This window comes from Chelatococcus sp. GCM10030263 (assembly GCF_042666455.1).
Classification (GTDB): Bacteria; Pseudomonadota; Alphaproteobacteria; order Rhizobiales; family Beijerinckiaceae; genus Chelatococcus.
The window spans coordinates 107,737-164,343 of the sequence record NZ_JBHTDB010000007.1 but is presented as its reverse complement, the minus strand read 5'-3'; the positions used below and the strand labels follow the sequence as shown (position 1 = coordinate 164,343).

The window sequence follows — 56,607 nt, the reverse complement described above, 5'->3', positions numbered from 1 at the left end:
GGTCGCTGAACGGCTCGGTGCTGTTCGATCTCGACCGGTACCTGACGGAACAGCAGAGCTATGTCTATGCGGGCCTGCCGATCCAGCAGTCCAACCGCTGGTCGATCGCCTCGATGTCGGTCGGCGCCCTTTACCAGGACGAATGCACCACCTTCGGCGTGACCTACATCTCGAGCTTCAAGGACGACTCGACGGGCACCCGCCGGCCGGACAAAGCAATCATGTTGCGCTTGGAGCTGCGCACCCTCGGCGAGGTCAACTACAGCTATAATCTCGACTCGGCGAATACCGCCGACGGCATCAGCAATTGAAGACGGACGTAACACGCGCGCCGACGACATCGCAAAAAGCCGGGGTGCTCGCCGTGACCCAGGGAGACCCGGCCGGCATCGGCATCGAGATCACGCTGAAGGCTTGGGCTGCGCGCGAGAGCGTCGCCCTGCCCCCCTTTTTCGTCGTCGCGGATCCAGCGCTGCTCAAGGCGCGGGCGGCGCGGCTCGGGCTCGATGTCCCCGTCGTCGAGACTTCGCCGGAAGAGGCGGGCGGCCTGTTCACGACCGCCCTGCCCGTGGTGGCAAGCGGCCGTGCGGTCGCCGGTGTTGAGCCGGGCAAGCCGACGCCGGATAGCGCCGCATCGATCCTTGCCTCCATCGAGCAGGCGGTGGCGCTCGCATTGGACGGCCGGGCGGCGGGCGTCGTCACCAATCCGATCGCCAAGCACGTGCTCTATGCGGCGGGCTTCCGCCATCCCGGCCATACCGAATATCTCGCGGAGCTGACAGCCGCGGGCGGTGAGGTGCCCCTCCCGGTGATGATGCTGTGGAGCCCCGAGCTCGCGGTTGTTCCCATCACCATCCACGTGCCGCTTGCCGAGGTCCCTCGCCTTCTCACCACGGGCCTCATCGTGACGACGGCCCGCATCGTCGCGCGCGACTTGCGCGACCGCTTCGGGATCCCCTACCCTCGCCTCGTCCTCGCCGGCCTCAATCCGCATGCCGGCGAAGGCGGTGCTATGGGCGAGGAGGACGAGCGAGTGATCGCCCCGGCGGTTGAGGCGCTCAAGGCGGAGGGGCTCGACGTGCGCGGGCCGCTCTCCGCCGACACGCTCTTCCATCCCGCGGCACGTGCCACCTATGACGCGGCACTCTGCATGTACCACGATCAGGCGCTCATCCCGATCAAGACCATCGCCTTCGACGAGGGGGTGAATGTGACGCTCGGCCTGCCGATCATCCGCACCTCGCCGGACCACGGCACGGCCTTCGACATCGCGGACAAGGGCATCGCTCGACCGGAGAGCTTCTGCGCCGCCGTCCGGCTCGCCGCACGTCTTGCCGCATCGGAAGCGCAGACCCACCGATGAAGGCCGCCGACGGTCTGCCGCCGTTGCGCGAGGTCGTGCAGAGTCACGGGCTCATGCCGCGCAAATCGCTCGGCCAGAACTTCCTCTTCGATCTGAACTTGACGGGGCGCATTGCGCGCGCAGCGGGGCCGCTCGAGGGCGTCACGGTCGTCGAGATCGGCCCTGGTCCCGGCGGCCTGACCCGCGCTCTTCTGGCCTATGGCGCCGCCCGCGTCGTCGCGGTCGAGCGGGATGAACGCTGTCTCGCCGCCCTCGCCGAAATCGCCGCGCATTACCCAGGGCGGCTCACGGTCATCGAGGGCGACGCGCTGACCACCGATGTCACGCCCCATCTGGGCGATGGGCCGGCACGGGTCGTTGCCAATCTCCCCTACAATGTGGCGACGCCCTTGCTCATCGGTTGGCTCACCCTACCCGACTGGCCGCCCTGGTGGGATTCGCTGACTTTGATGTTCCAACGTGAGGTCGCCGAACGCATCGTCGCCGACGAACGGCGGCCGAAGGATTACGGGCGTCTGTCGATCCTCTGCGGCTGGCGCACCGAAGCCTCTATCCTCTTCGACGTGCCCGGTTCGGCCTTCGTGCCGCCGCCCAAGGTGACCTCGTCGGTGGTGCGGCTCGTGCCGCGGCGTGATATCGCGCCTGCGTCCATCCGGTCCGTCGAAACGGTCGCACGGGCGGCCTTCGGCCAGCGCCGAAAGATGCTCCGCCAGAGCCTGAGGAGCCTCGTCCCCGACCCGCTGCCGCTCCTCGATGCGGCCGGCATCCTGCCGACGGCCCGTGCCGAGGAGATCCCGGTGTCGGGCTTCATCGCGCTCGCGCGCGCCTATGAGGCGCGTCCGCGGTAGCGGCCGCGCCCACTCAGGCCTACGGCGTGGACAGCAGGCTCTCGACGAAATGCGCTAGCCCCGTCCGGCGCTTGCGCTTCAGTCGCTCGGCTTGCAGGATCGCCACGAGTTGCTCGAAGGCGTGGTTGAGGTCGTCGTTGATGAGCACATAATCGTATGCCTCCCAACGCGCGATCTCGGTGCGAGCGTTCTCCAGCCGGCGGGCGATCACATCGGCGGCGTCTTCGGCGCGCCGGTCGAGGCGGCTACGCAGTTCCGCGAAGGACGGCGGTAGGATGAATACCGTCACCACGTCCTCGCGCATCTTCTCGACGATCTGCTGGGTACCTTGCCAGTCGATGTCGAAGACCATGTCCTGGCCACTCGCCAGCGCCTTTTCAACCGGCTGCCGCGGCGTGCCGTAGAAATTGCCGTGCACCTCCGCCCATTCGAGCAGGTCGCCGCGGTCACGGCGGAACGCGAACTGATCTTTCTCGGTGAAATAATAGTGGACGCCGTCGACCTCGGAGGGGCGCCGAGGCCGGGTCGTCAGCGAAATCGACAGCTGCAGCTGCAGCTCGTTCCGCTCGATGAGGCTGCGGGTCAGCGTCGTCTTTCCCGCGCCGGACGGCGAGGACAAAATCAGCATCAAGCCGCGCCTGGCGATGTCAGTCGACTGCATGGGATTACTCGACGTTCTGAACCTGTTCACGGAATTGATCGATCGTCGCCTTGAGATCAAGCCCGATGGCGGTCAGCGACACGTCATTGGCCTTGGCGCAGAGCGTATTGGCCTCGCGCGCGAGTTCCTGGGCGAGGAAGTCGAGCCGCCGGCCGCAGGCGCCGCCCTCGGCGAGAAGAGCGCGCGCAGCCGCCACATGGGTGGTCAGCCGGTCGAGCTCTTCGCGAATATCGGCGCGGGCGGCGAGGAGAGCCGCCTCCTGATGCAGCCGCTGCGAATCGAGGGCCTGCGAGGCTTCCAGGAGAAGCGCCACCTGCTCAGTGAGCCGCGCCCGGATGGCCTCCGGCCGACGGGCGGGATTGGCCTCCGCCGCGGCGACCGCCGTTGTGATCCGAGCGAGTTGCTCGTCCAGCACCGCCGCCAGCGCGAGGCCCTCTTCGGCGCGAACCGAGACGAGGCCGGCGACGGCCCGCTCGAGCCCGCCTCGCAAGTCGACCGCCAGCGCTTTCTGGAGCTCCGGAGACTCGTCTTCCGCGCCGACGTCGACGATGCCGCGCAGATTGAGAAGGCCGTCGAGCGAGGCCGGACGTATTCCATCAGGCAGCTTGACCCGGTTCAGGATCTCGATGACCGCGGCCAGTGCCGCTTCGTTGATGCGGATCTGCGCCGCCGCCTCCGCGCGCGTGATCGAAAGATTGAGGTGGCACGTGCCGCGCGTGACCGCCTTACCGAGAAGCTGGCGCGCCTCTTCGCCGAAGACCTCATAACCGGTGGGTGTTCTCAGGCGGATGTCGAGGCCACGGCCATTGACGCTGCGTATCTCCCACGCCCAGCGAAACGGCCCGGATACGCCGGCCTCGCGGGCAAAGCCCGTCATGCTCGCAATCGTCATGCGCTTGATCCGCCTCCTCATCGAAGAGGCGGCACCTTAGAGCATGTGCCGCAGAATTGCAGGGCCTTCCCGCGGTCATGCACGTGAAAGGCGGGACGTTCTCCGTGCCTCAGTCCCTCGCTCTCAGTTCATCACCGGCGCGACTCAGAGCCTTTCCATATGCCTCTCAGCGCTTCAGGAGCTCCGCTGGGACTGTCTTCGCCGAATTGAGGTCATAGGTCGTGTTGCGCAGCGGATCGAGCGCCGTACCCTCCGAGGCATCGAAGCCGTGGGCGTTGCCGATGCCCTGTGCCGTTTTGGTCGGCGTGAGCAAGCCGTTACCCGCGTCTCCGCGCGTATCCTCCTTGCCCGGATCGACTTGATCGACCGGCGGTGCCGTCCGGCCGCTGGCCTCGAGCTGGCGCCAGCGCGCCACATTGCGGTTGTGCTGGTCGAGACTGTCGGCGAAGGCGTGGCCGCCCGTGCCATCGGCGACGAAATAGAGGTCCTTGCTCGGCACCGGCCGCGCCACCGCCTCAAGCGCCGCACGTCCGGGATTGGCGATCGGCCCGGGTGGCAGGCCGTCGATGACATAGGTGTTGTAAGGAGTGGCCTGGGTGATCTCGACCTTCTGTATGGGCCGCCCCAGCGTGCCTTTGCCGCCGACGAGACCGTAGACGATCGTCGGGTCCGACTGCAGGCGCATCTTCTTCTGCAGGCGGTTGACGAAGACGCTGGCGACCCGCGGCCGCTCGTCCGGAACGCCGGTCTCCTTCTCGACGATGGAGGCGAGCGTGACGAGATCCTCAGGTGTTTTGATCTGCGGGTTCGGCAATCGTGACCGCCAGACCTCCTGCACAACCCGCTGCTGGTCAGCCATCATCTTTTCGACGATCTGCTGGCGCGTCGTGCCGCGCGGCACGCGATAAGTCTCCGGCAGCAGGCTGCCCTCCGGCGGTATGCTCTTGATCTCGCCGGCAAGCAGATCGTTCTCCATCAGGCGCGCGACGATCTGTTCGCTCGTCAGGCCCTCAGGCACGGTGATCGAGTGCAGCACGCTCTTGCCCGAGACGAGGACGTCCATGACGTCCTTGAGGCTCGACCTCGACCTGAAGAGATATTCGCCGGCCTTGATCTTGTCCTTCACGCCGTAAAGATGCAGGCCGACGACGAACATGAGCGGCTGGCTGATGACGCCTTCCCGCTCCAGCGTCTGCGCGACGGTCTGGCTGCCGCCGCGCACGATGACGACCTTGTCGTCCTGCAGGGGGCCCGGCAGCTGGAATTCGAGTCGCCCGACATAGAAGGCGCCGCCGATGAGGACGGCCGCCAACAAGATGAAGGTCAAGGCGCCGCTCAGCCGTGAAACGAAGCCGCCGCGTCGGCGTTCGCGTTGGATTTTCGGCGGAGGAGGTGGAGCTGCCATGGGCTTGATCGATTCGCTGGGGCTTCGGGGGGCGAGCCGCAGGCCCGCCGACAGATCCGCCGGTTCACCGGACGGAGAAGACTTGTTGGCGCCGCTGTCGTCGCTGCTCATACGGAGGCTCGGCTCTTTCTTAAGCGATCGGACCTCACGCCCGATGCGAAACTAGCGAACAATGTGGCGAAAGCGCGCCGCCGACCGGAACGGCGGCTTGATTCGGCTGGAGCTGATTCGACGGGGGCCCGGGCGACGCCCATCGAGTCTCGCCCCCCTCTTCGTGCGAATCTTAACGATGACGGCACGCGGGATCAATTCCGCCGAAGCGTCCTCCCAGATCATCGCCTCTCAGGATGCGCGCAGCCGACGCCGCCCCTGCCCGGGCTCTCCTGTACGGCCGTGATTTATAAAGTTGCTCGCGTCCTCGAGCGGGTCATATCATCCGGCCGGCCTTCCGTCGCGAAGGCCCTGTGATTCAACAAAGCTGACGCAAGCGAAGGGGGAAAGCCCATGCTGACCGAGGCGTTCGATGTCCGTGACGAGCGATTCTCGTCACTCGTTCTCGGGAATGTGCATCTCGAAAAGCTAGCAACGGGATGCCGCTGGGCGGAAGGCCCAGCTTATTTTCCAGCTGGACGCTATCTCATCTGGTCGGATATCCCGAACAATCGGTTGATGCGCTATGACGAGACCGACGGGTCGGTGTCTGTCTTCCAGCAACCGGCCAATAACCAGAACGGCCATACGGTGGACCGTGAAGGGCGGCTTGTCTCCTGCGAGCACCAGGGGCGCTGCGTCTCGCGCATCGAGCACGACGGCCGACGCACGGTGCTGGCGAGCCACTACGAGGGCAAGCGCCTGAACTCCCCCAATGACGTGGTGGTCAAGTCCGACGGCAGCCTCTGGTTCACCGATCCCACCTACGGCATCGATTCCGAATATGAAGGCGATGCGGCGCCCTCGGAAATCGGCGCCTCCAACGTTTACCGCCTCGATCCCCAGACGGGCCAGCTTGCGACCGTGGCGACGGATTTCGTGAAGCCGAACGGGCTCGCATTTTCGCCCGACGAGCATCTGCTCTACATCGCCGATACGGGAGCGACCCACGTCAAGGACGGGCCGCGCCACATTCGTCGTTTCACCGTGACCGGCGACAGGCTGAGCGGCGGCGAGGTCTTTGCGACCTGCGACGTCGGCCTCTTCGACGGGCTGCGCGTCGATGTTGCCGGCAATATCTGGACGAGCGCCGGCGACGGTGTGCACTGCTATGCGCCCGACGGCGCCCTGATCGGCAAGATCAAGGTGCCTGAGGTGGTCGCCAATGTTTGCTTCGGCGGCCCGAAGCGGAATCGGCTGTTCATCTGCGCCACCACATCGCTTTACGCGGTTTATCTGCGCGTCCAGGGCGCCTTGCGACCGGGGACCTGATGCAGCGGGCGAACCGCGCCCTATCTCTTCCGGTGGAGACTTCGGAAGCGGGGCTCTCCACCTGAAACCTCCCACATGCCGATTCGGGGATGAGATGACGGCAGCACGTTTGAAGGACCGTTTCGCCCTGATCACGGGCTCATCGCGCGGCATCGGCCGGGCGGTGGCCGTCCAATTCGCGACCGAGGGAGCGACCGTCGCCATCAATGCGGTCGAGCCGGGCAAGGCCTCCGACGAGGCGCTCGCGGCCGTTCAGGCCGCGAGCGAGAAAGCGGGTTTCGGCCCCCGCCCGCATCGCATCGCGATCGCCGACGTGTCGTCGAGCGGAGCCGTGGATGGCATGATCAACGACCTCATCGAGGCCTGGGGGCGGCTCGACATCCTCGTCAACAATGCCGGCATCCAGGCCGAGGCTCCGAGCGAGGAGGTCAACGACGAGGCGCTCGCCCGCGTCCTCGCGGTTAATCTCTTCGGCGCCGCCTATTGCGCCCGCAGTGCCATCCGGCACTTTCTGTCGCGGCGGGGTGGCGGCATCGTCGTCAATACGTCGAGCGTGCACCAGATCATCCCCAAGCCGACTTATCTCGGCTATTCCATGAGCAAGGGCGGGCTCGGCAATCTCACACGAACGCTGGCGCTCGAATTCGCCGACAAAGGCATTCGCATCAACGCCGTCGCGCCGGGGGCGATCACCACCGACATCAACGATGCCTGGGTGAACGATCCCGCAAAGCGCGCCGATGTCGAAAGGCATATACCGATGGGCTATGCAGCGAGCGCAGAGGAGATCGCCCCGGTATTCGCGTTTCTCGCGTCCGACGAAGCGCGCTACATGACCGGTCAGACCGTCTATGTCTGTGGCGGCCTCACTCTTTATGGGGATTTCAAGACCAACTGGTCGTCGTGACCTCTACCAGGGCACGCTTCTTCGATTAGTGTAATGGAGGCGAAATGAACGCGACATTTCGCCCTAAAAATCTTTCGCTCCATGGCAGCGTCACTGCCGCTCCCCGCCGTTAACTATATTCACTGTATGGAATCAGCGGAAAAACAAGCCAGGTCAGCCTCTTGTGCAAAAGCATTACGCATCACAGCGACTTGCCAATCGATCCTTACACGGATATATGAAGCTCGAGCGTGACGCCGAGGTCACGTTTCTGCCTTCGCTCGCGCGCAAAGCCAAGCTAAGACAGGGAGGATCATATTTAGAACGAATATGGATTCTCATGTATGCCTGGAAATAGAAATTTAAACGACGAAATGCTTGAGCTGCGCCGTCGCGGTGGTGTCTGGTTAAAATCACTTCGCGAAAGCGCCGGATTATCACAGCGCGATCTCGCGCGTCTTATCAATATCGAGTACTATACGTTTGTTTCGCAAATCGAAATTGGACGTGGACGAATTCCTGCAGAGAAATATGCTCTGTGGGCCAAGGCCCTGAATATCGATATCCACGAATTCATCGTTCAAGTACTGCGCTACTACGAGCCGCTCATCTACAAGCATTTGTTCGGCTCGGAGGCGAGCGGAAAAAAGATCACTGCACCTGCCGCGGCCAGCGGTGTCGATGCGGAAAAATACCTGGCATTGAAGAGCGAGGTTCGGGAGCTGCAACGGCTTCTCGGCAAAAAGACGCTCGAGAACGAGCTGCTGCGTGAGCGCCTGATGCAACGTCAGATCGGGCTGCCGCAGCTCGTTGACAGTTCTGCGGATGCCGATGGGGACCTTGAACCGGCCAACGAAGCGCCCCCCAAACGCCGTCGGCAGCGCTCAGGATCTGAGGACAGCAAGAACTAGATCGTTGCGTCGCTGCCTCCGGCCATACACCTCGAACACAAGAGGTGCGCTGGCCGGCACAAGCGCCTGCTGCAGCCTGTCGAGCGGTGCATATCCACCGCCCGCGAGCCGTATCGTGTCTTCGCGTAACGCTTCGAGGAGCAGGTGAGCCGCCCCTATTGCGGCAGCTGGTCGTCGATCCCTTTGACGAAGAAATTCATCCCGAGCACCTGCGCGTCGGATAAGGCCGTGCCGCCCTTGCATTCCACTTCGCTGCCGTCCTGACGGTAGACGGGGCATTGGAACGGGTTGAGCTTGCCGGACTTGATGTCGTCTTCCGTTTGTTGGGCAAGCGCCGCGACATCGTCGGGCATGTTCTTGAACGGCGACATATGGACCATACCGGCGGCGAGACCGCCCCAGGTGTCTCCGGATTTCCAGGTACCGTCGAGCACCGCCTTGACGCGGCTGACGTAGTAATCGTCCCAGTGATCGACGATGGCGGTGAGCTGCGCCTTGGGCGCGAACTGCTCCATATCGGAGGCTTGCCCGAAGCCGAACTTGCCGCGGGCTTCCGCCGCCTGCAGGGGTGCGGGGCTGTCGGTATGCTGGGCGAGGATATCGACGCCCTGGTCGAGCAGCGCCTTGGCCGCATCGGCTTCCTTGCCCGGATCGTACCAGGTATTGGCGAAGACGACCTTGATCTTGATGTTCGGATTGACCGAGCGCGCGCCCAAGAAATAGGCGTTTATGCCGGCGATCACCTCGGGAATGGGATACGCGCCGACATAGCCGATGATGCCGGACTTCGACATCTTGCCGGCGATGCGGCCGATGACATAGCGTCCCTCGTGGAATTTGGCCCCATAGGTCGCCACATTGGGCGCCCGCTTGAAGCCGGTGGCATGTTCGAAGAAGACCTTCGGGTATTTCCGCGCCACCTTCAGCGTCGGCTCCATGAAGCCGAAAGAGGTGGTGAAGATGAGCTTGTGGCCGGAGCGCGCCAGTTGCTCGATCGCCCGATCGGAATCCGCCTCGGGCACGCTTTCCACATAGGTTGTCTCAACCTGATCCCCGAAAGCCTTCTCCACGGCGCGGCGGCCGACGTCGTGCTGGTGCGTCCAGCCATAGTCGCCGACCGGGCCGACGTAAATGAAGCCGACCTTCAGCTTCTCCGCCGCCGGGGAAGCACTGGGGGCAAGCCCGAGGGCAAGCGCCGCCAGGGCCATGGACAGGAAACGCTTCATAGGATGGTGACCTCGCCTGATCCGTAGGGACGCCAAGGCATGAGCCGCGCCCGAGAGGCTGCTGGGATTGGATGCGCGACATTATATGCGAGCCCCGTGCCAGACAATCAGTCGCCGGTTACCTGTCCGGCGCGAAGGGCGCCCCAAGCGAACCCGGCGCCGGCGAGGCGCCGCGGCGCCCGAGTGAGAGCAGCACCAGCGCCAGGATCGTCGCGAGATAGGGCAAGGCGGCGAGCGCCTGCGACGGGACGCCAAAACCCGCCGCCTGCGCATGCAGCTGCAGGACCGTGGCGGCGCCGAACAAATAGGCACCGAGAAGGAGGATCCCCGGCCGCCAACCGGCGAAGACGACGAGCGCCACCGCGATCCAGCCACGCCCTGATGTCATGCCCGGCGACCAGAAGCGCGTATAGACGAGCGAGAGATAGACGCCGGCGAGCCCCGCCATCGCCCCGCCGAAGAGAATGGCGAGAAGGCGCGTCTTCATGACCGGCAAACCGAGCGCATGGGCGGAGGCGTGATTTTCGCCGATCGCTCGAAGAGAAAGTCCCAGCCGGCTACGGCCGAGGAAAAGGGCGACCAGGATCGTCAGAAGCAGCGAACAGTAAACGAAAGCATCCTGCCCGAAGACCAGCCGCCCGATGACCGGCAGATCGGTCAGGCTCGGCAGGTCGAGTTGCATCACCGTCTCGCGCCGGGCGCCCACGAAGGGTTGGCCGATGAGGCCGGACAGGCCGAGCCCGAGGATGGTGAGGGCAAGGCCTGCAGCGACTTGATTGACGGCAAGCCCGAGCACGGCCAAGGCGAAAAGAAGCGAAAGCGCCATGCCGGCGAGCATGCCGCTGACAACGCCGGCGAAGGTCGAATCGAAGGTGACCGCGCCGGCGAAGCCACAGGCCGCGCCCATCACCATCATGCCCTCGACGCCGAGATTGAGCACACCGGCGCGTTCCACGACGAGCTCCCCGAGCGCCGCCAGGAGGAGCGGCGTGGCAGCCGTGACGATGGTGAGAAGGATCGCCTCGAAAATCGTCATGCGGGCACCCGCCGGCCGGCGACGATACGCAGGCGATAGGTGACGAGGGAATCGGCCGCGAGGATGGCGATGAGCAGGATGCCCTGGAAGGCGCTGGTGAAATCGAAGGGGAGCCGGAGCGCGATCTGCGCCGTCTCTCCACCGAGGATGGTCAGCGCCATCACCAGGCTCGCGACGAGAATGCCGATGGGGTCAAGGCGCCCGAGAAAAGCGACGATGATCGCCGTGAAGCCGTAGCCCGGCGAAATGTCCGGCTTGAGCTGGCCGATCGAGGCCGCCACCTCGATCACCCCGGCGAGCCCGGCGAGGGCGCCGGAGATGGCGAAGACGGCGAGCGTCGTGGCGCCCGGCACGAAGCCGGCGAAGCGCGCCGCCTTGGGCGCCGCCCCGGTGACGCGCAGGCGATAGCCGAACAGCGTCCAATGCATGACGAAGGCGGCGATGGCGACGATGACGACGGCGCCGATGACGCCGGCGTGCAAGCTGGTCTCGCCGAGAAGCGGCATGGTAGCGGCTGGATCGAAGGTCACGGTCTGCGGAAAGTTGAAGCCCTGCGGATCGCGCCAGGGCCCGCGCACGAGATAATCCAGCAGATATTCGGCGACATAGACGAGCATCAGGCTCGTCAGAATTTCGCTTACCCCGAACAGCACCTTGAGCCCGGCGGCGATGAGCGCCCAGGCGGCACCGCCGATCATGCCAAGTATGAGCATGGCCGGCAGCACCCAGCTGCCCGCATCGCTGCCGTGGGTGGCCAGCGCAAGCCAGCCGCCGCAGATCGCGCCGACGATATATTGCCCCTCGGCGCCGATGTTCCAGAGATTGGCGCGAAAGCAGAAGGAAAGCCCGATCGCGATGATGACGAGCGGAGTGGCCTTGAGCGCAAGCTGCTGCAGCGCCCAGGAATCGGCGAGCGACTGCACGACATAGACGTCGAAGGCGGCCGCCGGCGAGCGCCCCATGGCGGCGAGGATCAGGCCGGCAATGAAGAAGGCGACGAGGAGCGCCGCGAGTGGCGCGAGAAGGCGCGCGACGGTCGATGGCGAGCGGCGCGGCAAAAGCTCAATGCGCATCGACCGCCTCGTTCCGACGACTGCCGAGAGCCCCCGCCATGGCGAGGCCAATCGCCTCGCGCGACAGGCTCCGGGCGGGCTCGGCGGCCGTCAGCCGGCCGGCATGGATGACGGCGATGCGGTCGGCGATCTCGAAGAGTTCGTCGAGATCCTGACTGATGACGACGACCGCCGCCCCACGCGCCGCGAGATCGACGAGCGCCTGGCGGAGCGTTGCGGCGGCCCCTGCATCCACGCCCCAGGTCGGCTGGTTAACGACGAGCACGGAGGGCTCGCGCAGAATCTCCCGCCCCATCACGAACTTCTGCAAATTGCCCCCCGACAGCGTCTCCGCACGCGGATCTGCGCCTTCCTTGCGCACGTCGAAGGCGGTGATGATCCGCTCCGCGAGGCGGCGGGCGAGGCCGCTGCGGATGACGCCCCCGGTGACGAGGCCATCGCCCCCATGGAGCGACAGCAGCGTGTTCTCGCCGAGCCGATGCGCAGGCACAGCGGCATGGCCGAGCCGCTCCTCCGGCACGAAAGCGCCGCCGAGTGCCCGCCGCAGGCTGACGTCGCGGTCGCCGACCGGCTGGCCGTTGAGCCGGATCATGTCGTGCGCGGCGAGCCGCTCGCCCGAGAGCGCCGCGAACAGCTCACTCTGTCCATTGCCGGCGACCCCGGCGATGCCGACGATTTCGCCGCTCCTGGCGGTGAGATGAATGTCGTCGAGATCGATGCCGTGCGGCTCCTCCGCCGGAAGAGACAGGCCGGTGACGACCAGCCGCTCGTTGCCCAGGGCATGCGCCGGGGCGGGTTTCACGTCGCCGATGTCAGCGCCCACCATCAAGCCGGCGATATGGCGGGCCGAGACCGCGCCGGGGTCGAGGGTGGCGACCACCCGCCCCACCCTGAGGATGGTCGCACGATGGCAGAGCCGCCGCACCTCCTCCAGGCGATGGGAGATGTAGAGGATCGCGCAGCCCTGGCCGGCGAGCCGTCGTAACGTGGCGAAGAGAACCTCAGCCTCCTGCGGGGTCAGGACGGAGGTCGGCTCGTCGAGAATGAGCAGGCGCGGGTTCTGCAGAAGGCAGCGGGCAATCTCGATGCGCTGCCGCTCGCCGGCCGAGAGCGTCCAGACGGGGCGGCCGAGGTCGAGGTCGAGGTCGAAGGTGCCCGCGAGATCTTCGACCCGGCGGGCAACGGCGGACAAAGCCAGCTCCGGCGCGAGCGCCACTGCCACATTCTCGATAACGCTGAGATTCTCGAACAGCGAGAAGTGCTGGAAAACCATGCCGATGCCGAGCGCCCGCGCCGCGGTCGGGCCGTCGAGCGAGACGACCCTGCCCTGCCAGCGAATCTCGCCGGCGCTCGGCTCCATGAGGCCATAGAGGATCTTCACCAGCGTCGACTTGCCCGCACCGTTCTCGCCGAGCAGCGCATGGATTTCGCCGGCTTCGACGGCGAGATCGATCCCATCATTGGCGAGGAGATCGCCGAAGCGCTTGCTGATGCCGTGAAGCGCCACGAGCGGTGGACCGGCCGGTTGAGGCAGCCCATCGGTCGCGGAGGAGGCATCCTCCATCACGGCAGCAGGACCGTCGCCCCTGTCGTCGCCCGGCTTTCAAGCGCCCTGTGGGCCGCCTCCGCTTCAGCCAGGGGAAAGCGCGCATCGATCGGCACGCGCACGGCGCCGCTCTGCACGACCTGGAACAGGTCCTCCGCCATGGCGAGGAGATCGGAGCGCTTGGCGGTGTAGGTGCCGAGCGTCGGGCGCGTCGCGAACAGCGAACCTTTCTGCTGGAGAATATTGATGTTGAAGGCCTCGATCTGGCCGGACGCCGAGCCGAAGCTCACGAACGTGCCGAGCGGCGCGATGCAGTCGAGCGAAGCGGGAAAGGTCGCTTTGCCGATGCCGTCATAGACCACGGCGCAACCCTTGCCGCCCGTGATCTCCTTGACGCGCGCGACGAAATCGTCCTCGCGATAGAGGATGACGTGATCGCAGCCGTTCTGCCGGGCGATCTCGGCCTTCTCCTTCGAGCCGACCGTGCCGATGACAGTCGCGCCGAGATGCTTCGCCCATTGGCTCGCGAGGCTCCCCACGCCACCGGCGGCCGCATGGATCAGGATCGTCTGGCCGGCTTCCACCCTGAAGGTCCGCCGCAGCAGATATTGCGTGGTCAAGCCCTTGAGCATGATCGCGGCGGCCACCTCGAAATCGATGGCGCCCGGCAATTTGACGAGCTGGGCGGCGGGCGCGAGCCGTTCCTCGGCATAGGCTCCGAGGGCGCCGGCATAGGCGACGCGGTCGCCCGGCAGAAATTCGTCGACCCCCTCCCCGACCGAAACCACCTCACCGGCGCCTTCGCTGCCGGGAATGAAGGGCGTCGGCAGCGGATAGAGCCCGGTGCGGTGATAGACGTCGATGAAATTAAGCCCGATGGCGAATTGGCGGATTCGCACCTGGCCCGGTCCGGGCTCGCCGACATCGACATCCTCGTAGCGCAGGACCTCGGGGCCGCCTGGGGTATGTACGCGTATTGCCTTCATCTCGCGCTCCTCGTCCGAAGAACATGTTAGCTATGCAGATTGAGCAGGAGCAATGGGGATCGCGGCGTTATATATTACAGATCGATTTTGTTATTCAGCCGCCCGGCCGAGTCCCTGTCATGACCACCCTTCCCCAATCGGCTGCAGGCATCAGCCTGTTCACACCCAAACTCGTGACCGCGCTGCGCGAGGGCTATTCGCTCGCCCGGCTTCGCGCGGACGCGGTGGCAGGATTGACCGTCGCTGTTGTCGCACTGCCGCTCTCGATGGCAATCGCCATTGCGAGCGGTGCGTCACCAGACCGCGGCCTCGTCACGGCGATCGTCGGCGGCTTCTTCGTTTCGGTGCTCGGCGGCAGCCGCTTTCAGATCGGCGGCCCGGCCGGCGCCTTCATCGTACTGGTCTCGGCAACCATTCAGCGACACGGCTATGACGGCTTTCTGCTGGCGACGATGATCGCCGGCCTGGCGCTCGCGCTCACCGGCATTCTGAGGCTCGGCACCTATATCAAATATATCCCCCATCCGGTGACGGTGGGATTCACCTCCGGGATCGCGATCATCATCGCCGCGAGCCAGATCCGGGATCTCCTCGGTCTCACCCTGCCCGCTGCGGAGCCGGCAGCTCTCGTGCCCAAGCTCGCCGTGCTCGGCGCGAGCCTCGGCAGCGTCAATCCCGTAGCCGTCATCCTCTCGCTGAGCTCCATCGGGCTCATCGTCGGGTTGCGGCGCTTGCGTCCGCACTGGCCGGGGTTCCTCATCGCGGTTGCGATCGCCGGCCTTGCCACCTCCGTCTTCGGCCTGTCCGTCGAGACGATCGGCAGCCGTTTCGGGGCCATCCCGCAGGGCCTGCCGGCTCCGGCGCTACCCGCCATCTCCATGACGAAAATCACCGAAGTGCTGCCGGATGCGCTCGCCATGGCGCTCCTCGGCGGCATCGAGTCGCTGCTCTCCGCCGTCGTCGCCGACGCCATGAGCGGCCGGCGTCATCGTTCCAATTGCGAACTCGTGGCCCAGGGCACCGCCAATGTGGCGGCCGCCTTGTTCGGCGGCCTCATCGCGACCGGCACGATTGCCCGCACCGCCACCAATGTCCGCGCCGGGGCGACGAGCCCCATGGCGGGCATCCTGCATTCGGCATTCCTGCTCCTCTTCCTGATGGTGGCAGCGCCGCTTATCGCCTATATCCCGCTCGCGACGCTTGCGGCGGTGCTCGCCGTCGTCTGCTGGAACATGGCCGAGCGCCACCAGTTTCTCGCCATTCTGCGCCAGTCACGCGGCGAGGCGCTCGTGCTTCTCGCCACCTTCCTGATCACCGTCTTCGACGATCTGGCGACTGGGATCGCGGTGGGAGTCGTCCTGGGGTCCTTTCTCTTCATGCATCGCATGACGCAGCTCGTGTCCGTGACCGCGGAGGAAGGCGCCGTCACGGCCGGCGAGGCGGACAGGCCCGACAGGGAGACCGAAGCCGATGGCTATGATCCCGCAGTCAACAGCAGCGACGACATTCTCGTCTATCGCATCTCCGGCCCCTTGTTCTTCGGTGTCGCTGCAAGCATCGGCCCCATCCTGGAACGGATCGGACCCTATCCCCGAACGGTTGTTATCGACCTTTCCGACGTGCCGCTCGTCGATTCGAGCGCGGCGCGCTCCCTGAAGACCGCAGTCGACGGTATGCGTGCGAAGGGCGCCGAGGTTGTCATCGCTGCCGCCGAGCCGCAGGTGCGACGCGTCCTGAAACAAGAGGGCCTGAAGCCGCCAGTTGTGCGTTATGCACCGGGACTGGCTGCGGCGCGGGCCGTCGCGATCACCGAAGCGCCAGCCGCGGCCTGATCGTCACGACGGCCGCTGCTTGCCTCGCAACGCGAGGCGCTTGCGCCGGTTGCGCCCCGCCCAGACATTGATGAATTCGACCGCCGCGGCGAAAGCCATGGCCGAATAGATATAGCCGCGCGGCACGTGAAGTCCGCTGCCGTCCGCGACCAGCGCCATGCCGATCAGGATGAGGAAGCTCAGCGCCAGCATTTTCGTCGTCGGGTGGCGGGAGATGAAGGTGCCGACCACCCCGGCCGCGAAATACATGACCGCCATGGCGATCACCACGGCGGTGATCATGATCGAGACATCCTGAGCCATGCCGATCGCGGTGACGATCGAATCGATCGAGAAAACGAGGTCGATCGCAGCGATCTGCAGGACGGCGACAAGAAGAGCGTTGGGTGCGGCAGCCTCGTCGTCCTCATCCTGCTCACCCTCGATCTCGGCGTGGATCTCGTGAGTGGCCTTGCCGATGAGAAAGATGCCGCCGAAGAGCAGCACGATATCGCGCCAGGAGACGCCATGCCCGAAGACGGTGAAGACCGGCTGGGTGAGTGTCAAAATGAAGGTCAGCGTCAGCAGCAGGAGAACGCGGAAGACGAGCGCCAGGAGGAGGCCGATCCGGCGCGCCTGCTCGGCCTGGTTTTGCGGCAGGCGCGAGACCAGCACCGAGATGAACACGACATTGTCGATGCCGAGCACGATTTCCATGGCGGCGAGCGTGACGAGCGCCGCCCAGCCGGTCGGTTCGAAGATCCACTCAAACATAACGCCCCGCGATTCCGTGTGCCTGCTCGGACAATCACGCACGAGCCCCCTTGGGTCCGATGTGAAATCACGATCACGCCGGCCGAAGCAAGCCCGGATACCCGCATCACTTCCGCCATGCCGCCCCTGGCGCGTCCTCATCGGCCGCGCTACCAGAAGATGAACCTCTTCATGAGGATGGAAACTGGCAGACGGATGACGAGAATGATGGGCGATGGCAGCGCAACGGCACCGGACGTCGCGGTGGTCGGCGCAGGGCCCGTTGGCCTTGCCGGCGCCATTGCGCTGGCGCGCCGGGGCCTTTCGGTCACGCTGGTCGGCCGCCCCGAGGCGGGAGCCGCCGGGCGCACCGTCGCCCTGCTCGACGGCTCCGTACGCTTTCTGGCCGCCATCGGCGCCTGGGACGACGAACGGCTCGGCCAGGCGCCGCTGGCCGATCTGTCCATCGTCGACGATACGGGCAGCCTCTTCCGCCTCCCTCCGGTGACGTTCCATTGCACCGAGCTCGACCTTCCCGCCTTCGGCTACAATGTCGAGAATGCCGCGCTCGTCGACTATCTCCTCGAGGTTGCCGCCGGCTGCCCCAGCCTCACGCTCGCCCGGACGCTCGCCACGGGCATGACGATCGCCGACGACCGCGCACAGGTGACGCTCGACGATGGTTCGCGCATTGCCGCGCGGCTTGTCGTAGCCGCGGATGGGCGTAAGTCCCCTATGCGCACCGCCGCCGGCATCGGCGTGCGCAGCCGCAGCCATCGGCAGGTGGCGATCACCGCCATTCTCGCCCATGACCGTCCGCATCGGGATCGCTCGACCGAATTCCATACGCGCCAGGGACCCTTCACGCTGGTCCCCTTGCCCGGCCGCCGATCCAGCCTCGTCTGGGTCTGCGGCAAGGCGCAAGCCGAGCGGATCGCCGCCCTCGACGACATCGCCTTCGCCCGGGCAGTGGAAGGGCAGGCCAAGTCGATGCTCGGTGCTATGCGGCTCGATGGCCCGCGCGGCGCCTTTCCGCTGGCAACAACGACTGCCGAGCGCCTTGTCGCCGAACGTCTGGTTCTGGTCGGTGAAGCCGCCCATGTGCTGCCGCCGATCGGCGCGCAGGGTCTCAATCTCGGATTGCGCGACATTGCCGTTCTTTGCGACGTTCTCGCCGCTGCCGAGGGTGAGGATCCGGGCGCGGGCCGCCTGCTCGCGCGCTATGCCGATCGTCGCGCGGGCGATCTCGCCACCCGCCGCGGCGCCATCGACCTCCTCAACCGTTCGCTTCTGGCGGATTTTCCCCCCGTCGATCTCGGACGGGGCGTCGCCTTGCTGGCGCTCGCTCAGATTGCGCCGCTGCGGCGCCTCGTCATGCGCGAAGGTCTGCGCCCGTCCCTTTTTCCGCCGCATCTGCCGAAGGTCTGGCGGCCGCGCGAGCCAAAGGCCGGAAGGGTCGAGAAATCGTGAAGCTGGCGCCCTCTTTCTACCCCAGAGCGAGCGCAACGAACGCTTGACAGATGTCTATTTCGAGAAAACAACAGCGACGACCTGGGGTATATTTGCTCAATGAAGCACCGCACTGCCAAGTTTTCGATCGGCCAAGTCGTCAAGCACCGCATCTATCCCTTCCGCGGCGTCATTTTTGACGTGGATCCGGTCTTCAGCAATACGGAAGAATGGTGGCAGTCGATCCCGGAAGACCGCCGTCCCGCCAAGGACCAGCCCTTCTATCATCTCTATGCCGAGAACGCTGAATCCGAGTATGTCGCCTATGTCTCGGAGCAAAATCTCGTTCTCGACACATCCGGCGAGCCGGTCCGCCACCCGGAAGTGGACGAGGTCTTCGTGCGCGATGGCGAGGGCGCCTACAAGGCGCGACAGGGCCACGCCAACTAGGCCCCTGGCCTTCCGAGCCGAGTGAGCCGGCACGCGGCCACCGAACCAAGCAGACAAGGACGGCGATCGTAGGCGCATAGCCGAGCGACGGCATTCGCCTGTCCAAAAAAAAAAAGCACTGGATCTCACGATCCAGCGCTTTTTTGACGACACTCGAAGTCCCGACCTTGAAGCCGGGACCCAAATTCGCTCAGCGTGCCGGGGCAGGAGCTGCTGGAGCGCCCGCTGGGGCCGCCGGCGCCGGCGCCTGGCCAGCGGCAGCACCTTGCTGCTCCATGCGCTTGCGCATTTCTTCGGAGCGCTTCTGCAACTCTTCCTGCAACTTCTTCTGCTGTTCCTCGAGCACCTTCGGGTCGATCGGCGGGCCGTCGAACGCCTTGGTGAAGCCGGTGAGCGGCACGGCGAAGGTCACTTCGCGACCCACCTGGTTCTGCACGCTGACGTTCAGCAGATTGCCCTTCTTGAGCGCGTTGATGAAGTCATCCTTCACCTGCGCTTCCGCGAAACAGCCGTTCGGGAAACAGATGGCATATTGCCCCGGGATCGGCTGGCCCTGGTCGGCGACGAAGCGGATGCCCGGCCGCAGCAGGAGCCCGAGCGGCATGAGGAAGCGCACGATCTTGGTGGGGTCGCCCTTCACGTCATAGACGGCGACGGCGAGAACCGGCTGTCCCTGATCGGAGACGAAATCCCGGGTCGTGTAGCAGATTTCCTTGTTCTGGGCCTGATCCTTGCCGCAGACCTTGGTCCAGTCCGTCTGCGAGGGCTCCGGCTTGACCTGCACCACCGTCGGACCGGTGTTCTGAGCCTGCGGCGCCTGCTGGGCGGGCTGCTGTTGTTGTTGCTGCTGTTGCGGACGGGCCGGCTGCCGCGCCTGGGCAAAAGCCGCGGCGGGGGCGAATGCGGTGATGCCGGCCAGCAGTGTCGCTGTGACGCTGACGGACAACCGGATCGGCGTCGATTTTCTCACGCGGGGCATCCGATGTTCCTCTTCAGAGAGTTGATGGGCTCGATACGCGAACAGCGGCTCTCGCGCATGGACCGACGATCCAAGGCAACCCCGGATGCGGCAGAGCAGGTCGCTGCTTCGGCGTGGAATGCGGCGATTGAATGACCTTTCCGGCAGTTCCTTACCGAGTTCCCGCCGATCTTTCCAGATCAAGAGTGGCGTTCCGCTCGGCAAAGGGTGCGCACCGCAACCAATCTCGTCAACCGCAAGCGGGACCGAGGTTCCGCACCGTCAGCCAGCGCGCCGAGCAGGGTGCCCGGATGATCGCCCGTGGCCGCGGCTCGCCGCCGCACCACCTGGACGCGATCGCCACAAACGCAATCGGCTGCTGAGCTTGCCTCATCAAATGCGGTCCTTCGATCAGGCATTGCCGCAAAATCCATCTAGACTGCCCTGCTCCGATTCGCTTGGTGAGTCCTGTACCAAATGATCGTCCCGTGGAGAATTCGCCTTGCCTGCCTTCTGCCGCTCGCGGCGGCATTGGCGCTGCTCGGCGGCTCCGCCCTCGCCGGCAGCCCCCGCACCGATGAGCTGAAAACGGCAATTTCGGCTTACGGGGAACCTGCCCTGCCGCCCGGATTTACGCATTTCCCCTACGCCAATCCCGACGCGCCGAAGGGCGGGACCTTACGCCTGAGCGTTCTCGGCACCTTCGACAATCTGAACCCCTTCGTGCCCAAGGGCATTTCCGCCCAGGGGATATGGTCCGGCAACCGGCAGATCGGCGCACCTGCCATGCTCGTTTTCCAGGGGCTGATGACACGCTCGGAGGACGAGAGCCTTTCACTCTATCCCCTCATCGCGAAGTCCGTGGAGCTGCCGCCCGACCGCAGCTTCATCACCTTTCATCTCGACCCGCGAGCGCATTTTTCCGACGGGGTGCCGATCACATCCGCCGATGTCGAATTCTCCTGGGCTCTCCTCAAGGAGAAGGGCCAGCTCTTTCACCGCGCCTACTACAGCGGCGTCACGCGCGTCACCATCGGCGACGCCCATACCATCCGCTTCGATCTCGACGGCGCCAATCGTGAGACGGCGCTGATGATCGCGCAGATGCCGGTGTTGCCGAAGCATGCCATCGATCCCGAGACCTTCGAATCCACCACCTTCCAGCGGCCCATCGGTTCCGGCCCCTATGTGGTCGCCGCGGTCGACGCCGGTCGCAGCATCACCTTCAAGCGCGATCCCGACTTCTGGGCCAAGGATCTGCCGACGACGCGCGGGCTCTATAATTTCGACGAGGTCCGCCTCGACTATATCCGTGACGTGAACACGCAATTCGAGGCGTTCAAAGCCGGGCTCTACGACATGCGCATCGAGCAGAGCGCCGCGCGTTGGGCCACGGGCTACGACTTTCCTGCGCTCAATGACGGCCGCGTTGTCCGCGAGACGCTGCCGGTCAGTACGCCCAAACCGATGTCGGGCTTTGCCTTCAACACGCGCCGGGCGGTCTTCGCCGATCTCAAGGTGCGGCAGGCCTTGACCGAGGTGCTCGATTTCGAGTGGATCAACCGTAATCTCTATTTCGATCTCTACCGCCGCTGCGACAGCTTTTTCGGCGATTCCGAACTCTCCTCCCATGGCAGGACCGCAGGTCCACGCGAACGCGCGCTGCTCGCGCCCTTCCCCGATGCCGTCCGCCCCGACGTCCTCGACGGCAACTGGTCGCCTCCCCAGTCGGACGGGTCGGGCAGCGATCGACGCAACGCCCGCCGCGCCATCGACCTCCTGGCCGAGGCGGGCTACCGGTTGGACGGCACGCAGATGCGCCGGCAGTTGCCGGACGGCCGGCCCGGTGAGCGGCTCACCTTTGAAATCATGGTGGTTTCCCGCGACCAAGAGCGATTGGCGCTCAATTTCAGCCAGTCGCTCGCCCGCATCGGCGTCGCCGCCCGCGTCCGGCTCGTCGACGAAGCGCAATACTGGAAGCGCCTCAAGACTTTCGACTTCGACATGATCCTCAATACCTGGAACGTCGTCGCCTCGCCGGGCAGCGAACAGCTCAATCGCTGGAGCATGGCGGCCGCCGATCGGGAAGGCTCCTTGAACTATCCCGCGGCACGCTCGCCGGCAGCCGACGCGATGATCGACGCCATGCTGACCGCCACGAGCAAGGAAGACTATGTCGCGGCGGTACGCGCCCTCGACAGGGTTCTCCTCTCCGGCGCCTATGTGGCCCCCCTATTTTACCCACCCGGCCAGTGGATTGCGCGGCATGCAAACATCGAGCGGGCGAAATATGTGCCGTTAACTGGCGCCGTGGTTGAAAGCTGGTGGCAGAGTATGCCGTGAAAAGGCAAACTCTGATGAGCGAATCGCAACAAGGAGTAGAGGTTGGTCGCGCCCCACGCGCCCCTCGACGAGGGCCGGCCGAACATGCCGACGCCGCAGCTGCGGCTGGTGCGCCTGTTGGCGGGTGCCGCTGCGCGTGCGCCCGGCCGGATCGCCTTCTCGTCGCCGCCGACCGATATGGCGACCACCTGGTCGAGCCAGCCGCTGACGGTGGAGGCCGCCGAAGGTCATGTTCGCCGTCTAGCTTCTTTCCTTCAGCATCTCCCGCTCGAGCGCGGCGGCCCACTTGGCATTCTTCTGCCCAACGGCCCCGAAGCCTGCATCACCATTCTGGCCGCCCTGCAGGCCGGCTATAGCCCCTGCCTGCTGCCGCTCGGCTGGCGCGGTGACGAACTCGCCGCAGCGGTCAAAGCCGCCAATGTTCCGGCGATCATTACCCTCGATCGGCTGGGCGAAGTGCGCCCCGCCGAACTCGCCTGCGCGACCGCGGCGAATTACTTGGGGCTGCGCTTCATCTGTTCCTACGGCTCGGATATTCCAGACGGCGTGATTGGGCTCGATGCCGCCCTCGAAGACCAGGTTGTCAGAGAGTTCGAGGAACTCGGGCCCATCGGCCCTCCCGCTCCCTCCCCGGGCCTGATCACCTTCGAGCGCGGGCCCCAAGCCTTCGTGCCGATCTTACGGCCGGAGGCGACCCTTATCGCGGCCAGCTTGCCACTGGTCTTCGCAGCCCGGCTCGGAAGCGATAGCCGCATCATCAGTCTATTGCCGCCGGATGATCTCGGCGGTCTGGCGAGCGGCTTGGTGGCGGCGCTCTCGGCGGACTGCCCGCTGACGATGCAGGCGCTGTTCGACGGCGACGCGCTCGTTCGCGACCTCGCACTCGATCCGCCGGCGACGCTGGTCGCACCCGGCTGGATCGAAGACCTTCTGGCCGAGGCCGGTCTCCTCGACCAGGCAGAACTCACCTGCGTGCTCGTGCACAAGGCCCCCGTCGAGCTGCCCCGTGGCAAGCAGCATGCGGCGCGCGTGGTCGACGTGCTGACGATCAGCGAGATGGCCTTGCTCGCCGTCGCTCGCGCGGGTGCGGGCAGCATGCTCAAGCTCGGCCCCTTCGGCGCGCTGGCACCAGGGGGCGTGCCGCTGCTCGAAGTCGTTGCGGACGAGAATGGCATGCTGAAGGCGCGCGGCGCGGCGACCGGCTGCACCGTTCTCGGAGCAGGCGATCCGCAGAGCGTCGCCCATGCGCCTGACGGCGAGTGGCGCGAGCTGCCCTATGGGGTGAGCCTGGAAGACGGGTTGCTGCGGACGATCGAACCGCGCTGACCGCACGCCGCTCGAAGAGCCCTACCCCACCCAGCCGAGAGAACGTTCGAGTGCCTTGTTCCAGGAGGCGAGCAGATGGTCGCGCGTTCCCTCGGCCATGCCGGGATGCCAGCGTTTGTCCACGCCCCAATTGCGGATGAGATCCTCGGTGCTCGCCCAATAGCCGACGGCGAGCCCGGCAGCATAGGCCGCCCCGAGCGCCGTCGTCTCCGTCACCTTGGGCCGCACGACCGGCACGCCCAGGATGTCCGACTGGAACTGCATCAAGAGCTCGTTGGCAGCCATGCCGCCATCGGCGCGCAGTTCCCGGATGGCGATCTTCGAGTCTTTCTCCATGGCTTCGAGAACGTCGCGGGTCTGATAGGCGGAGGCCTCGAGCACCGCCCGCGCGATATGGCCTTTATTGGCGAAGCGCGTCAGCCCGCAGACCACGCCCCGGGCATCCTCGCGCCAATGCGGCGCGTAAAGGCCTGAGAAGGCCGGCACGAAATAGACGTCGCCGTTGTTCTCGACCGATCGCGCCAGCGGCTCGATCTCGGCGCTGGTGCCGATCAGGCCGAGATTATCGCGCAACCATTGAACGAGCGCGCCGGTGATGGCGATCGCCCCTTCGAGGGCATAGACGGCTTTGGCATCGCCGAACTTGTAGGCGACCGTCGTGAGCAGGCCGCATTGCGAGGCGAACGGATGCTCGCCCGTATTCATCAGCGTGAAGGCACCGGTGCCGTAGGTGTTCTTGGCTTCCCCGGGCTGGAAACAGGCCTGGCCGACGAGCGCGGCCTGCTGATCGCCGAGGATGCCGGCAACCGGCACGCCTGCCAGGGTGCCGCGTGCCTCGCCGTAGATTTCGCTCGACGACACGACCGTCGGCAGGACAGCCTTGGGAATGCCGAACAGGGCGAGAATGTCGTCGTCCCAGGCCAGCCGCTCGATATCGAGAAGCTGCGTTCGGCTCGCATTGGTCACATCGGTGATATGCCGGCCGCCGTCGACGCCACCGGTCAAGTTCCAGAGGACCCAGCTGTCCATCGTGCCGAACAGGACCTCGCCCGCCTCGGCCTTGCGCCTGAGCCCGGGCACATTCTCCAAGAGCCAGGCGAGCTTCAGGCCGGAGAAATAAGAGGCGAGCGGCAGCCCGGTTTTAGCGCGCAGCCTATCCTTGCCACCTTCCTCCGCCAGCCGGTTCGCCATCTGGTCGACGCGGGTGTCCTGCCAAACGAGTGCGTTATGGAGCGGTTCTCCGCTGCGCCGATCCCAGACCAGGGTGGTCTCGCGCTGGTTGGCGATGCCGACCGCGGAAAGATCGCTTGCAGCGAGTTTGGCTTTGGCGAGCGCCTCGTCGATGACCGCTTGCGTGTTGCGCCAGATCTCGGCGGCGTCGTGCTCGACCCAGCCCGGCCGCGGATAGATTTGCGCGTGCTCTTTCTGGGCAACGGAAACGATGCGTCCTTCGCGGTCGAAAATGATGAAGCGGGAGCTCGTCGTTCCCTGGTCGATAGCGCCGACATAACGACCCATAACGTCCTCCCTGAGCGCTCGCCATGCCGACCCGACAGATGCTCGCCGTTCACCGACGGCCTTTTGGTCTCTCGTCAGGTCGCAAACTGGCCGCCGCTTGTAAAGTCCGATCGTTTTCCACAGGCTCCAAACGCTTGGCGAATTAGCAGATAGGCTGATGATCATTCTTCATCAGGCGGGCTGCCATAACGGCAGCGGCGCAGGTTCCGCTACGCTCACCTCGGAAATTCATGATTTAACTTCGTGTATTAGCGAACAAAGGCCGACGCCCATCCGGTCGCCGAACGATCGTCACCGACGCGGCGCTGGGCAATCGCCTGTCGACCGCAGAGGCAGGAATCGCGGCGCTGATGGCGATTGAGGCATAATCATGTCGCTTCATACCGATCCATCTGTTATTATTTCATCATTGTTGCTGAATATTTATTGGAGAGTGCATTGTCCGAGGATGAAGTTGCAGGCCGTTTGGCCGTGCTTGAAGTGATTGCACGTGGCGCTCTCTGGATGATCTGTGGACGCGCCGTGGAAGAAGGTCGAACGGAGCTCGCGGTCGTCTTTCTCAATGAGATGCGCCGCCAAGCCCATGAAAAGAGTGGACAGTTGCAGGGTATGGCGGCCGTCGAAGGTCGCAACTACGCCGATCACCTGATCTGGACGCTCGCCGACGACATGGAAGAGCCGGAGGCGCTGCCCCACTAGGGTTCGGTTTCGCTGCAAGCCGCAGATCTTGCTTGGTCACTGAGCGAGTCCGGCGTTGACGGCAGCCTCATCCGCCTAGAAGCTGTCCACAGAAAGCGGGCATCGGACGAGCCGATGACCCGTAGTCGGGTTTCGCAAGTCGTCGAACTCGGCCATTCTGATGGCCCTTGCGCGTTGCATCTCGACGTTACGCGCGCCGACAGTCAATCAGCGGATGAACTCATGAAGGTTGCGGCAAGTATCGCTTTCGCTTTCGCCCTCGCCGGCGTCATCGGCCTCGCCAAGCCTGACGCGGCGCGAGCCCAGGCAACACCAGGGAGTGAGGCGAGGCCCATGCGCCCCGGCCAGATCACCATCGTCGGCGAAGGCACGATGGCCGCAACACCTGACATGGCGACTGTTTCGACGAGCGTGGTCACGGCGGCTAAGACGGCCAAAGAGGCCCTGGATGCCAATACCGCGGCCCTGTCGGCGGTGATCGACCGCTTCAAGGCCGCCGGCATCGCACCAAAAGACCTCGCCACCAGCGGCTTTTCCGTACAGCCTCGCTACAGCTATCCCAAGCCGCAGAACGGCTCCACCGAAGCACCCCGCATCGACGGCTACGAGGTTCGCAACGGGGTCACCATCCGTGTCCGCGACCTCGGCAAGCTCGGCAGCATTCTCGACACCGCGGTCACGGCCGGTGCCAATCAGATCAGCGGCATCGCCTTCGACGTCGCCGAGCCCTCCGCCCTTATGGACAAGGCCGGCGTTGCCGCCATTGCCGATGCGCGCCGCCGCGCCGAACTCTTCGCCGAAGCCGCCGGCGTGAAACTCGGGCGGGTTGTGGCCGTCTCGGAACCGTCGCTCGAGGCGCCCCGCCCGAGGATGATGGTGCAATCGGCCGAATTCGCAGCCAAGGCCGCAGCCGTGCCGATCGAGACCGGCGAGCGCGAGTTCAACGTGCGCGTTCGCGTAACCTGGGAAATCGCTCAATAGCCGCCTCGCCCGGCTTGAGTAACGGACTTCGAGGCGGCCTGAACTCAGCCCCCGCTCCGTTGCCATTGCGGCCGTCCCCCCAAAAGATCTTGGCGCGGGGATGGCCGGCGGATGGTGCTCGAAGCTCGGCCGCAGCAGGAAACAAATGCCAAGCTCGCGCGTTTGACCTGAGTGCCAGTTGCAGTTGGACCTCCTTGACGGCGAGGCTTGCATGCAGCGGGACGTCAAACACCGGCGAAACCGTGCCGTCGCGAGAATGCCATGTCGACCGTACTGCTCATCATATTGATTCTGCTCGTTGTCGGTGCGCTGCCCACCTGGCCGTACAGCTCCGGCTGGGGCTATTATCCAAGCGGCGGCTTAGGACTGATCCTCGTTATTCTGCTCATTCTCGTGCTTATGGGACGGCTATAGCCTTACTGAGAGCGGCATGGGGGACGTCCATTGGTCATCGATCTTTGCCGCTGACGGGAGAGAGACATGAAAACAGCCGTCGAGACAAAAGCGGCCATGCGTCGGAACGTTCTGAGCGCAGTCCCGGTTTTCGGTTTCGTTCTGTTATCGACTGTGGCTTTCGCGCAGGGCGCGGGCTCATCGGGCGGCGCTGGGGGAACGGCTTCCCCCGGCGCGGGAACCGAGGCGGCGCCCTCGGCCGGCCCGAGAGCGCCTGGTACTCCACAGGCACCGGCACACCGCCAGCCTCGCCCGGCCGACGTCAACCGGAGCCTTCAGGCGACTGGCGACGCGCCCGACCCGGCAGCTGCAGCGGAGCAGCGCCTCCAAGACAGAAGCCGCCGGGCGATCAACAGCATCTGCCGCGGGTGTTGAGCTGACTGCGTATGCGAGCTGCTGCGCCTGTTTGACCCTAGCGGCGCTCGTTATCGGTGCTTCCATTCAGCCAGCCGAGGCCACCCCGCCCCGGCATGCGCCCCTACCGCCACCCCGGCCGGCTCCCGTCGAAACGCCGGCAGCGTCTGCCACGGCGCCCAACGGCGGTTCAGCGGCAGCGATCCCCTTGCCGGTACCGCGTCCGCCCGGTCTTTCCGGCGGCGGCGCGCTCTCCCTGCCCCGGCCGCCGTCCGTTCCGCCTCCCGACCTTTCAGAGCCGCCGAAAGCGGCGCAGCAAGCGCCGTGCGAGGGCGCGCCGGCGCATATGATCGTCACTCCTGCCGAAGAGGTTCCACAGACCGGAGCCTGCGGCGTGAAGCGCGCCGTAAGGCTCGAAACGGTGATCCTCGACGGGGGGCGCCGTGTAAAACTCGTGCCGCCCGCCGTCCTCGCCTGCCGCACGGCTGAAGCTGTGGCGGACTGGGTGCGCACGGACCTGGCGCCGCTCGCCGATCGTCTCGGCTCGCCGCTGGCCTCACTGGCGGTCGCCGATTCCTATAGCTGCCGGCCGCGCAACCGTCGCGCCGGCGCCAAGCTCTCGGCTCACGGCAACGGCCTTGCGATCGATCTCGCTGCCATGACACTCGCCGACCGCCGCGTGTTTCCCGTAGTCGGAAACCGTATGCCTCTATCGGCCCGCCAAGCGGTCAAGGCCAGCGCCTGCGCGCGCTTCGGGACAGTGCTCGGACCTGGTTCCGACGGCTATCACGAGAGCCATCTACACGTCGATCTCATTCCCCGCCGGCCCGGTCGGGGTATCTGCGAATGGAATTTGGACGCCTCCGCCAAGTCGCCCTGAGGCAGGGGCGCAAATGCCTCCGCGCAATTGCGACTGTGGTTCACTTGGCGGCGGCGGCCTCGATATAGGCGTTACGCGTCGCGCGCGCTGTAACCTCCCAGGTGCGGACGGCCGCCGCGACCCGCCGCATGTGACGCGCCGCAGGATCATTGCTCTGCATGTCCTGATCAGCCCTGATCAAGGCCTCTGTCCAGGCTTCCGTATCGAGAGGGTCGACCAGAAGTCCCATCCCCACCGCGGCTTCCTCGGTTGCGCCGCCGCCCGCGACGATCACCGGCGCACCGCAGGCCAAGGCCTCGGTCACCGGCATGCCATAACCTTCGTAAAGCGATGGATAGAAGAACCCTGCCGCGCCGCGATAAAGCGTACGCAGAACGATGTCGTCGACATAGCCGGTGAACCTGATCTGGCCGGCCCGTACGAGTTCGTCCGTTCCTTTGGGCCAGTCCAACTCGCCCCATCCCTCCTGACCGACGAGCACCAGAGGCAGATTTGCCCGCACCCCGGCAGGGAGCCTCCCATAGGCATCGACCAGCGTGCGGAGGTTCTTGCGCGGCTCCAGCGTGGAGACGCTGAGCGCATAGCGAAACCGCTCCACCCCGAACCGCGCGAGAACGGCGTCATCCGCTTCCGTCTCGGGTTCGAAAAAACGTCGGTCCACGCCGGGGTAGGCGACACGGATCCGTTCCGGCGCAATGCCGAGGAGCGTGGAAATCTCACGAGCCGAGAATTCGGAAGTGGTGAGGATGCACGGCGCGGACAGAATTGATCCGATATGCCGGTCGAACCATCTGACCCGTTCAGGCGGGTGGTACTCCGGATGGCGCATGACCGAGAGGTCGTGGATAACAGGCACTACCGCCGAACCGAACGGCACGGGTGGAAAGAAGTTGGTCGCGTGGAAAACGTCGTAGCGCGACCGGCTCCGGACCCTATGATAACGCCGGACGGCGGCGCCGCCGTAATGGTTGACGATGGCGCGGGCACGCACACCGAAATGCCGTTCCCTGCGGTTCGCCGCAAACGCCGCGTTACGGTTTTCACGACGCTCCATGCGGTCGAGGAAATCCCTCAAGGGGCGTGGGCGGAAACCATCAAACGCGTCGAGCGTGATGCGCGCCTCTTCCTCCGCCGGGGGCATTGCCTCGGGACGCAGCTTTTCGAGGGCCTTGACGACCTCCAGGGTGTAGTGACCAACTCCCGTGAGTGTGGACCTCAGGAAACTCACATCCACACAGACCGAGATGACCATGCTATTCCGAACTCCTCCAGCGCCTCGGGTTGACTGCGCAGATGGCTCACTGTGAAGTTCACTGTTATTAAATATGTTAACGCCTGTCGACGCGAGCAAGACACATACGGCAGAAGCGGTGTCGCCCTATGACCAGTTCTGGCTGGCTCCCGTGGAGCGCATGCAGGCTTGATTGCCGCGACTGAATGAAACCAAGCGGCCATGAGCGCGCGCATCTGGCCGGATATACCGGAGGCGTTGATCGGTGTCCGTGATCTTTCAGTTGAAAAGCCACGTGGCGCGGATCCCGATCGTCGGCCCCCTCGCCCGGCAGCTCTACCGACTGCTTTTGGCGCCCGTGACGGTCAATCGGTTGTCGCGGTACGAAGTACCTCGATTGCGCACCGAACTCGCCGATGCCACAGCGAGACTGAACGGCCTCGAGCTTGAACTGCAGCAGACTCACGCGCGACTGGCGGGGTGCGAGGCACTCATCCTCAGCCAGCACGCAGCGCTCGAGGAAAGACTTGGCGAGAGATTTCGCCAGCTCGATCTGGGCATGCAGGGGCTCGACGCGCGCCTCCGCGAAGCGGCCGAGCGGGCCGAGGAAGCGGCCGAGCGGGCCGAGCGGGAATGGGGCACATCCCGTCGGTCATACACCGAGCTCGCGCATCGCCTCTCGCTTCTCCTTGAAGCGATCCGGCGCGATCCGGCGGGTGCGGCCGGTCGAGAAGCCAAGGAGGTGCTCACCACCTCTCCGGATCCCTTGCTCACCACCTTCTATGCCACCTTCGAGGACCGGTTTCGCGGCTCCCTCGAAGAAATTCGCGAGCGCGTGGCGGTCTTTCTGCCTGATGCGCGAAGCGTGATTGCCGCAACCGGAAGCGAGGGGCCGATCGTCGACCTCGGCTGCGGTCGAGGCGAGTGGCTGGATGTGCTGTCGCAAGCCGGCATTCCCTGCCTCGGTATCGACAACAACGATGCTCAGCTCGCGGCGGCGCGCAGGCGGGGATTGCCCGTCGTCAGCGCCGATGCCCTGACATGGCTGAGAGCGCAGCCACCTGCCTCCATCCCGATGATCTCGGCCTTCCACCTCATCGAGCACCTGCCCTTTCCGTTGCTCGTGCAATTCGCCGCCGAGGCGCTACGCGTTCTCACGCCCGGCGGCGTTGCCTTGTTCGAAACGCCGAACCCGGAGAACTTGAAGGTCGGGGCCTTTACCTTCAATTTCGACCCGACGCATGTGAAGCCGCTTCCGCCCGGCCTGACGGCTTGCCTCATGGAGGTCCTCGGCTTCACACCCGTCGAGATACGGCCCCTGCATCCCGATCCCGCACGCGACCACTATATGCGGGATGGCACGCTGCCCACCGAGGTAGCCGAACTGTTCTTTGGCCCGCGCGACTACGCGGTGCTCGCCTATAAGCCCAGCCCGTGAGACGGTGACACGGGGATTTTCACTCCGGGCGACCTTCGCTGCCAACGGCGACCCACGCTGAGGGCGAGAGATGCTGGCCGCAGCAACTCCCCTCAGACGCCGCGGATATCGTCGCGCACGCGGCGCATGTCGGCTTCGACCATCATGGCCACGAGGTCTTCGACCGCCGTCTTGGCCTTCCAGCCCAGGCGGGTTTGCGCCTTTCCTGCATCACCAATCAGGAGATCGACCTCCGCAGGCCGGAAATAACGTGGATCGATCCCGACGATGATCTGGTCCGTCTTGGTATCGATGCCCACTTCCTCGAGCCCCTTTCCTCGCCAGACGAGGCTAAAGCCCGCGGCCGCGGCCGCCATTTCGACGAAGTGTCGGACAGACGTCGTGCGGCCGGTGGCCAGGACATAGTCCGACGCTTCGTCTTGCTGCAGCATGCGCCACATACCGTCGACATAATCGCCGGCAAACCCCCAATCGCGCTGTGCATCGAGATTGCCGAGGTCGATGCGGTCGATCTCCCCGGCTCGCACTCGCGCCAGGCCATGCGTGATCTTGCGCGTCACGAACTCGCGGCCGCGGACCGGCGATTCATGGTTGAAGAGAATGCCCGAGGTTGCGTGCAGGCCATAGCTCTCGCGGTAGTTCACCGTCATCCAATGGGCGAAGAGCTTGGCGACCGCATAGGGACTGCGCGGATGAAACGGCGTCGTCTCGCTCTGCGGTGTGCCCTGGACCTTGCCGAACATCTCAGAGGTCGAGGCCTGATAGAAACGTGTGCCCGGCACCGCCGCGCGGATGGCTTCAAGCAGGCGAGCGACACCGAGTCCGTCGATTTCACTGGTATAGAGTGGCTGCTCGAAGGAGAGACCGACAAAGCTCTGCGCGGCGAGATTGTAGATCTCGTCCGGCTTCACCCGCTCCAATGCGCGAGCGATATTGCTGAATTCGAAAAGATCGATATCGATCAATTCCACCGCACCGGCGACCCCGAGTTCGCGCAGGCGGAGCGGTTCGGATATCGTGGTCCGGCGCATGGAGCCGACAACGTGATAGCCTTTCTCGAGGAGGAGCTTCGCGAGATAGGCGCCATCCTGGCCCGTGATACCCGTTATCAGCGCGCGTCGTGTCATCCGTTTCGACCTCATGAACAGGGGGCATTCCAGCAGTCACCTCCCCCGACGGCGCGGCCAGTTGGCCAGCTTTCGAATGCGGCTCCGCTGCGACTAGCCCATCATTGCTGCCGACTCAAGTTTGGCTTATAGGCGAAGGTTCTCTCGCCCCAGCGAGACTTGGCCTTCGAGCTCATGAATTTCTACGATGTCAGCCATTCGATCTGGCGCCGCCTGCCAAAGCGGCCTCGCCAAGCGGCCTACGCGCGGCTGTCGGCCTGGCTGAGCCCGCAGCCGGACCGGCATGCGCCGACACAGCCCCGGCCTCCCTGGATCGTCGCGGGAGTCTTGCGCGCGCCGACGGGTTTGGGTCAAGCGGCGCGGCTTGCCGTCGCGGCGCTCCGGGCCTCCGGCGAAACCGTCTTCATTGCCGACGTAACCGCGGCGCTGCGTCAGCCGGAAGCGCTGCCCGTGCCGGATACGGATGCGATCCCGGAGGGCCCGGGGACGGTGTTGCTGTTCGGCGTGCCACCCACCACCGGACATGCGCTGCGCGCGATCGGCAGCAAGGCGCTCGCCAGCAAGCGCATCATCGGCTGCTGGATCTGGGAACTGGAGCACGCGCCCGATTTCTGGGCAAGAGATGCCGCGCTGGCGCACGAGATCGCCGCAGCGTCACCATTCGGCTGCAAGGCTATTGAAGCCACAATAGGCCGGCCGGTGCGCCACCTCATTCATCCGGTCATGGCCGAGCTGCTACCGGCGGTGGCGCCGCCCTCCCCGCGCACGACCTTCCGCATCGGCTTTGCCTGCGACTTCGGCTCGACGACCGCGCGCAAGAATCCACTCGCCGTTATCGCTGCTTTCGAAAAGGCCTTCCCTCGCGATTCCGACGTTATCCTGACGCTCAAGGTTCGAAATCCTGCTGCTTCGCCCACGGTCGCGGCCACCCTGCGTGCGGCCGGCGAACGCCTTGGCCGCCGCTTCGAGCTCGTCACGGGCGATCTTGCGCGCGCTGATAGCCTCGCCTGGCTCGCCGATCTCGATCTTTATGTCTCTTTGCACCGTTCCGAGGGCTTCGGCCTGCCTATCGCCGAGGCGATGCGCCTCGGCGTCCCTGTCGCCGTGACCGCCTGGTCGGCACCGGCGGAGTTCGTCGACGAGAGTTGCGGCTATCTCGTCCCTTACCGCCTCATCCCGGTAGAGGACGAGAGCGAACTTTACGCACTCCCCGGGGCGCGCTGGGCCGAGCCGGATATCGAGGCCGCAGCGGAGATCATGCGCCGCGCCCGCCGCTCGCCAACGGAGCGTGCGGCAAAAGCTGCAGCAGCCCGCACCCGCATCGCTGAGCGGTATAGCACCGAGGTTTTCATGACGCAGTTGTGTGGCCCGTGACCATGCACAGGATCGACACGCTCGTATGGTTCTGGGGCAGGCGCGGCGGCGGACCGGTGTTTGCCCTGAAATTCGCCGCCTGGCTGAAGGAATTGGCGGGTGCCGACCAGCACCTGATGCTCTCGATCTCGGAGACGAACGAGGAACTGGCGGCAGCGCGCAATCTCGACCTGCCGCTCGCGGTGGAGCCGGATCCGCGCAATGCCGGTTCGGCGCTCGCCAAAGCGCAGGCCGTGCTGGCGATGACCGGACGGTTTCGCCGGGACATCAAGCGGCTGGCGCCGCGGCGGGTCATCATTCCGATGAATTTCGCCTTTGCCTGGCCGCTGGTGCATTTTGTCCCGCGCAGCAGCCGGGTCGTTTATGTCGTCCATGACGATACGCCCCACCCGGGCGACTATGCCCGCCGGTGGCAGGCGGAGACACAGAAGCGCCTTATCGCTCGGGCCGACCGCGTGCTCGCGCTCTCTGAGGCCGTGGCGGCGGAGGTCGCCACCCACCATCCGCGCGCTGTCGACCGGCTGAAGGTCTTACCCATCAACGCCTTTTATGCCGACCGGCCCACCTCGCCCAGGACGGCGGACGACATTCAGCGGCCGCTTGCCCTCCTCTTCGTCGGTCGGCTCATCGCCTACAAGGGTCTGAGCCTCCTGCGCGCCGCGCTCGAGCCTCTGCGCGAGCGCAGGGATTGGCAGCTCACGATCGCTGGCCACGGGCCCGACAAGGCCTATGCCGACGAAGCCTTCCGGGATCTGCCGCAGGTCACGCTGAAGACCGAGTGGCTGTCGCAAGCGGAGCTGCAGGGGCTCATCGCCTCCGCCGACATGCTCGTCTGTCCCTATGTGGAGGCGAGCCAATCGGCGATCATCCCGGAAGGGCTGGCGCTCGGGACTCCGTCCATCGTTACGCCGGTCGGCGCATTGCCGGAGCAGGTTGGGCATGGCGAGGCGGGCATTGTCGCGGCGGCCGCAACGGCAGAGGCCCTCGCTGAAGCGATCAAGGGCGCGCTGGATGACCGCGTGCAGGTGCATGCTCTGCAACAGCGCGCGACCGCCTTCATCCTGGCAACCCGGGCTTCGACCGATCTCGATGGTGCGCTCGCCTGAAACACCGGTCACGATTCTTTTAACGAAACGTTAGCGTGGACGCGGCTGTTGGGTGGAACCGTCAGCCGTTGCGGAGGTTCTTTCTTCGTCCCGATTGCCCTGTCCTGGCTCAAGAGCTGCATGGGCAGGGGCAATCGGCGCAAATGGAGAAAGGATCGCAGCAATGCGTGCCCTTGTTGTTGCTTTTTTGATTGCCCTCGGTGCGACGCCAGCCATTGCCGTCGAACGGACTGATGTGACTGCCGTTCGCCTCACCATTCAACAGCAAATGAATGCCCTGAAGCAGGATGATGCGAGCACGGCCTTCGCCATCGTATCGCCGAAGCTGAAGGCCCGCTTCTCCGACAGCTCGAGCTTCATGGCGATGGTGCGCGAGCAGTTTCCGGTGATCGTCAACCCACAGCTCGTCTCCTTCGACGAGATCCGGCAGACCTCCTATGGCCTCACACAGATGGTGCGCCTGGTGGACAGCAAAGGTGAGCCGTGGCTTGCCTTCTTCATCATGGACCGCGGCAAGAACGGCCGCTGGGGCGTAGCCAATGTGGTGACGGTGCGCATGCCGACCTACGGCGCCTGATCGTCGGGCGCCGCCTCGGATGGCGCCCAGCCGGCGCGGATTTCGCCTGAGACCTCCGCCAGCTTGCTTTCGGTGATGGCTTTGCGCAGGCTCGCCATGAGATCCTGATAATAGGCGAGATTGGCCCAGGTCAGCAGCATCATGCCGAGAATCTCACCGGATTTGACGAGATGATGCAGATAGGCCCGGCTATAGCTATTCGCGGCCGGGCAGGACGAGGCCGGATCGAGCGGAGCGGCATCGTCGGCGTGGCGCGCATTGCGCAGGTTGAGCTTGCCTGAGCGGGTGTAGGCGACCCCGTGGCGGCCGGCCCTGGTCGGCATTACGCAGTCGAACATGTCGACGCCGCGCGCTACCGCCGCGATCAGGTCGTCAGGCGTGCCGACGCCCATGAGATAATGCGGCTTGTCCGCCGGTAGATAGGGCATCACCGTCTCGATCATGGCGAGCATGGTCGCTTGCGGCTCGCCGACTGCAAGCCCGCCGATGGCATAGCCGTCGAACTCCATGCCGACGAGCGCCCGTGTGCTCTCGATGCGTAGCGCTGGGTCTTCCCCGCCTTGCACGATGCCGAACAGCGCCCGCTCCGGCTGGCTGCCGAAGGCGCGTTTCGAGCGCTCGGCCCAGCGCAGGCTGAGCCGCATGGCGCGCTCGGTGTCGGCGGGCGAGGCTGGCAGCTTTACGCATTCGTCGAGCTGCATCTGGATATCGGAACCCAGCAGCCCCTGGATCTCGATGGACCGTTCGGGCGACAGTTGGTGGGTCGACCCGTCGAGATGCGACTGGAAGGTGACGCCGGTCTCATCGATTTTTCTGAGCTGCGCCAGAGACATGACCTGGAAACCGCCTGAATCCGTGAGGATCGGGTAAGGCCAGTTCATGAAGCTGTGCAGCCCGCCGAGCGCCGCCACCCGTTCAGCGCCCGGACGCAGCATCAGGTGGTAAGTGTTTCCGAGCACGACATCGGCGCCGAGCGCCTTCACCTGCTCCGGATACATCGCCTTCACGGTTGCCGCGGTGCCGACCGGCATGAAGGCCGGCGTGCGGATGACGCCGCGGGGCATGCGGATCTCGCCAGTGCGGGCGGCACCATCGGTCGCGGTGACGGAAAAGGTAAAGCTGTCGGCCATCACTTTATCCCCGCGCGGTGGATCAGGCTGGCGTCGCCATAAGAATAGAAGCGATATCCCTGCGCGATGGCATGGCCATAGGCTTCGCGCATCGCCTCGAGGCCGGCAAAGGCCGAGACGAGCATGAAGAGCGTCGATCGCGGCAGGTGAAAATTCGTCATCAGCAGGTCGACGGCACGGAAACTGTAACCCGGCGTGATGAAAATATCGGTCTCGCCGGCCCAGGAGCGGAAGCGGCCGTCGGTGCCGACGGCGCTTTCCAGAAGGCGGAGCGACGTCGTGCCGACCGAGACGATACGCCCGCCGCGCGCCCGCGTGACGTTGAGGGCCTCGGCTGTCGCGGCGCTGATCTCACCCCATTCGGCATGCATGCGGTGTTCGCGCGTATCCTCGGCCTTCACCGGCAGGAAGGTGCCCGCCCCGACATGCAGCGTCACGAACTGCCGTTCGATGCCGCGCGCGGCGAGGCGCTCGAATAATTCCTCGGTGAAGTGAAGGCCGGCGGTCGGCGCCGCGACGGCACCTTCCGCCGCCGCATAGACCGTCTGATAATCGACGCGGTCAGCCGCGTCGTCCGGGCGCTTCGCGGCGATATAGGGCGGCAGCGGCATGTGGCCGAGACTGGCGATCGCCTCGTCGAGCACGGCACCGCTGAAAGCGAAGCGCAGCACCACTTCGCCGCCCTCCCCCTTCTCGATCACCTCCGCATCGAGGCTCGACAGCAGGCAAGCGGTCTCGCTCTCCTCGCCGAAGCGCACGATCTCGCCGACGGCAAGCCGTTTGGCCGGCCGCACGAAGGCGCGCCAACGGTCGGCCGCCTCCCGCTTGTGCAGCATCGCCTCGATGCGCGCGACGGCCTCCGCCCGCCGGCGGACGCCGACCAGGCGCGCCGGAATGACGCGCGTGTCATTGAGGACGAGCGTGTCGCCCGGCGCGAGAAGCTCCGGCAGATCCCGCACGATACGGTCGTCGAGCGCCGGCCCGTCGGGCTTGACAACGAGCATGCGCGCGGCATCGCGCGGCTTCACCGGCCGGGTGGCGATCCGGTCCTCCGGCAGTTCGAAATCGAACAGATCGACGCGCATGGCCGGAGGCTGTGAGCAATCAGGCCGCGTCGGCCAGGATCCGCGCCTTGACGATCCGGTCGGGATCGCGCACGGGCTCGCCGCGCTTGATCTTGTCCATATTCTCCATGCCCTCGATCACCTGACCCCAGACCGTATATTGCTTGTCCAGAAAACGCGCGTCGGCGAAGCAGATGAAGAACTGCGAATTTGCCGAATTGGGATTTTGCGTCCGCGCCATGGAGCAGGTGCCGCGCACATGCGGCTCGGCATTGAACTCGGCTTTGAGGTCCGGCAGGTCGGAGCCGCCTGTACCCGTGCCCTGCGGGCAGCCGGCCTGCGCCATGAAGCCGTCGATGACGCGGTGGAAGACGATGCCGTCATAGAAGCCTGCCCTGGCAAGCTCCTTGATGCGGTCCACATGGTTCGGGGCGAGATCCGGCCGGAGCTCGATGACGACATTGCCTTTGCTCGTCTCGAGGACGAGGGTGTTCTCAGGCGTCGCGGCCATGGTATTTCCTTTCGTGGGAGCAGGTCCGGCGCAGCCGCCGATCGCGTTCGACCGGCTGCGGCGGGTTGGATATGGGGCGCCCGGGCCGGCGGACCAACAAAAATGCCGGCCCGCATGTGAATTCCAGGGCCATTTCAGCGTTCAAGCTGAGGGTTCACTTGGCGTCGGCGGCCATCTGCATCTTGACGATCTTATCGGGATTGACGACCGCGCCATTGTCGTCCTTCGCGCCCTTCTTGATCTTGTCGACGACATCCATGCCTGAGACAACCTCGCCGACCACCGTATACTGGCCGTTGAGGAAAGAGGCGTCGCCGAAGCAGATGAAGAACTGCGAATTCGCCGAATCGGGATCCTGGGAGCGTGCCATCCCGACCGTGCCACGCTTGAAGGGCGTTTGTGTGAATTCGGCGGGAATATCCGGAAGGTCGGAGCCACCTGTGCCCGTGCCGGTCGGATCCCCGGTCTGGGCCATGAAGCCGTCGATGACCCGGTGGAAGACGATACCGTCATAGAAGCCGCGCTTCACAAGGGTTTCGATCTGCTTCACATGCTTCGGCGCGAGATCCGGCCTGAGGCGGATAGCCACCCGCCCGTTCTTCGTATCGAGATAGACGATATGAGGCCCCGTCGCGGCGGGCTTGGCCGCTTGGGCGGCGGCGGGCAGCGGGGCGGCCAATGCCAGGGCCCAGGCAATGGCAAACGCGAATGCAACCGTCAAACGCTGCATGAATAATCTCCGGTGGAGGGACCGGCCTTCTACTTGCCGGCGAATTTCGCCTTGAGCCGATCGGCGATCGGCGGAGGCACGAAGGGCGAGATATCGCCCCCCATGGAGGCGATCTGCCGGACCAAGGTGGCGGTGATGGGGCGGACCTCGGTCGAGGCCGGAAGAAATACTGTGCCGATCTCCGGCGCCAACACGTCGTTCATGCCGGCCATCTGCATCTCGTAGTCGAGATCGGTGCCATCTCTGATCCCGCGGATGATGAGGCTCGCCCCTGCCCTGCGAGCCGCCGTGACGGCGAGATCGGCGAAGGTGACGATCTCGATGGTCGTGCCCGCCGCAGTCGCAACGGGTCCGCAGACCTCATCGAGCATCGCCGCGCGTTCCTCGGCGGAAAACAGCGGTGTTTTGCCGGGATGAACGCCGATCGCGATCACCAGCCGCTCGGCGAGGCGGCAGGCATTGCGCACCACGTCGAGATGGCCGTTGGTGATCGGGTCGAAAGACCCTGGATAGAAGGCAGCCGAGATCGTCATCGGCCGTCAGGCTTACCGGGGCCAGGCGTCGACTGCAAGCGGCCATGGCAGGGCCGGCATCCAGATTCGTCACGCCGGTTTCGCCAAGCTCAAGGGATCGCTATGGTAGCGCGCCACCGATCAGCCGCGAGTCCCCGATGTCCGACAAAACACCGTCCTTCAAGAGCCTGTCGTCCCTCGAGGATTTCATCGCTCCCTATCGCGTCAGCTCCGGCGACCAGTTCAAGATCAAGCACCATGATCCCGCCGATACGCAGGGGCTATCGCTGGAAAAAGGCCGCGCGCGCGACTTCCTCGAGAAGGGCGTGGATGAGCTCAGCTCGATCCAGGAAAGGCTTTACGCCGACAACCGCTGGTCGGTGCTGCTCGTCTTCCAGGCCATGGATGCGGCCGGCAAGGACGGCACGATCAAGCATGTGATGTCCGGCATCAATCCGCAGGGCTGCCAGGTTCATTCCTTTAAAGCCCCGTCGACCGAGGAACTCGATCACGATTTTCTCTGGCGCACCCATTGCCGCATGCCCGAACGCGGGCGCATCGGCATCTTCAATCGCTCCTACTACGAGGAAGTGCTCGTGGTGCGCGTTCACCGGGAGATGCTGGAGCGGCAGGGGCTGCCGCCGCGGCTCATCGGCAAATCGATCTGGGACGAGCGGCTCGAAGATATCGCCGCCCACGAGCGCTATCTCGGCCGCAACGGCACCCGGATCGTCAAGTTCTTCCTCAACGTTTCCCTGGAGGAGCAGCGCCGGCGCCTGCTGGAGCGCATCGATGATCCCGCCAAGAACTGGAAGTTCGACGCCAAAGACTTGGACGAGCGCGGCTTCTGGAAGGACTATATGAAGGCCTATCAGGCGGCGATCCGCGCCACCGCCACGGACGATGCGCCCTGGTATGTCGTGCCGGCCGACCAGAAATGGTTCGCGCGGCTGGTGGTGATGACGGCCGTGATTACCGAGCTCAAGAAGCTCGACCTCGATTTTCCAAAGCTCGACGAGGTCGACCGCGAGAAGCTGCTCGGCATGCGCGAACGCCTGGCCGACGACTAGGCAACCCGGGCGCCCCTGCCTCCCCTCTTCCCGCGAGGAAGCCGGATCGATCCGACTTCCTCGTCGTAACAACGCGCTCGGGGAACACCCGAGCGCGATGGGAGAGGTTATCTCGCTATTCGGAAACCTCGCCGTTGAGGTCGAGCGGTTCGCCCTCCTCGCCGTTGCCTTCATCGCTCAGATGCTCGACGGACACGACCTGCTCGTCGGCGGCCGTGTTGAACACGATGACGCCCTGGCTGGAGCGGCCGACGATGCGGATGCCGTCGACCGGCACGCGAATGAGCTGGCCGCCATTCGTCACGAGCATGATCTGGTCGTTGTCCTCCACAGGGAAGGAGGCGACGAGCTGCCCGTTGCGCGAATTGACAGCCATGGCGACGATGCCTTTGCCGCCGCGGCCGGTCACGCGATACTCGTAGGCCGAGGAACGCTTGCCGTAGCCGTTTTCGGAGAGGGTGAGCACGAACTGTTCGGCTGCGCCCATCCCCGCATATTTCTCCTGGCCGAGTTCGATGGCGTCGCTCGCCTCCTCGGCATCGGTTTCGATGGCGGGCTCTGTCCCCTCGCCGTTGACCGTATCGCCGTTGAGCTCGCCATTCGCGGCCCGACGCGCCGCTCCGGCGCGCTTGAGATAGGCGGCGCGCTCGTCGGCTGTCGCCTCCACATGGCGCAGGATCGCCATCGAGATGACGCGGTCGCACTCGGCCAGCGCGATGCCGCGCACGCCGGTGGAATCGCGGCCCTTGAAGACGCGCACATCCGTGACCTCGAAGCGGATGCACTGGCCCTTGGCGGTGGTGAGCAGCACGTCGTCCGTCTCGGTGCAGATGCCCACGTCGACGATGGCATCGCCCTCGTCGAGCTTCATGGCGATCTTGCCGGCGCGGTTGACCTGGACGAAATCCGACAACTTGTTGCGACGGACATTGCCGCAGGCCGTCGCGAACATCACGTCGAGGGTCGCCCAGCTCGCCTCGTCTTCCGGCAGCGGCATGATGGTGGTGATGCGCTCGCCCGCTTCAAGCGGCAGCATATTGACCAATGCCTTGCCGCGCGCATTCGGCGCGGCGAGCGGCAGGCGCCACACCTTTTCCTTGTAGACCTGGCCACGCGAGGAGAAGAACAGAACCGGGGTATGCGTATTCGCCACGAACAGCCGGGCGACGAAATCCTCGTCGCGCGTCTGCATGCCCGAGCGGCCTTTGCCGCCGCGGCGCTGGGCACGATAGGTCGACAGCGGCACGCGCTTGATATAGCCGGCGTGGCTCACCGTGACGACCATGTCCTCGCGCTGGATGAGGTCCTCGTCGTCGACCTCCGAATCCCAATCCAGAATTTCGGTGCGGCGCGGGGTGGCGAAGGCTTCCTTGACCGCCGCGAGCTCGTCGCGAACGATGCCGAGGATGCGCACGCGCGAGCGCAGGATGTCGAGATAGTCGGCAATCTCCGCGGCGAGCTCGTTGAGCTCTCCGGCGATCTTGTCGCGCTCGAGCGCCGTGAGGCGCTGCAGACGCAGGTCGAGGATGGCGCGCGCCTGGGTCTCCGACAGCACATAGGTACCGTCCTCCGCGACGCGGTGGCGCGGGTCGTCGATGAGCACGATGAGCGCCTCGACGTCCTGGGCCGGCCAATGCCGCGCCATCAGGGCCTCGCGGGCCGAGTTCGGATCCGGCGCCGTGCGGATGAGCTGAATGACCTCGTCGATATTGGCGACCGCGATCGCCAGCCCGACCAGCACATGCGCCCGGTCGCGCGCCTTCGCCAGCAGGAATTTGGTGCGCCGGGACACGACCTCTTCGCGGAAGTCCACGAAGCAGTGGATCATGTCCTTCAACGTGAGGATTTCGGGCCGACCGCCGTTCAGGGCCACCATATTGGCGCCGAAGCTCGTCTGCAGCGGCGTGAAGCGGTAGAGCTGGTTGAGAACGACGTCCGCGACCGCATCGCGCCGCAGTTCCAGCACGACACGCATGCCGTCGCGATCGGACTCGTCGCGCAGATCGCTGATGCCTTCGACGCGCTTCTCGCGCACCAGATCGGCAATCTTCTCGACGAGCGTGGCCTTGTTCACCTGATACGGGATCTCGGTGATGATGATGGCTTCGCGGTCCTTGCGGATCTCCTCGACGCGCGCGCGGGCGCGCATGATGATCGAGCCGCGGCCGGTGCCATAGGCCGAACGAATGCCGCCGCGACCGAGGATCGTGGCCGCGGTCGGAAAGTCCGGGCCGGGCACGATCTCCATGAGAGCCTCGAGGCCGATCTCGGGATCCTCGATATAGGCGAAGCAGGCGTCGATGACCTCGCCGAGATTATGCGGCGGGATATTTGTCGCCATGCCGACGGCAATGCCGCCTGCGCCATTGACCAGGAGATTGGGAAACCCGGCCGGCAGCACGGAGGGCTCCCGCTCGGTATTGTCGTAGTTCTCCTGGAAGTTGACCGTGTCCTTGTCGAGATCCGAGAGCAGCGCCATGGCGGGCTTGGCGAGCCGCACCTCGGTGTAACGCATGGCCGCTGGGGGATCGCCGTCCACCGAGCCGAAGTTGCCCTGCCCGTCGACGAGCGGCAGGCGCATGGAAAATTCCTGCGCCATGCGCACGAGGGCGTCATAGATCGCCTGGTCGCCGTGCGGGTGGTATTTACCGATGACGTCACCGACGATACGCGCCGACTTGCGATAGGCCTTGTCCGGCGTATAGCCGTTCTCGTGCATCGAATAGAGAATGCGGCGGTGCACGGGCTTCAGCCCGTCGCGCACGTCCGGCAGCGCGCGGCTGACGATCACGCTCATGGCGTAATCGAGATAGCTGCGCTTCATCTCGTCGGAGATCGACACCAGGCTGATGTCGCCGCCCGTCTTATCGTCTTCGTTGGCCAAGAGACTGTTCCAGAGAGAGACCGTTCCAGAAAAAAGACACGTCCAAAGGGATGCGAACCGGCAATCGTCCCCGAGGTGCTGCGCAGAGCCGCAGACAACACTTTCGTCTAGCGCATCCGGGCTCGAAAAGCCAGCCTATGCCGCATCGCAGCGCGATTTAATTCACATTACATCTCAAGTAGTTACGGGAGCAGCGCATTGCAAGTGCCGTAAGCGGACAGGCATCCCGCGCAAATCGCCGCGGATGGCGATTCGCGGGCCGTCGTCGCGCTGTTTCCAGCCCCCTGAACAGGCGAGGCGAAATCCTGCTACCCCGAATCGCCCGGCCTTGTCATGCGGTCGTAACGAGGGCCGGCTAGCCTGCCGCGCCGAAGAGGAACAGTGCGCATGCTCCGTTCGGCCCTCCGTATCGCGATCCTGCTCGCCTTGCCCGCCCCAGCGCTTGCCGCGGGCGCGACGGCGACGGGAAGCGGCGGGCTGCGGCTCATTGGCGAACAGGTCCTGCCCAAAGGCCTCGACGTCGCCGGCACACGCGTCGGCGGGCTCTCCGGCCTTGCTTTCGACGAAACCAACGGCCGCTGGCTGGCGCTCAGCGACGACCGCTCCGAAAACGCCCCGGCCCGCTTCTATGAACTAGCGCTCGCCTATGATGCCACCGCCTTCCGCGGCGCGGCCGTCACGGGCGTGGTGACGCTCTCCGCCGCCGCCGGCAAGCCCTTTCCGACCGGGACCATCGACCCCGAGGCGCTGCGCCTTACCGGAAACGGCGATCTCTATTGGACGAGCGAAGGCGATGCCCGCGCGGGCTTCTCCCCCTCGCTCAACGCCAGCAAGCCGGACGGACGCTTCCTTCGCGGTTTCTCCTTGCCCGCCCGCTACCACAACGGCGACGGCACTCACGGCCCGCGCGACAACCTCGCCTTCGAGGGGCTTGCGATCGCGCCCGACGGCAAGACACTGATCCTGGCGCTCGAGAACGCGCTCATCGAGGATGGGCCGAAGGCATCCCTCGAGGCGGGCAGTCCGGTGAGAATCGCAACTATCGATGCGGCTTCGGGCGAGCCGGGACCGGAATGGGTCTATGTCACCGATCCCATCCGGCAGGCGCCTGCGAAGCCCGGCGGCTTCGCCGACAACGGCATCTCGGAGATCCTGCCGCTCGGCAATGACGCCCTCCTCGTATTGGAACGCGGCTATGTCCAAGGCCGGGGCAACAGCATTCGGCTCTATCGCGCGGAGACCGCGGGCGCGACCGACGTGTCGCATCTCGACCATCTCGCCGGCACCGCTTGGCAACCCTTGCGCAAGACCCTCGTGCTCGACCTCGCCGGCCTCGATGTGAAGCTCGACAATTTCGAGGGCATGGACTGGGGGCCCGGTCTTCCCAACGGTCATCGCAGCCTTGTCCTCGTGTCCGACGACAATTTCAACGACAGCCAGGTCACCAAATTCCTGGTGTTCGAGGTCACCGATCCGGCCTTGGCGCCCTAGTCGCATTGCGCGCGAGGCGCACAGGCCGGCACGATGCCACGCGGGTGAAGGACGGGATTAGAACGGAATATCGTCGTCAAGATCGTTGGCAAAGCCGGGGCTCGCCGCCGGACGCCGGTCGCTCACCGCGGGCCGCTCCATGGGCGAAGCCCGGCCGAAGTCGCCGCCACCGCGGGCGCCGTAGCCCCCTTCCTCGTCCGCCGCGCCCTCGCCGCCGCCACCACGGCTGTCGAGAATGGTCAGTTCGCCGCGGAAGCGCTGCAGCACGACCTCGGTCGTGTAGCGCTCCTGCCCATCCTTGTCCTGCCACTTGCGAGTCTGCAGTTGGCCCTCGATATAGACCTTCGTGCCCTTGCGCAGATACTGCTCGGCGATACGGGCCAAGTTCTCGTTATAGATGACGACATTGTGCCATTCGGTGCGCTCGCGCCGCTCGCCGCTCGCCTTGTCGCGCCACGTCTCCGAGGTCGCAATGCGCAGATTGATGACAGGATCGCCGGAGCTGAGCCGGCGCGTCTCGGGATCGCGCCCGAGATTGCCGACGAGAATGACCTTGTTGACGCTACCCGACATGATCGCCCTCCACGGCAAAGCCTGTCAGCCCGGGTGGCTGCCTCCGGCAAGAGGCAGGCCCGGCCGGTTGCGCAAGCGCCACATATCCCAGCAAGATGTGGCCTCGCATGATGAAATCGAGGCGGACACTAGCCGATCGCTCCATGAGCGTCGCCCGATGCGGGCGGCTTGTCCACATGGAATGGCCGCATCCCCCGGCGGTTTGGATCCCATGATTAGATGTTCTCACTCTGTTCTAGACAATCGGCCGCAGTTCTGCAACTGTCCCTGACGCCGACCGTGCATTTTTGCCATAACCTCGCCGATCCCGCCCGGTCTCCTGGCGCGGTCGCCCCTGTCCCCTATCGTCCGTCGTGACCCATGGCTCGGAAGCAAAACAAGCACGATCTCCTCGATGCGCCTCGCCGGAGTGACCCTTCGGCGCGGATGATCACCATCCGCGGCGCCCGCGAGCACAATCTGAAGAATGTCGATCTCGCCGTGCCGCGCGACCGGCTCATCGTTTTCACGGGCCTGTCCGGCTCCGGCAAGTCGTCGCTCGCCTTCGACACGATCTATGCCGAGGGTCAACGCCGCTATGTCGAGTCGCTTTCGGCCTATGCGCGCCAGTTTCTCGAGATGATGCAGAAGCCCGACGTCGACGAGATCGACGGACTGTCGCCGGCCATCTCCATCGAGCAGAAGACGACCTCGAAGAACCCGCGCTCCACGGTCGGCACCGTCACCGAGATCTATGACTACATGCGCCTTCTCTGGGCGCGCGCGGGCGTGCCTTATTCCCCGGCGACCGGCCTGCCCATCGAGAGCCAGACCGTCAGCCAGATGGTCGATCGCATTCTCGCCCTGCCCGAGAAGACGCGGCTTTATCTGCTTGCGCCCGTCGTGCGCGGGCGCAAGGGCGAATACCGCAAGGAATTGGCCGAGTTCATGAAGCGCGGCTTCCAGCGCGTGAAGATCGACGGCGCCTATTACGAGATCGCCGATGCGCCGGTTCTCGACAAGAAGCTGAAGCACGATCTCGACGTGGTCATCGATCGGCTGGTCGTGCGGCCCGACATCGCGGCGCGCCTTGCGGAATCGATCGAGACGGCCCTCGAGCTCGCGGATGGCATCGCCCTCGTCGAATTCGCCGACGAGGTGGATGCCAAGGGCCAGCCGCGACGCGACGTGCTGTCCTCCAAATTCGCCTGCCCGGTCTCGGGTTTCACGATTCCGGAGATCGAGCCGCGGCTCTTCTCTTTCAATAATCCCTACGGCGCCTGCCCGGCCTGCGGCGGCCTTGGCCATGAGATGCGCATCGATCCCGTTCTCATCGTGCCCGACGAGACGCGGACCTTGCGTGCCGGCGCCATCGCGCCCTGGGCGCGCTCCACCTCGCCCTATTACGGACAGACGCTCGATGCGCTCGCGCGGCACTTCGGCTTCTCGGTGACAAAGCCTTGGGCCGAACTGCCGGAAAAGGCGAAGGAGGTGATCCTCTACGGCAGCGGCACGACGGCTGTGCGCTTCGCCTATGAGGACGGCCTCAGGGCCTATGAGGTCAACAAGCCGTTCGAAGGTGTCGTGCGCAATCTGGAGCGACGCTGGAAGGAGACGGAAAGCGACTGGGCGCGCGAGGAAATCGGCCGCTACATGAGCGAGACACCGTGCGAAGCCTGCGGCGGCCATCGCCTCAAGCCGGAGGCGCTCGCCGTCAAGATCGGCCACCGCCATATCGGCGAGGTCGCGCAGCTCTCCGTGCGCGAGGCGCGTGAATGGTTCGAAGCCGTGCCCCAGGCGATGACGCCGAAGCAGAACGAGATCGCCGGCCGTATCCTCAAGGAGATCCGCGAGCGGCTCTCCTTCCTCCTCGACGTCGGCCTCGACTATCTCACCCTGGCGCGCGCTTCGGGCACGCTGTCGGGTGGAGAAAGCCAGCGCATTCGGCTGGCGAGCCAGATCGGCTCGGGTCTGACGGGCGTACTTTATGTGCTCGACGAGCCGTCCATCGGCCTTCATCAGCGCGATAACGCCCGCCTTCTCGACACCTTGAAGCGCCTGCGCGACCTCGGCAATACGGTCATCGTGGTGGAACACGACGAGGACGCGATCCTGACCGCCGATTACGTGGTCGATGTCGGCCCCGGCGCCGGCATCCACGGCGGCGAAATCGTCGCTCAGGGCACACCGTCCGATATCCTGGCCGATCCCAATTCCCTGACCGGCCGCTATCTCACCGGCGAGCTCAGCGTGCCCGTGCCGGCCAAGCGTCGCAAGCCGCAGAAGTCGCGTCAGCTGACGCTGGCCGGCGCCCGCGGCAACAATCTCAAGAACGTCACGGCCACCGTGCCGCTCGGCACCTTCACCTGCGTCACCGGCGTGTCCGGCGGCGGCAAGTCGACCCTCGTCGTCGACACGCTCTACAAGGCCGTGGCGCGGCGGCTGAACAACGCGCTCGAACACCCCGCGCCTTTTGACACGATCGAGGGGCTTGAACATCTCGACAAGGTCATCGACATCGACCAGTCGCCGATCGGCCGCACGCCGCGCTCCAATCCGGCGACCTATACGGGCGCTTTCACGCCCATCCGGGAATGGTTCGCGGGCCTCCCCGAGGCGAAGGCGCGCGGCTATCAGCCGGGGCGCTTCTCCTTCAACGTCAAGGGCGGGCGTTGCGAGGCCTGCCAGGGCGACGGCGTCATCAAGATCGAGATGCACTTCCTGCCGGACGTCTATGTCACCTGCGACGTCTGCAAGGGCAAGCGCTACGATCGCGAGACGCTCGAAGTGAAATACCGCGGCCGCTCCATCGCCGATGTGCTGGACATGACCGTGGACGAGGCACGCGACCTCTTCCATGCAGTGCCTTCGATCCGCGAGAAGATGGAGACGCTGTCGCGGGTCGGCCTCGGCTATATCAAGGTCGGCCAGCAGGCGACCACCCTGTCGGGCGGCGAGGCGCAGCGCGTCAAGCTCTCCAAGGAGCTGTCGAAACGCGCCACCGGCCGCACCCTTTATATCCTGGACGAGCCGACGACCGGCCTGCATTTCCATGACGTGGCCAAGCTGCTCGAAGTGCTCCACGAGCTGGTCGAGCAGGGCAACACGGTCGTCGTCATCGAGCACAATCTCGAAGTCATCAAGACGGCCGACTGGGTGATCGACATGGGGCCGGAAGGCGGCGACGGCGGTGGCACCATCGTCGCGCAGGGCACCCCCGAGACGATCGCCAAAGCGCGCGATAGCCATACCGGCCGCTTCCTGTCCGAGGTACTCGCACGGCGCCCTCTTCGCATGCGCAAACAAGCAGCTGCGGAATAGCTCGATCAGCTTACCGAGCGAAGTTCTGCCGATTTGAATGCGAGTGTAACTAAATATTTGCCATATCGGCGTCAGAGCCATGCCCTGAACGCGGGACTGTCATACTGATTTCCCTCTCCCGCACAGGCGCGCAGCCCCTTATATGCTGCGTTGCAACAACATGGTGTGTGTCGTTGCTCGGTGCCCCTGAACGACACCGCAAATAGGAGAACTCCAATGATCGTCACCCATATCCTTGCACGGATCCGCAGCTGGCTGCGTTATCGCGAAACCGTTCGCGAGCTGTCCCGCCTGTCGGACCGTGAACTGAGCGACCTCGGCTTGGCCCGTTGGGACATCCCGTTCATCGCTCGCAAGCACGCCAAGGTCGAAGCCTGAACGCTTCGCCCTTGTCGATTTTGCCCGTAACGCCCGCCGCATAGGCGGGCGTTCGTGTTTTTTGGGCCCGACGCGCCCTCCTCTCTCGACCGCGACTTGACGCGGGTAGCCGCCGTCCACACAACAGCGGCATGATTAAATCAGCTGACCTACGCCCCGTTCACGTGATTGGGGGTGGCCTCGCCGGCTCCGAAGCCGCCTGGCAGATCGCCCAGGCAGGCGTGCCGGTCGTCCTGCACGAGATGCGCCCGTCCGTGACGACGCCGGCGCATAAGAGCGACGGCCTCGCCGAGCTCGTCTGCTCCAATTCCTTCCGCTCCGATGACGCCGAGACCAATGCCGTCGGCCTGCTGCACCAGGAAATGCGCGGCCTCGGCTCGCTCATCATGGCAACCGCCGATCGGCATCAGGTGCCCGCGGGCGGTGCGCTCGCCGTCGACCGCGACGGCTTTTCCGCCGCGATCACCGTGGCTCTGGAGGCGCATCCCAATATCACGATCAGTCGCGGCGAAGTCGCGGGCCTGCCGCCCGAGGACTGGGACACGGTCATCGTGGCGACCGGCCCCTTGACCTCGCCTGCCCTGGCGGAGGCGATTCGTGCGCTCACGGGCGAAGGCGAGCTCGCCTTCTTCGATGCCATTGCGCCGATCGTCTATCGCGACTCGGTCGATATGGAAATCGTCTGGGCGCAATCCCGCTACGACAAGGCGGGCCCGGGCGGCAGCGGCGCCGACTACCTCAACTGCCCTATGACGCGCGACGACTATGAAGCCTTCGTCGACGCCCTGCTCGCTAGCGAAACCGTCGACTTCCGCGACTGGGAAAAGGACACGCCCTATTTCGACGGCTGCCTGCCCATCGAGGTGATGGCGGCGCGCGGCCGCGAGACCCTGCGCCACGGGCCGATGAAACCGGTCGGCCTCACCAATCCACGCAAGCCCGACGAGAAGCCCTATGCCGTGGTGCAGCTGCGCCAGGACAATGCGCTCGGCACGCTCTTCAACATGGTCGGCTTCCAGACCAAGCTGAAGCATGGTGAGCAGTTGAAGGTGCTGCGCATGATCCCTGGCTTGGCCAAGGCTGAATTCGCGCGGCTCGGCGGCCTCCACCGCAACACCTTCCTCAATTCGCCGAAGCTGCTCGACCCCACACTGAGGCTGCAGGTCATGCCGCGGTTGCGCTTCGCCGGCCAGATCACCGGCTGCGAAGGCTATGTGGAAAGCGCCGCAGTCGGCCTTTTGGCCGGACGGATGGCGGCGGCCGAGCGCCTCGGGCAGCCCTTCCATGTGCCGCCGGCCACCACGGCGATGGGCGCGCTCCTCAACCACATCACCGGCGGCCATGTCGTGACCATCGATGCCGGCCCGCCGTCCTTCCAACCGATGAACGTCAATTTCGGGCTGTTCCCGCCGCTCGACGTCGCGCCCAAGGGGCCGGACGGCAAGCGCCTGCGGGGGCCTGCAAAGACACTGGCCAAAAAGCGGGCTCTCACCGACCGGGCGCGGGCGGATTTCCAGGCCTGGCGCGACGGACTGGACCAGTCTGCAGCGGCTTGATGGTGAAGTGCAGCGCGAGTGGTGGTGACGTTGCTCTCGAGCCTCACCTCAGCCGCCGCGCCGCCCGCCACAGCAGCCACTGCTTGCGCCACTGCGGCAGATCCACGATCGACCGAAATGGGTCGTAGTCGGGGCGGCTCATGCGCTTGAGATAGGCGGGCACGAGCATCGTCGGCAGATAGACCGGCCGCACCGCCAGCGGCACCATCGCAAGATAGTCGAGCCCGGCACGATAATGGCGGTCTGCCAACCCGCGCAGTTCCGCAAGGGCCACGTCGAGCGACGGGGAGCGCTGCCCCGCCAGTACCTCCTCGCGGGTCGCACCGGCCCGGGCGAGGACATCGGCCGGCAGATAGAGCTGTCCGCGTCGCGCATGCCAGGGCAAGGCACGCAACAGTCCCGTCACCGCCTGGGCAACACCGGCGTGCCCCGCCGCATCGGCGGGACCTGCATCGCCACCATCGGCCAGGATGAGTGAGGCGAGCCTGATCAGCGACGAGGCGGTCTCGCCCGCATAGCCCTCGAGGTCGCCTATGCTGAGCAGGGGATCGTCATAGAGATCGAAGACGCGCGCCTCTATGAGATCGATGAGCGCCTGACGCGGCAGACGAAAGCGCGTGATGGTGGCGAGGAGCGCGGCGGCGACCGGGTGGGCAGCGACGTCGCCGCGCGGCTCAGGCTCATCCAATGCGTCGCGCCACCACTGGTAACGCATCTCGCCCGGCAGCGGCATCGAGACGATCTCGCGCACACGCGCGATCTCCAGGGAAAAGGCGTAGAGCGCCAGGCAATAGGGCCGCTTGTCGGCAGGAATGAAGAGGCTCGCCAGGAAGCGATCGGCATCCGCCTCCCGCACCATGGCCTCGCAATGCGCGAAAGCCGGCCCGAGCCTCTCGTCCTCGTCCTCGGAGAGATGATCTGCCATCACGACAGAAGGTGGCGCACGAGAGACCCGCTTTCAATCGACCGCGATGAGCGCCGCCGCCACATGCCGGTCTTCGGCGAGCAGCACATTGTAGGTCCGCGCAGCCGCCCCTGTCGGCATGACCTCGACCGACATGCCGGCCTCGCGCAGCTTGCGTCGCAGCGCCTCGCGGAGGGGCATGAGGTCGTTACCCGTCCCGACGAGCAGCAGCTCGATGGAGGCCGCTTCGGCGACGACATCGGCGAAGTCTCCGGTCGACAGGGTCTCGGGCGCGGACACATGCCAGGCCTTGATGCCGGAGGGCAGCACCAGGATGGAGCCGCGATGCGACATGTCGGCGAAGCGGAAGCCACCGTTGCCATAGGCTTCGAGGCGAAAACGCCCGGGAACGAAGCCCTCGTAGCGACGCCCCTCGGCCATCGCACAATCCTCAGGATGCCGGACGCGGCGCCTTCTTGCCCTCGGATGCCTGCTTCGGCCCGGCCGGGGCCGCCGCTGGCGCACGTGCATCGCGCAGGCCGAGGTAGATGAGCACCGGCGTCGAAACGAACATGGCCGAATAGGTGCAAACGATGACGCCGAACAGCATCACCTGCGCGAAGCCCTGGATCGCTTCACCGCCGACGAGCACGAGCGCAGCCAGCGCCAGAATGGTCGTGGTGGCCGTCATGGAGGTTCGCGACAGGGTGGAATTGAGAGAACGATCGAGCAATTCCTCGACAGGTATGGCCTTATAGCGGCGCATCAGCTCGCGGGTGCGGTCGAACACCACCACCGTTTCGTTCAAGGAATAACCGATGATGGTCAGGATCGCGGCGATCGAGGTCATGTTGAACTCGATCTGGGTGACCACGAAAAAGCCGATCGTCAGCATGATGTCGTGCATCGTGCCGATGATGGAGCCGATGGCGAATTTGAGCTCGAAGCGGAACCACAGATAGGCGAGCACGGCGACGATCGAGAGCACGACGCCGAGCGTGCCCGATTGGACGAGCTCACCGGACACACGTGGACCGACGGTCTCGACGCGGCGGAACTCGTAATCCTTCTCGAAAGTGTCGCGTGCCTTCTGCACGACGGCGCTCTGCGCCGCCTCCCCGCCGTCCTGCAACGGAAAGCGCAAGGAGACGCCGCCTGACGACCCGAACTCCTGAACCTCGGAGCTCCCGAATCCGAACGAATCCGCCGCCTGGCGGATAGCCCCGACATCCGCATTCCCCGAGCGGGCCTGCAGCTCGACGAGCGTCCCGCCCTTGAAGTCGATGCCGAAGTTGGGCCCGACCGTAAGCGCAAGCGTCACGATGATGAGGGACAGGGCGGCCGAGAACGGAATCGTCACGCGCCGGAAGCGGACGAAACCGAACGTCGTGTTGTCGGGAACGATGCGGAGAAGGCGCACGCGCGAAAAGCTCCGATTCAGAAAGGCAGCTGCTTCGGCCGGGCGATACGATACCAGAGCGCGATCATCATGCGCGTCATGGTGAATGCCGTGATCACCGTGGTCAGGATGCCGAGGAGGAAGACGACGGCGAAGCCCTTCACCGGCCCGGATCCCAGAAAGAACAGGATCACGGCCGCGATGGCCATCGTCGAATTGGAGTCGAAGATCGTGGCAAAGGCCCGTTCGAAGCCCGCCTCGATGGCCGATATGATCGATCGTCCGCTATGCGCCTCCTCTCGGATGCGCTCGTAGATCAGCACGTTTGAATCGACCGCCGTGCCGATCGTCAGAACGATGCCGGCGATGCCCGGCAAAGTCAGCGTGGCGCCGAGCAGCGACATCAGCGCCAGGATAAAGACGACGTGGATGAGGAGCGCTGCATTCGCGAAAAAGCCGAACAGGCCGTAGGTCGCGAACATGAAGACCGCAACCAGCGCCGCCGCCACATAGACGGCCTGGGTCCCCGACTCGATCGAATCCTGGCCGAGGCCCGGCCCGACCGTGCGCTCCTCGACGATGGTGAGCTTGGCAGGCAATGCGCCGGCACGCAGCAGAACGGCGAGATCATTCGCCTGCTGGACGGTGAAATTGCCGGAAATCTGCCCCTGGCCGCCGGTGATCGGCGTCTGGATGCGCGGCGCGGAAATCACCTCGTTGTCGAGCACGATGGCAAGGAGCCGCCCGACACCGGCCGAAGTGGCCTGGGCGAAGCGCTGCGCGCCACGGACATTGAAGCGGAAATTGACGATCGGCTGCGCGGTCTGCTGGTCGAAGGCGGGCTGGGCGTCGACGAGATCCTCGCCCTCGACGATCACGCGCCGCTCGACCGGCACCGGCTGGCCGGCATTGTCGCGCGAGACCAGCATTTCGGTATCAGCCGGATTGGCGCCCGGCTCGGCGATGAAGCGGAACTGCAGCTTGGCGGTGCGGCCGAGGATGTCCTTGAGGCGCTGCGGATCCTGCAAGCCCGGCACCTGCACCAGAATGCGGTCGGCGCCCTCGCGCTGGATGTTCGGCTCGGTGGTGCCGAGCGCGTCGACGCGCCGGCGCAGCACTTCGATCGCCTGATCGACGGCGCGGCGCACACGGTCGTTTACGCCGACATCCGTCAGCGTCACCTGGACGAGGCCATCGTCCGTCTGGGTCACCGCAATGCTGTTGGTATTGGTTCCCGCCCCGAGCAAAGCCAAACTGACCGGCTGCGAGAGCTCGTTGAGGCGCGTCACGAGGCGCTGGCGCTCGGCCGCATCCGGCACGCGCATCTGCACCCCGCGCGGCAGCGCGGTCATTCCCCCCTGCGGCGCAATGCGCGTCTCGCGCAGGATGCGGCGCACGTCGTCCCGGAGGGTATTCAGCTGGGTCCGGACCAAGTCGTCGCGGTCGACCTCCAGCACCACATGCGAGCCGCCCTGCAGGTCGAGCCCCAGCACCATGGCACGGTGGGGCACGATCCAGCTCGGGAGCCAGCCCGGCACGGATGCTGCGATGCTGGCGCGCGTCTCCGGCGACATCAGGTTCGGCGCCGCATAGACGAAGCCCAGCAGCGTCAGAACGAGAATCGAAATTATCTTAGCTTTGGAATAGCGCAGCATCGGCGTTGGCTTTGCCTCAGCTCTTGACCGGCTCGGCCTTGGTCCGGACATCCGAGATCATGCCGCGCACGATCCTGACCCTTACCCCTTCGGCGATTTCGGCCTCGACTTCCCCGTCGTCCACCACTTTCGTGACCTTGGCGATGAAACCGCCGGAGGTGACGATTGTATCACCGCGCCGGACGTTTTTGATCATCTCCTGGTGGGCCTTCGCCCGCTTCTGCTGCGGCCGAAGAATAAGGAACCACATGATCACGAAGATGAGAACGAAGGGGGCGAATTGGATGAGCATGTCGCCCCCGCCGGCAGGTGCCGTAGACTGGGCGAAGGCTGGCGTGATCACGAGAAATCCTCCGGGTCGAGCGTCTGACCGCACAAACGGTCGAGAGATCGCATTCTTCTATGCGGCGCGGACTATACCGATCGACCGAGGGAAAGCAATCCACGGCCGAGCGGCTGTTCATCGCGGCCACGCCATGCATTCAGAGCATGGACCCTGTCGCCGAAAAACTTTATCCACCGGCTCGCACCAATACGCCGACGGAGTATGGGCCATGGCATCGCCACAACAAAGCCGGACGGGACAAGCCTCGTCCGAGGACAACACCATCGCGCCCCTGCTCGAACGCATCGCGCTTGCCCTGGAGCGGCTGTCGCCGCCGCCCGCCCCGCCGATCGATTTCGACGCTGCGGACGCCTACGTCTGGCATCCTCCCCGTGAGCTCGTGCCCGTGCCGCGGGTCAATCGGGTGGATATGGCGCTCTTGCGCGGCATCGACCGGATGCGCGACACGCTGGCGGAGAACACCGAGCGCTTCGCGCGCGGGCTGCCGGCCAACAATGCCCTTCTGTGGGGGGCGCGCGGCATGGGCAAATCGTCGCTCGTCAAGGCCGTACATGCCGAGGCGAACAAGCGCCTCGCAGCGGAAGCGGGCCAGGCGATTCTGAAGCTGGTCGAGATCCACCGCGAGGACATCGAAAGCCTGCCCAATCTGATGGCCTTGGTGCGCGGCGCCGCCTACCGCTTCATCATCTTCTGCGACGATCTGTCCTTCGACGGCGACGACACCTCCTACAAGTCGCTGAAGGCGGTGCTTGAAGGCGGCATCGAGGGCCGGCCGGACAATGTGGTGTTTTACGCCACCTCGAACCGCCGCCACCTTCTGCCGCGCGACATGATGGAGAACGAGCGCTCGACGGCGATCAACCCGGGCGAGGCGGTCGAGGAAAAGGTGTCGCTGTCGGATCGTTTCGGCCTGTGGCTCGGCTTCCACAAATGCAGCCAGGACGAGTATCTCGACATGGTCTTCGGCTATGCCGGCCACCTCGGCCTCGCCTACGACGAGGCGGCGCTCAGGGCCGAGGCGCTGGAATGGGCGACGACCCGCGGCGCCCGCTCCGGCCGCACCGCCTGGCAGTTCGTGCAGGACCTCGCCGGACGGTTGGGCAAGCCGATCGGGTAGTTCCAGCGCCGATCCCTCCCGGGAGGGGAGGGTGGATCCGAGCGAAGCTCGGAGCCGGGTGGGGCCCAAGACGGCGGCGATGTCCCCCTCCGGCGCCACTTCGTGGCGCCACCTCCCCCTTCAGGGGAGGATCAGAGGCGCAGTAATCGGCATATGCGATAGCCCTGCCCCGACCGGGGCAACTGGCGCTTAGTTGCGGTGCGACGTCCGGCTTTCCAGACGATCGGAACCGGCGGCTTACAGCCCCGCCAGATGGCTCATCGGATCGACCGGGGTCGAGCCCTTGCGCAGCTCGAAGTGAAGCTGCGGCGAGGAGACGTTGCCGGTCTGGCCGGATTTGGCGATGGTCTGGCCGCGCTTCACCTTCTCGCCGCGCTTCACCAGGATTTCGCTGTTGTTGGCATAGGCCGTCACCCAGCCATCCTCGTGGCGGACGAGCACGAGATTGCCGTAGCCCTTCAACTCGTTGCCGGCATAGGCCACCGTGCCGCCCTCGGCCGCCTTCACGGGCGTGCCTTCAGGAACGGCGATATTGATGCCCTCGTTGCCGCCCCGGCCGCCGAAGCCCTGGATGACGCGCCCACGCGCCGGCCAGCGGAAATCGGTCACGGGATCATTCGCCTTGGGCAGGCTCGCGGTCGTCTCCGGCTCGGCCGGCTTGGCTACGGCGACCCGCTCCCGATCGTCCGGCGCAGGCTTCTCGGCAACCGACTGCTTCACCTCGACGGGCTTTGCCGCTTCCTTCACCGGCTCGGGCGCACGCGCCACAGGCTTTAGTGAATGCGTGCTGGGCTCAACTGCCTTCGCGGCTGCATGCCTCGGCGGAAGAGGCACCTGCGTCGGCCGCGCGGGGGCCCGCATGGGCTGCTGCAGGCTCGCCTGGCGCTGCGGCTGCGAGGTCAGC

51 protein-coding genes (2 of these 51 cut by a window edge) are annotated in these 56,607 nt (G+C 65.3%); 25 read left to right on the top strand and 26 right to left on the bottom strand.

The annotated features are described in order from the left end of the window. The 3 genes in view from ACFQU1_RS16965 to rsmA are tightly spaced (at most 44 nt apart) and all read left to right on the top strand, a layout consistent with a single transcriptional unit that may run on beyond the window. Positions 1–311, top strand: partial view of an LPS-assembly protein LptD gene (locus ACFQU1_RS16965; RefSeq protein WP_378134735.1) — the 3' portion only. The gene continues 2,182 nt to the left of window position 1, outside the view; the window shows 311 of its 2,493 coding nt (coding positions 2,183–2,493); its start codon lies off the left edge, out of view; its stop codon occupies positions 309–311. 44 nt (positions 312–355) lie between these two features. Beyond that, on the top strand, positions 356–1,363 hold the full coding sequence (pdxA, locus tag ACFQU1_RS16960; RefSeq protein ID WP_378134980.1) for a 4-hydroxythreonine-4-phosphate dehydrogenase PdxA: 1,008 nt from the start codon (positions 356–358) through the stop codon (positions 1,361–1,363). Next, entirely contained in the window at positions 1,360–2,211 is an 852-nt protein-coding gene (gene rsmA / locus ACFQU1_RS16955; RefSeq protein ID WP_378134733.1) for a 16S rRNA (adenine(1518)-N(6)/adenine(1519)-N(6))-dimethyltransferase RsmA, read from the top strand. Before pdxA ends, rsmA begins: the two co-directional genes overlap by 4 nt. A gap of 19 nt (positions 2,212–2,230) precedes the next feature. Here rsmA and gmk read toward each other — a convergent pair whose 3' ends face one another. The 3 genes from gmk to mltG all read right to left on the bottom strand — a co-directional run bounded on the left by gmk (position 2,231) and on the right by mltG (position 5,280). After that, positions 2,231–2,872 (bottom strand): guanylate kinase, encoded by a 642-nt coding sequence (gene gmk / locus ACFQU1_RS16950; RefSeq protein WP_378134731.1) that lies wholly within the window; start codon positions 2,870–2,872, stop codon positions 2,231–2,233. 4 nt (positions 2,873–2,876) lie between these two features. Then, entirely contained in the window at positions 2,877–3,764 is an 888-nt protein-coding gene (locus tag ACFQU1_RS16945; protein WP_378134729.1) for a YicC/YloC family endoribonuclease, read from the bottom strand. Positions 3,765–3,930: 166 nt separating this feature from the next. Continuing rightward, positions 3,931–5,280: an endolytic transglycosylase MltG gene (gene mltG, locus ACFQU1_RS16940; RefSeq protein ID WP_378134727.1), complete on the bottom strand. Its 1,350-nt coding sequence runs from the start codon at positions 5,278–5,280 to the stop codon at positions 3,931–3,933. 393 nt (positions 5,281–5,673) lie between these two features. On the opposite strand from mltG, the gene ACFQU1_RS16935 reads away from it, so the two are divergent. From ACFQU1_RS16935 to ACFQU1_RS16925, 3 genes are all read left to right on the top strand, one after another. Further along, positions 5,674–6,591, top strand: coding sequence for an SMP-30/gluconolactonase/LRE family protein (locus ACFQU1_RS16935; protein WP_378134725.1), 918 nt, complete (start codon positions 5,674–5,676; stop codon positions 6,589–6,591). 94 nt (positions 6,592–6,685) lie between these two features. Further along, positions 6,686–7,498: an SDR family oxidoreductase gene (locus ACFQU1_RS16930; protein WP_378134723.1), complete on the top strand. Its 813-nt coding sequence runs from the start codon at positions 6,686–6,688 to the stop codon at positions 7,496–7,498. A gap of 323 nt (positions 7,499–7,821) precedes the next feature. Then, on the top strand, positions 7,822–8,388 hold the full coding sequence (locus ACFQU1_RS16925; protein WP_378134721.1) for a helix-turn-helix domain-containing protein: 567 nt from the start codon (positions 7,822–7,824) through the stop codon (positions 8,386–8,388). A gap of 155 nt (positions 8,389–8,543) precedes the next feature. Here ACFQU1_RS16925 and ACFQU1_RS16920 read toward each other — a convergent pair whose 3' ends face one another. The 5 genes from ACFQU1_RS16920 to ACFQU1_RS16900 all read right to left on the bottom strand — a co-directional run bounded on the left by ACFQU1_RS16920 (position 8,544) and on the right by ACFQU1_RS16900 (position 14,255). Next, the gene (locus tag ACFQU1_RS16920) at positions 8,544–9,614 is read right to left on the bottom strand and encodes a BMP family ABC transporter substrate-binding protein (RefSeq protein WP_378134719.1); all 1,071 of its coding nucleotides are present in this window, start codon (positions 9,612–9,614) and stop codon (positions 8,544–8,546) included. Positions 9,615–9,732: 118 nt separating this feature from the next. Then, on the bottom strand, positions 9,733–10,650 hold the full coding sequence (locus ACFQU1_RS16915; RefSeq protein ID WP_378134716.1) for an ABC transporter permease: 918 nt from the start codon (positions 10,648–10,650) through the stop codon (positions 9,733–9,735). Further along, positions 10,647–11,723 (bottom strand): ABC transporter permease, encoded by a 1,077-nt coding sequence (locus ACFQU1_RS16910; RefSeq protein ID WP_378134714.1) that lies wholly within the window; start codon positions 11,721–11,723, stop codon positions 10,647–10,649. Before ACFQU1_RS16910 ends, ACFQU1_RS16915 begins: the two co-directional genes overlap by 4 nt. Next, positions 11,713–13,287: an ABC transporter ATP-binding protein gene (locus ACFQU1_RS16905; protein ID WP_378134978.1), complete on the bottom strand. Its 1,575-nt coding sequence runs from the start codon at positions 13,285–13,287 to the stop codon at positions 11,713–11,715. The genes ACFQU1_RS16910 and ACFQU1_RS16905 overlap by 11 nt, the downstream gene beginning before the upstream one ends. Next, a complete protein-coding gene (locus tag ACFQU1_RS16900) occupies positions 13,287–14,255 on the bottom strand; it encodes a quinone oxidoreductase family protein (RefSeq protein WP_378134712.1) in 969 nt (322 codons plus the stop codon). The genes ACFQU1_RS16905 and ACFQU1_RS16900 overlap by 1 nt, the downstream gene beginning before the upstream one ends. A gap of 119 nt (positions 14,256–14,374) precedes the next feature. On the opposite strand from ACFQU1_RS16900, the gene ACFQU1_RS16895 reads away from it, so the two are divergent. Then, positions 14,375–16,087, top strand: a complete 1,713-nt coding sequence (locus ACFQU1_RS16895) for a SulP family inorganic anion transporter (RefSeq protein WP_378134710.1) — start codon at positions 14,375–14,377, stop codon at positions 16,085–16,087. Positions 16,088–16,090: 3 nt separating this feature from the next. Here ACFQU1_RS16895 and ACFQU1_RS16890 read toward each other — a convergent pair whose 3' ends face one another. Beyond that, positions 16,091–16,840 carry a TerC family protein gene (locus tag ACFQU1_RS16890; protein ID WP_378134708.1) on the bottom strand — a complete coding sequence of 250 codons (750 nt, stop codon included), beginning with the start codon at positions 16,838–16,840 and terminating at the stop codon, positions 16,091–16,093. A 207-nt stretch (positions 16,841–17,047) separates the two neighbouring features. Between ACFQU1_RS16890 and ACFQU1_RS16885 the strand changes: the two genes are divergently transcribed. Both ACFQU1_RS16885 and hspQ read left to right on the top strand, forming a co-directional pair. Then, positions 17,048–18,289, top strand: coding sequence for an FAD-dependent monooxygenase (locus tag ACFQU1_RS16885; protein WP_378134976.1), 1,242 nt, complete (start codon positions 17,048–17,050; stop codon positions 18,287–18,289). 99 nt (positions 18,290–18,388) lie between these two features. Next, entirely contained in the window at positions 18,389–18,718 is a 330-nt protein-coding gene (hspQ, locus tag ACFQU1_RS16880; RefSeq protein WP_378134706.1) for a heat shock protein HspQ, read from the top strand. Between the two features lie 190 nt (positions 18,719–18,908). Here the strand turns inward: hspQ and ACFQU1_RS16875 are convergent, their stop codons facing one another. After that, entirely contained in the window at positions 18,909–19,697 is a 789-nt protein-coding gene (locus ACFQU1_RS16875) for an invasion associated locus B family protein (protein WP_378134974.1), read from the bottom strand. A gap of 456 nt (positions 19,698–20,153) precedes the next feature. Here ACFQU1_RS16875 and ACFQU1_RS16870 point away from each other — a divergent pair, with 456 nt between their 5' ends. Together ACFQU1_RS16870 and ACFQU1_RS16865 are read left to right on the top strand one after the other, a co-directional pair. Then, a complete protein-coding gene (locus tag ACFQU1_RS16870) occupies positions 20,154–22,019 on the top strand; it encodes an extracellular solute-binding protein (RefSeq protein ID WP_378134704.1) in 1,866 nt (621 codons plus the stop codon). A gap of 42 nt (positions 22,020–22,061) precedes the next feature. Beyond that, the gene (locus ACFQU1_RS16865) at positions 22,062–23,345 is read left to right on the top strand and encodes an AMP-binding protein (protein WP_378134702.1); all 1,284 of its coding nucleotides are present in this window, start codon (positions 22,062–22,064) and stop codon (positions 23,343–23,345) included. A gap of 21 nt (positions 23,346–23,366) precedes the next feature. On the opposite strand, the gene glpK is transcribed toward ACFQU1_RS16865, so the two are convergent. Then, a complete protein-coding gene (gene glpK / locus ACFQU1_RS16860; RefSeq protein ID WP_378134700.1) occupies positions 23,367–24,863 on the bottom strand; it encodes a glycerol kinase GlpK in 1,497 nt (498 codons plus the stop codon). Between the two features lie 438 nt (positions 24,864–25,301). Here glpK and ACFQU1_RS16855 point away from each other — a divergent pair, with 438 nt between their 5' ends. The 4 genes from ACFQU1_RS16855 to ACFQU1_RS16840 all read left to right on the top strand — a co-directional run bounded on the left by ACFQU1_RS16855 (position 25,302) and on the right by ACFQU1_RS16840 (position 28,230). After that, complete coding sequence (locus ACFQU1_RS16855; protein WP_378134698.1) at positions 25,302–25,562, top strand: hypothetical protein; 261 nt, start codon at positions 25,302–25,304, stop codon at positions 25,560–25,562. A 222-nt stretch (positions 25,563–25,784) separates the two neighbouring features. Further along, positions 25,785–26,543, top strand: a complete 759-nt coding sequence (locus ACFQU1_RS16850) for an SIMPL domain-containing protein (RefSeq protein ID WP_378134696.1) — start codon at positions 25,785–25,787, stop codon at positions 26,541–26,543. A 261-nt stretch (positions 26,544–26,804) separates the two neighbouring features. After that, on the top strand, positions 26,805–26,957 hold the full coding sequence (locus ACFQU1_RS16845; protein ID WP_378134694.1) for a DUF3309 family protein: 153 nt from the start codon (positions 26,805–26,807) through the stop codon (positions 26,955–26,957). Positions 26,958–27,696: 739 nt separating this feature from the next. Beyond that, complete coding sequence (locus ACFQU1_RS16840) at positions 27,697–28,230, top strand: extensin family protein (RefSeq protein ID WP_378134692.1); 534 nt, start codon at positions 27,697–27,699, stop codon at positions 28,228–28,230. A gap of 40 nt (positions 28,231–28,270) precedes the next feature. Here the strand turns inward: ACFQU1_RS16840 and ACFQU1_RS16835 are convergent, their stop codons facing one another. Next, a complete protein-coding gene (locus ACFQU1_RS16835) occupies positions 28,271–29,482 on the bottom strand; it encodes a glycosyltransferase family 4 protein (RefSeq protein WP_378134690.1) in 1,212 nt (403 codons plus the stop codon). Between the two features lie 244 nt (positions 29,483–29,726). Here ACFQU1_RS16835 and ACFQU1_RS16830 point away from each other — a divergent pair, with 244 nt between their 5' ends. Next, positions 29,727–30,899 carry a methyltransferase domain-containing protein gene (locus ACFQU1_RS16830; RefSeq protein ID WP_378134688.1) on the top strand — a complete coding sequence of 391 codons (1,173 nt, stop codon included), beginning with the start codon at positions 29,727–29,729 and terminating at the stop codon, positions 30,897–30,899. Positions 30,900–30,991: 92 nt separating this feature from the next. Here ACFQU1_RS16830 and gmd read toward each other — a convergent pair whose 3' ends face one another. Continuing rightward, complete coding sequence (gene gmd / locus ACFQU1_RS16825) at positions 30,992–32,026, bottom strand: GDP-mannose 4,6-dehydratase (RefSeq protein ID WP_378134686.1); 1,035 nt, start codon at positions 32,024–32,026, stop codon at positions 30,992–30,994. A gap of 174 nt (positions 32,027–32,200) precedes the next feature. Here gmd and ACFQU1_RS16820 point away from each other — a divergent pair, with 174 nt between their 5' ends. The 3 genes from ACFQU1_RS16820 to ACFQU1_RS16810 all read left to right on the top strand — a co-directional run bounded on the left by ACFQU1_RS16820 (position 32,201) and on the right by ACFQU1_RS16810 (position 35,083). Continuing rightward, positions 32,201–33,400 carry a glycosyltransferase gene (locus ACFQU1_RS16820; RefSeq protein WP_378134684.1) on the top strand — a complete coding sequence of 400 codons (1,200 nt, stop codon included), beginning with the start codon at positions 32,201–32,203 and terminating at the stop codon, positions 33,398–33,400. Between the two features lie 2 nt (positions 33,401–33,402). Next, a complete protein-coding gene (locus ACFQU1_RS16815) occupies positions 33,403–34,506 on the top strand; it encodes a glycosyltransferase family 4 protein (RefSeq protein ID WP_378134972.1) in 1,104 nt (367 codons plus the stop codon). A 163-nt stretch (positions 34,507–34,669) separates the two neighbouring features. Then, the gene (locus ACFQU1_RS16810; protein ID WP_378134682.1) at positions 34,670–35,083 is read left to right on the top strand and encodes a DUF4864 domain-containing protein; all 414 of its coding nucleotides are present in this window, start codon (positions 34,670–34,672) and stop codon (positions 35,081–35,083) included. On the opposite strand, the gene tgt is transcribed toward ACFQU1_RS16810, so the two are convergent. The 5 genes from tgt to coaD form a co-directional block, all read right to left on the bottom strand. Continuing rightward, on the bottom strand, positions 35,071–36,213 hold the full coding sequence (gene tgt, locus ACFQU1_RS16805; RefSeq protein WP_378134680.1) for a tRNA guanosine(34) transglycosylase Tgt: 1,143 nt from the start codon (positions 36,211–36,213) through the stop codon (positions 35,071–35,073). The two genes, ACFQU1_RS16810 and tgt, sit on opposite strands and share 13 nt — an antisense overlap. After that, positions 36,213–37,298, bottom strand: coding sequence for a tRNA preQ1(34) S-adenosylmethionine ribosyltransferase-isomerase QueA (gene queA, locus ACFQU1_RS16800; protein WP_378134678.1), 1,086 nt, complete (start codon positions 37,296–37,298; stop codon positions 36,213–36,215). The genes tgt and queA overlap by 1 nt, the downstream gene beginning before the upstream one ends. A gap of 19 nt (positions 37,299–37,317) precedes the next feature. After that, positions 37,318–37,788 (bottom strand): peptidylprolyl isomerase, encoded by a 471-nt coding sequence (locus ACFQU1_RS16795; protein ID WP_378134676.1) that lies wholly within the window; start codon positions 37,786–37,788, stop codon positions 37,318–37,320. Between the two features lie 154 nt (positions 37,789–37,942). Then, complete coding sequence (locus ACFQU1_RS16790; RefSeq protein WP_378134674.1) at positions 37,943–38,518, bottom strand: peptidylprolyl isomerase; 576 nt, start codon at positions 38,516–38,518, stop codon at positions 37,943–37,945. Between the two features lie 29 nt (positions 38,519–38,547). Next, complete coding sequence (gene coaD, locus ACFQU1_RS16785; protein WP_378134672.1) at positions 38,548–39,051, bottom strand: pantetheine-phosphate adenylyltransferase; 504 nt, start codon at positions 39,049–39,051, stop codon at positions 38,548–38,550. A gap of 137 nt (positions 39,052–39,188) precedes the next feature. Between coaD and ACFQU1_RS16780 the strand changes: the two genes are divergently transcribed. Then, complete coding sequence (locus ACFQU1_RS16780) at positions 39,189–40,100, top strand: polyphosphate kinase 2 family protein (protein WP_378134670.1); 912 nt, start codon at positions 39,189–39,191, stop codon at positions 40,098–40,100. Between the two features lie 115 nt (positions 40,101–40,215). On the opposite strand, the gene gyrA is transcribed toward ACFQU1_RS16780, so the two are convergent. Then, positions 40,216–42,924, bottom strand: coding sequence for a DNA gyrase subunit A (gene gyrA, locus ACFQU1_RS16775; protein WP_378134970.1), 2,709 nt, complete (start codon positions 42,922–42,924; stop codon positions 40,216–40,218). A gap of 447 nt (positions 42,925–43,371) precedes the next feature. Here gyrA and ACFQU1_RS16770 point away from each other — a divergent pair, with 447 nt between their 5' ends. Next, complete coding sequence (locus ACFQU1_RS16770; protein ID WP_378134668.1) at positions 43,372–44,475, top strand: esterase-like activity of phytase family protein; 1,104 nt, start codon at positions 43,372–43,374, stop codon at positions 44,473–44,475. A 57-nt stretch (positions 44,476–44,532) separates the two neighbouring features. On the opposite strand, the gene ssb is transcribed toward ACFQU1_RS16770, so the two are convergent. After that, positions 44,533–45,048, bottom strand: a complete 516-nt coding sequence (ssb, locus tag ACFQU1_RS16765) for a single-stranded DNA-binding protein (protein ID WP_378134666.1) — start codon at positions 45,046–45,048, stop codon at positions 44,533–44,535. Between the two features lie 426 nt (positions 45,049–45,474). On the opposite strand from ssb, the gene uvrA reads away from it, so the two are divergent. The 3 genes from uvrA to trmFO all read left to right on the top strand — a co-directional run bounded on the left by uvrA (position 45,475) and on the right by trmFO (position 50,282). Then, positions 45,475–48,348, top strand: coding sequence for an excinuclease ABC subunit UvrA (uvrA, locus tag ACFQU1_RS16760; protein WP_378134664.1), 2,874 nt, complete (start codon positions 45,475–45,477; stop codon positions 48,346–48,348). Between the two features lie 216 nt (positions 48,349–48,564). After that, positions 48,565–48,726: a DUF1127 domain-containing protein gene (locus ACFQU1_RS16755; protein WP_378134662.1), complete on the top strand. Its 162-nt coding sequence runs from the start codon at positions 48,565–48,567 to the stop codon at positions 48,724–48,726. A 131-nt stretch (positions 48,727–48,857) separates the two neighbouring features. Next, complete coding sequence (gene trmFO, locus ACFQU1_RS16750) at positions 48,858–50,282, top strand: methylenetetrahydrofolate--tRNA-(uracil(54)-C(5))-methyltransferase (FADH(2)-oxidizing) TrmFO (RefSeq protein ID WP_378134660.1); 1,425 nt, start codon at positions 48,858–48,860, stop codon at positions 50,280–50,282. Between the two features lie 43 nt (positions 50,283–50,325). Here the strand turns inward: trmFO and ACFQU1_RS16745 are convergent, their stop codons facing one another. From ACFQU1_RS16745 to yajC, 5 genes are read right to left on the bottom strand one after another with little or no spacing between them, the layout of a single operon-like run. Continuing rightward, positions 50,326–51,207, bottom strand: a complete 882-nt coding sequence (locus ACFQU1_RS16745) for a phytoene/squalene synthase family protein (protein WP_378134658.1) — start codon at positions 51,205–51,207, stop codon at positions 50,326–50,328. Positions 51,208–51,240: 33 nt separating this feature from the next. After that, the gene (locus ACFQU1_RS16740) at positions 51,241–51,627 is read right to left on the bottom strand and encodes an Mth938-like domain-containing protein (RefSeq protein ID WP_378134656.1); all 387 of its coding nucleotides are present in this window, start codon (positions 51,625–51,627) and stop codon (positions 51,241–51,243) included. A gap of 10 nt (positions 51,628–51,637) precedes the next feature. Then, positions 51,638–52,606, bottom strand: a complete 969-nt coding sequence (gene secF, locus ACFQU1_RS16735; protein WP_378134654.1) for a protein translocase subunit SecF — start codon at positions 52,604–52,606, stop codon at positions 51,638–51,640. Positions 52,607–52,623: 17 nt separating this feature from the next. Further along, a complete protein-coding gene (gene secD / locus ACFQU1_RS16730) occupies positions 52,624–54,240 on the bottom strand; it encodes a protein translocase subunit SecD (RefSeq protein ID WP_378134651.1) in 1,617 nt (538 codons plus the stop codon). 16 nt (positions 54,241–54,256) lie between these two features. Then, positions 54,257–54,583: a preprotein translocase subunit YajC gene (gene yajC / locus ACFQU1_RS16725; RefSeq protein WP_378134649.1), complete on the bottom strand. Its 327-nt coding sequence runs from the start codon at positions 54,581–54,583 to the stop codon at positions 54,257–54,259. Between the two features lie 211 nt (positions 54,584–54,794). Here yajC and ACFQU1_RS16720 point away from each other — a divergent pair, with 211 nt between their 5' ends. Next, on the top strand, positions 54,795–55,703 hold the full coding sequence (locus ACFQU1_RS16720; RefSeq protein WP_378134647.1) for an ATP-binding protein: 909 nt from the start codon (positions 54,795–54,797) through the stop codon (positions 55,701–55,703). Between the two features lie 237 nt (positions 55,704–55,940). Here ACFQU1_RS16720 and ACFQU1_RS16715 read toward each other — a convergent pair whose 3' ends face one another. After that, positions 55,941–56,607 carry the 3' portion of a peptidoglycan DD-metalloendopeptidase family protein gene (locus ACFQU1_RS16715; protein WP_378134645.1) on the bottom strand. 554 nt of this gene lie beyond the right edge of the window, so only the last 667 of its 1,221 coding nucleotides appear in the window; its start codon lies off the right edge, out of view — the gene reads right to left on this strand; the stop codon is at positions 55,941–55,943.

Bases quoted from the DNA above. Each gene is read 5' to 3' on its own strand.
- ACFQU1_RS16895 (WP_378134710.1), top strand. From the start codon at position 14,375: ATGACCACCCTTCCCCAATCGGCTGCAGGCATCAGCCTGTTCACACCC.
- ssb (WP_378134666.1), bottom strand. From the start codon at position 45,048: ATGTCGGGTAGCGTCAACAAGGTCATTCTCGTCGGCAATCTCGGGCGC.
- gyrA (WP_378134970.1), bottom strand. From the start codon at position 42,924: ATGAAGCGCAGCTATCTCGATTACGCCATGAGCGTGATCGTCAGCCGC.
- ACFQU1_RS16780 (WP_378134670.1), top strand. From the start codon at position 39,189: ATGTCCGACAAAACACCGTCCTTCAAGAGCCTGTCGTCCCTCGAGGAT.
- ACFQU1_RS16870 (WP_378134704.1), top strand. From the start codon at position 20,154: ATGATCGTCCCGTGGAGAATTCGCCTTGCCTGCCTTCTGCCGCTCGCG.
- coaD (WP_378134672.1), bottom strand. From the start codon at position 39,051: ATGACGATCTCGGCTGCCTTCTATCCAGGGTCTTTCGACCCGATCACC.
- ACFQU1_RS16900 (WP_378134712.1), bottom strand. From the start codon at position 14,255: ATGAAGGCAATACGCGTACATACCCCAGGCGGCCCCGAGGTCCTGCGC.
- ACFQU1_RS16810 (WP_378134682.1), top strand. From the start codon at position 34,670: ATGCGTGCCCTTGTTGTTGCTTTTTTGATTGCCCTCGGTGCGACGCCA.
- ACFQU1_RS16720 (WP_378134647.1), top strand. From the start codon at position 54,795: ATGGCATCGCCACAACAAAGCCGGACGGGACAAGCCTCGTCCGAGGAC.
- ACFQU1_RS16790 (WP_378134674.1), bottom strand. From the start codon at position 38,518: ATGCAGCGTTTGACGGTTGCATTCGCGTTTGCCATTGCCTGGGCCCTG.
- ACFQU1_RS16890 (WP_378134708.1), bottom strand. From the start codon at position 16,840: ATGTTTGAGTGGATCTTCGAACCGACCGGCTGGGCGGCGCTCGTCACG.
- rsmA (WP_378134733.1), top strand. From the start codon at position 1,360: ATGAAGGCCGCCGACGGTCTGCCGCCGTTGCGCGAGGTCGTGCAGAGT.
- ACFQU1_RS16925 (WP_378134721.1), top strand. From the start codon at position 7,822: ATGCCTGGAAATAGAAATTTAAACGACGAAATGCTTGAGCTGCGCCGT.
- ACFQU1_RS16755 (WP_378134662.1), top strand. From the start codon at position 48,565: ATGATCGTCACCCATATCCTTGCACGGATCCGCAGCTGGCTGCGTTAT.
- ACFQU1_RS16845 (WP_378134694.1), top strand. From the start codon at position 26,805: ATGTCGACCGTACTGCTCATCATATTGATTCTGCTCGTTGTCGGTGCG.
- uvrA (WP_378134664.1), top strand. From the start codon at position 45,475: ATGATCACCATCCGCGGCGCCCGCGAGCACAATCTGAAGAATGTCGAT.
- ACFQU1_RS16745 (WP_378134658.1), bottom strand. From the start codon at position 51,207: ATGGCAGATCATCTCTCCGAGGACGAGGACGAGAGGCTCGGGCCGGCT.
- secD (WP_378134651.1), bottom strand. From the start codon at position 54,240: ATGCTGCGCTATTCCAAAGCTAAGATAATTTCGATTCTCGTTCTGACG.
- ACFQU1_RS16770 (WP_378134668.1), top strand. From the start codon at position 43,372: ATGCTCCGTTCGGCCCTCCGTATCGCGATCCTGCTCGCCTTGCCCGCC.
- ACFQU1_RS16820 (WP_378134684.1), top strand. From the start codon at position 32,201: ATGAATTTCTACGATGTCAGCCATTCGATCTGGCGCCGCCTGCCAAAG.
- tgt (WP_378134680.1), bottom strand. From the start codon at position 36,213: ATGGCCGACAGCTTTACCTTTTCCGTCACCGCGACCGATGGTGCCGCC.
- ACFQU1_RS16740 (WP_378134656.1), bottom strand. From the start codon at position 51,627: ATGGCCGAGGGGCGTCGCTACGAGGGCTTCGTTCCCGGGCGTTTTCGC.
- hspQ (WP_378134706.1), top strand. From the start codon at position 18,389: ATGAAGCACCGCACTGCCAAGTTTTCGATCGGCCAAGTCGTCAAGCAC.
- ACFQU1_RS16795 (WP_378134676.1), bottom strand. From the start codon at position 37,788: ATGGCCGCGACGCCTGAGAACACCCTCGTCCTCGAGACGAGCAAAGGC.
- ACFQU1_RS16835 (WP_378134690.1), bottom strand. From the start codon at position 29,482: ATGGTCATCTCGGTCTGTGTGGATGTGAGTTTCCTGAGGTCCACACTC.
- ACFQU1_RS16850 (WP_378134696.1), top strand. From the start codon at position 25,785: ATGAAGGTTGCGGCAAGTATCGCTTTCGCTTTCGCCCTCGCCGGCGTC.
- ACFQU1_RS16840 (WP_378134692.1), top strand. From the start codon at position 27,697: ATGATCGTCACTCCTGCCGAAGAGGTTCCACAGACCGGAGCCTGCGGC.
- ACFQU1_RS16930 (WP_378134723.1), top strand. From the start codon at position 6,686: ATGACGGCAGCACGTTTGAAGGACCGTTTCGCCCTGATCACGGGCTCA.
- ACFQU1_RS16920 (WP_378134719.1), bottom strand. From the start codon at position 9,614: ATGAAGCGTTTCCTGTCCATGGCCCTGGCGGCGCTTGCCCTCGGGCTT.
- ACFQU1_RS16935 (WP_378134725.1), top strand. From the start codon at position 5,674: ATGCTGACCGAGGCGTTCGATGTCCGTGACGAGCGATTCTCGTCACTC.
- gmd (WP_378134686.1), bottom strand. From the start codon at position 32,026: ATGACACGACGCGCGCTGATAACGGGTATCACGGGCCAGGATGGCGCC.
- ACFQU1_RS16910 (WP_378134714.1), bottom strand. From the start codon at position 11,723: ATGCGCATTGAGCTTTTGCCGCGCCGCTCGCCATCGACCGTCGCGCGC.
- ACFQU1_RS16945 (WP_378134729.1), bottom strand. From the start codon at position 3,764: ATGACGATTGCGAGCATGACGGGCTTTGCCCGCGAGGCCGGCGTATCC.
- trmFO (WP_378134660.1), top strand. From the start codon at position 48,858: ATGATTAAATCAGCTGACCTACGCCCCGTTCACGTGATTGGGGGTGGC.
- glpK (WP_378134700.1), bottom strand. From the start codon at position 24,863: ATGGGTCGTTATGTCGGCGCTATCGACCAGGGAACGACGAGCTCCCGC.
- ACFQU1_RS16915 (WP_378134716.1), bottom strand. From the start codon at position 10,650: ATGACGATTTTCGAGGCGATCCTTCTCACCATCGTCACGGCTGCCACG.
- mltG (WP_378134727.1), bottom strand. From the start codon at position 5,280: ATGAGCAGCGACGACAGCGGCGCCAACAAGTCTTCTCCGTCCGGTGAA.
- queA (WP_378134678.1), bottom strand. From the start codon at position 37,298: ATGCGCGTCGATCTGTTCGATTTCGAACTGCCGGAGGACCGGATCGCC.
- ACFQU1_RS16885 (WP_378134976.1), top strand. From the start codon at position 17,048: ATGGGCGATGGCAGCGCAACGGCACCGGACGTCGCGGTGGTCGGCGCA.
- gmk (WP_378134731.1), bottom strand. From the start codon at position 2,872: ATGCAGTCGACTGACATCGCCAGGCGCGGCTTGATGCTGATTTTGTCC.
- ACFQU1_RS16905 (WP_378134978.1), bottom strand. From the start codon at position 13,287: ATGGAGGATGCCTCCTCCGCGACCGATGGGCTGCCTCAACCGGCCGGT.
- ACFQU1_RS16875 (WP_378134974.1), bottom strand. From the start codon at position 19,697: ATGCCCCGCGTGAGAAAATCGACGCCGATCCGGTTGTCCGTCAGCGTC.
- ACFQU1_RS16815 (WP_378134972.1), top strand. From the start codon at position 33,403: ATGCACAGGATCGACACGCTCGTATGGTTCTGGGGCAGGCGCGGCGGC.